The 56719-nt window shown below is 65.2% G+C and carries 53 protein-coding genes (2 of these 53 cut by a window edge); 18 read left to right on the forward strand and 35 right to left on the reverse strand.

Going from position 1 to position 56719, the window contains the following annotated elements:
- The 22 genes from AB3X99_RS26105 to AB3X99_RS26210 all read right to left on the reverse strand — a co-directional run.
- Positions 1–533, reverse strand: the 5' portion of a protein-coding gene (locus tag AB3X99_RS26105; RefSeq protein ID WP_028203310.1) for a F0F1 ATP synthase subunit delta. 7 nt of this gene lie to the left of the window's left edge; the window shows 533 of its 540 coding nt (coding positions 1–533); it begins with the start codon at positions 531–533; the stop codon falls past the left edge of the window.
- Positions 534–535: 2 nt separating this feature from the next.
- Positions 536–1006: a F0F1 ATP synthase subunit B gene (locus tag AB3X99_RS26110; RefSeq protein ID WP_028213229.1), complete on the reverse strand. Its 471-nt coding sequence runs from the start codon at positions 1004–1006 to the stop codon at positions 536–538.
- Positions 1007–1146: 140 nt separating this feature from the next.
- Positions 1147–1416, reverse strand: coding sequence for a F0F1 ATP synthase subunit C (gene atpE / locus AB3X99_RS26115; protein WP_028203308.1), 270 nt, complete (start codon positions 1414–1416; stop codon positions 1147–1149).
- Between the two features lie 66 nt (positions 1417–1482).
- Positions 1483–2334 carry a F0F1 ATP synthase subunit A gene (atpB, locus tag AB3X99_RS26120; protein ID WP_069264450.1) on the reverse strand — a complete coding sequence of 284 codons (852 nt, stop codon included), beginning with the start codon at positions 2332–2334 and terminating at the stop codon, positions 1483–1485.
- Positions 2335–2505: 171 nt separating this feature from the next.
- Positions 2506–3099, reverse strand: coding sequence for an ATP synthase subunit I (locus AB3X99_RS26125; protein ID WP_368618551.1), 594 nt, complete (start codon positions 3097–3099; stop codon positions 2506–2508).
- 297 nt (positions 3100–3396) lie between these two features.
- On the reverse strand, positions 3397–4512 hold the full coding sequence (locus AB3X99_RS26130) for an SLC13 family permease (RefSeq protein WP_368618587.1): 1116 nt from the start codon (positions 4510–4512) through the stop codon (positions 3397–3399).
- A gap of 85 nt (positions 4513–4597) precedes the next feature.
- The gene (locus AB3X99_RS26135; RefSeq protein ID WP_042265990.1) at positions 4598–5485 is read right to left on the reverse strand and encodes a ParB/RepB/Spo0J family partition protein; all 888 of its coding nucleotides are present in this window, start codon (positions 5483–5485) and stop codon (positions 4598–4600) included.
- Between the two features lie 18 nt (positions 5486–5503).
- Positions 5504–6274, reverse strand: coding sequence for a ParA family protein (locus tag AB3X99_RS26140; protein WP_069264452.1), 771 nt, complete (start codon positions 6272–6274; stop codon positions 5504–5506).
- Positions 6275–6371: 97 nt separating this feature from the next.
- Complete coding sequence (rsmG, locus tag AB3X99_RS26145) at positions 6372–7070, reverse strand: 16S rRNA (guanine(527)-N(7))-methyltransferase RsmG (protein WP_069264454.1); 699 nt, start codon at positions 7068–7070, stop codon at positions 6372–6374.
- A complete protein-coding gene (mnmG, locus tag AB3X99_RS26150; protein WP_368618552.1) occupies positions 7067–9034 on the reverse strand; it encodes a tRNA uridine-5-carboxymethylaminomethyl(34) synthesis enzyme MnmG in 1968 nt (655 codons plus the stop codon). Before mnmG ends, rsmG begins: the two co-directional genes overlap by 4 nt.
- Positions 9035–9227: 193 nt before the next feature.
- Complete coding sequence (locus AB3X99_RS26155) at positions 9228–9977, reverse strand: ABC transporter ATP-binding protein (RefSeq protein WP_368603726.1); 750 nt, start codon at positions 9975–9977, stop codon at positions 9228–9230.
- Positions 9974–11761 (reverse strand): ATP-binding cassette domain-containing protein, encoded by a 1788-nt coding sequence (locus AB3X99_RS26160; RefSeq protein WP_368618553.1) that lies wholly within the window; start codon positions 11759–11761, stop codon positions 9974–9976. Before AB3X99_RS26160 ends, AB3X99_RS26155 begins: the two co-directional genes overlap by 4 nt.
- Positions 11762–11765: 4 nt before the next feature.
- Positions 11766–12821 (reverse strand): branched-chain amino acid ABC transporter permease, encoded by a 1056-nt coding sequence (locus tag AB3X99_RS26165; RefSeq protein ID WP_368618554.1) that lies wholly within the window; start codon positions 12819–12821, stop codon positions 11766–11768.
- A gap of 235 nt (positions 12822–13056) precedes the next feature.
- The gene (locus AB3X99_RS26170; RefSeq protein WP_069264460.1) at positions 13057–14226 is read right to left on the reverse strand and encodes an ABC transporter substrate-binding protein; all 1170 of its coding nucleotides are present in this window, start codon (positions 14224–14226) and stop codon (positions 13057–13059) included.
- Between the two features lie 282 nt (positions 14227–14508).
- Complete coding sequence (locus AB3X99_RS26175) at positions 14509–15675, reverse strand: ABC transporter substrate-binding protein (RefSeq protein ID WP_368618555.1); 1167 nt, start codon at positions 15673–15675, stop codon at positions 14509–14511.
- 691 nt (positions 15676–16366) lie between these two features.
- Positions 16367–17338, reverse strand: coding sequence for a branched-chain amino acid ABC transporter permease (locus tag AB3X99_RS26180; RefSeq protein ID WP_368618588.1), 972 nt, complete (start codon positions 17336–17338; stop codon positions 16367–16369).
- Entirely contained in the window at positions 17338–18222 is an 885-nt protein-coding gene (locus AB3X99_RS26185) for a branched-chain amino acid ABC transporter permease (protein ID WP_368618556.1), read from the reverse strand. Before AB3X99_RS26185 ends, AB3X99_RS26180 begins: the two co-directional genes overlap by 1 nt.
- 107 nt (positions 18223–18329) lie before the next feature.
- Entirely contained in the window at positions 18330–19547 is a 1218-nt protein-coding gene (locus AB3X99_RS26190; RefSeq protein WP_069264469.1) for an ABC transporter substrate-binding protein, read from the reverse strand.
- A 116-nt stretch (positions 19548–19663) separates the two neighbouring features.
- Entirely contained in the window at positions 19664–20434 is a 771-nt protein-coding gene (locus tag AB3X99_RS26195; protein ID WP_368618557.1) for an ABC transporter ATP-binding protein, read from the reverse strand.
- Positions 20431–21210 (reverse strand): ABC transporter ATP-binding protein, encoded by a 780-nt coding sequence (locus tag AB3X99_RS26200; RefSeq protein ID WP_028203291.1) that lies wholly within the window; start codon positions 21208–21210, stop codon positions 20431–20433. The genes AB3X99_RS26195 and AB3X99_RS26200 overlap by 4 nt, the downstream gene beginning before the upstream one ends.
- Before the next feature lie 370 nt (positions 21211–21580).
- Positions 21581–23284, reverse strand: coding sequence for a GMC family oxidoreductase (locus AB3X99_RS26205; RefSeq protein ID WP_368618558.1), 1704 nt, complete (start codon positions 23282–23284; stop codon positions 21581–21583).
- Positions 23285–23398: 114 nt separating this feature from the next.
- Positions 23399–24922, reverse strand: coding sequence for a CoA-acylating methylmalonate-semialdehyde dehydrogenase (locus AB3X99_RS26210; RefSeq protein WP_342949162.1), 1524 nt, complete (start codon positions 24920–24922; stop codon positions 23399–23401).
- A 112-nt stretch (positions 24923–25034) separates the two neighbouring features.
- Between AB3X99_RS26210 and AB3X99_RS26215 the strand changes: the two genes are divergently transcribed.
- Both AB3X99_RS26215 and AB3X99_RS26220 read left to right on the forward strand, forming a co-directional pair.
- Positions 25035–25922, forward strand: coding sequence for a LysR family transcriptional regulator (locus AB3X99_RS26215; protein ID WP_368618559.1), 888 nt, complete (start codon positions 25035–25037; stop codon positions 25920–25922).
- A gap of 206 nt (positions 25923–26128) precedes the next feature.
- The gene (locus AB3X99_RS26220) at positions 26129–26653 is read left to right on the forward strand and encodes a class IV adenylate cyclase (RefSeq protein WP_069264482.1); all 525 of its coding nucleotides are present in this window, start codon (positions 26129–26131) and stop codon (positions 26651–26653) included.
- A 58-nt stretch (positions 26654–26711) separates the two neighbouring features.
- On the opposite strand, the gene AB3X99_RS26225 is transcribed toward AB3X99_RS26220, so the two are convergent.
- A complete protein-coding gene (locus tag AB3X99_RS26225; RefSeq protein WP_028203286.1) occupies positions 26712–27203 on the reverse strand; it encodes an Lrp/AsnC family transcriptional regulator in 492 nt (163 codons plus the stop codon).
- 141 nt (positions 27204–27344) lie between these two features.
- On the opposite strand from AB3X99_RS26225, the gene phhA reads away from it, so the two are divergent.
- Positions 27345–28238 (forward strand): phenylalanine 4-monooxygenase, encoded by an 894-nt coding sequence (gene phhA / locus AB3X99_RS26230; RefSeq protein WP_368618560.1) that lies wholly within the window; start codon positions 27345–27347, stop codon positions 28236–28238.
- An 86-nt stretch (positions 28239–28324) separates the two neighbouring features.
- Positions 28325–28678 carry a 4a-hydroxytetrahydrobiopterin dehydratase gene (locus tag AB3X99_RS26235; protein WP_256094713.1) on the forward strand — a complete coding sequence of 118 codons (354 nt, stop codon included), beginning with the start codon at positions 28325–28327 and terminating at the stop codon, positions 28676–28678.
- A gap of 103 nt (positions 28679–28781) precedes the next feature.
- On the opposite strand, the gene AB3X99_RS26240 is transcribed toward AB3X99_RS26235, so the two are convergent.
- Positions 28782–29012, reverse strand: a complete 231-nt coding sequence (locus tag AB3X99_RS26240; RefSeq protein WP_069264749.1) for a DUF3717 domain-containing protein — start codon at positions 29010–29012, stop codon at positions 28782–28784.
- A gap of 106 nt (positions 29013–29118) precedes the next feature.
- On the opposite strand from AB3X99_RS26240, the gene AB3X99_RS26245 reads away from it, so the two are divergent.
- The gene (locus tag AB3X99_RS26245; protein ID WP_027815974.1) at positions 29119–29805 is read left to right on the forward strand and encodes a response regulator transcription factor; all 687 of its coding nucleotides are present in this window, start codon (positions 29119–29121) and stop codon (positions 29803–29805) included.
- Positions 29806–29990: 185 nt separating this feature from the next.
- Positions 29991–31559 carry a sensor histidine kinase N-terminal domain-containing protein gene (locus AB3X99_RS26250; RefSeq protein WP_342949159.1) on the forward strand — a complete coding sequence of 523 codons (1569 nt, stop codon included), beginning with the start codon at positions 29991–29993 and terminating at the stop codon, positions 31557–31559.
- 79 nt (positions 31560–31638) lie between these two features.
- Here AB3X99_RS26250 and AB3X99_RS26255 read toward each other — a convergent pair whose 3' ends face one another.
- The 7 genes from AB3X99_RS26255 to mnmC all read right to left on the reverse strand — a co-directional run bounded on the left by AB3X99_RS26255 (position 31639) and on the right by mnmC (position 41358).
- Positions 31639–32145, reverse strand: coding sequence for an SET domain-containing protein (locus AB3X99_RS26255; RefSeq protein WP_069264486.1), 507 nt, complete (start codon positions 32143–32145; stop codon positions 31639–31641).
- A 291-nt stretch (positions 32146–32436) separates the two neighbouring features.
- Positions 32437–33549, reverse strand: coding sequence for an NADH:flavin oxidoreductase/NADH oxidase (locus AB3X99_RS26260; RefSeq protein WP_069264488.1), 1113 nt, complete (start codon positions 33547–33549; stop codon positions 32437–32439).
- Between the two features lie 121 nt (positions 33550–33670).
- The gene (locus AB3X99_RS26265; protein WP_342949157.1) at positions 33671–34399 is read right to left on the reverse strand and encodes a glutamine amidotransferase; all 729 of its coding nucleotides are present in this window, start codon (positions 34397–34399) and stop codon (positions 33671–33673) included.
- A 247-nt stretch (positions 34400–34646) separates the two neighbouring features.
- On the reverse strand, positions 34647–35285 hold the full coding sequence (locus AB3X99_RS26270) for a MarR family winged helix-turn-helix transcriptional regulator (protein WP_069264492.1): 639 nt from the start codon (positions 35283–35285) through the stop codon (positions 34647–34649).
- Positions 35286–36061: 776 nt separating this feature from the next.
- On the reverse strand, positions 36062–37177 hold the full coding sequence (locus AB3X99_RS26275; protein WP_069264494.1) for a YbdK family carboxylate-amine ligase: 1116 nt from the start codon (positions 37175–37177) through the stop codon (positions 36062–36064).
- 55 nt (positions 37178–37232) lie between these two features.
- Entirely contained in the window at positions 37233–38438 is a 1206-nt protein-coding gene (locus AB3X99_RS26280) for a cation:proton antiporter (protein WP_069264496.1), read from the reverse strand.
- A 937-nt stretch (positions 38439–39375) separates the two neighbouring features.
- Positions 39376–41358, reverse strand: a complete 1983-nt coding sequence (gene mnmC / locus AB3X99_RS26285; protein ID WP_368618561.1) for a bifunctional tRNA (5-methylaminomethyl-2-thiouridine)(34)-methyltransferase MnmD/FAD-dependent 5-carboxymethylaminomethyl-2-thiouridine(34) oxidoreductase MnmC — start codon at positions 41356–41358, stop codon at positions 39376–39378.
- Positions 41359–41821: 463 nt separating this feature from the next.
- Here mnmC and AB3X99_RS26290 point away from each other — a divergent pair, with 463 nt between their 5' ends.
- Complete coding sequence (locus AB3X99_RS26290; RefSeq protein WP_027815965.1) at positions 41822–42100, forward strand: HU family DNA-binding protein; 279 nt, start codon at positions 41822–41824, stop codon at positions 42098–42100.
- A gap of 133 nt (positions 42101–42233) precedes the next feature.
- Here AB3X99_RS26290 and AB3X99_RS26295 read toward each other — a convergent pair whose 3' ends face one another.
- Both AB3X99_RS26295 and AB3X99_RS26300 read right to left on the reverse strand, forming a co-directional pair.
- On the reverse strand, positions 42234–43568 hold the full coding sequence (locus AB3X99_RS26295) for a GTP-binding protein (RefSeq protein ID WP_368618562.1): 1335 nt from the start codon (positions 43566–43568) through the stop codon (positions 42234–42236).
- Positions 43569–43745: 177 nt separating this feature from the next.
- Positions 43746–44192, reverse strand: a complete 447-nt coding sequence (locus tag AB3X99_RS26300) for a lytic transglycosylase domain-containing protein (protein ID WP_069264500.1) — start codon at positions 44190–44192, stop codon at positions 43746–43748.
- Positions 44193–44747: 555 nt separating this feature from the next.
- On the opposite strand from AB3X99_RS26300, the gene gspD reads away from it, so the two are divergent.
- From gspD to gspF, 3 genes are all read left to right on the forward strand, one after another.
- Complete coding sequence (gspD, locus tag AB3X99_RS26305) at positions 44748–47078, forward strand: type II secretion system secretin GspD (RefSeq protein ID WP_368618563.1); 2331 nt, start codon at positions 44748–44750, stop codon at positions 47076–47078.
- Positions 47075–48571, forward strand: coding sequence for a type II secretion system ATPase GspE (gspE, locus tag AB3X99_RS26310; RefSeq protein WP_368618564.1), 1497 nt, complete (start codon positions 47075–47077; stop codon positions 48569–48571). The genes gspD and gspE overlap by 4 nt, the downstream gene beginning before the upstream one ends.
- A gap of 70 nt (positions 48572–48641) precedes the next feature.
- Positions 48642–49859 carry a type II secretion system inner membrane protein GspF gene (gspF, locus tag AB3X99_RS26315; protein ID WP_028203270.1) on the forward strand — a complete coding sequence of 406 codons (1218 nt, stop codon included), beginning with the start codon at positions 48642–48644 and terminating at the stop codon, positions 49857–49859.
- Positions 49860–49904: 45 nt separating this feature from the next.
- Here gspF and AB3X99_RS26320 read toward each other — a convergent pair whose 3' ends face one another.
- Positions 49905–50318 (reverse strand): hypothetical protein, encoded by a 414-nt coding sequence (locus AB3X99_RS26320; protein WP_342949153.1) that lies wholly within the window; start codon positions 50316–50318, stop codon positions 49905–49907.
- Positions 50319–50529: 211 nt separating this feature from the next.
- On the opposite strand from AB3X99_RS26320, the gene gspG reads away from it, so the two are divergent.
- The 8 genes from gspG to AB3X99_RS26360 are packed head-to-tail and all read left to right on the forward strand — an operon-like array spanning position 50530 to position 56558.
- Positions 50530–50994 carry a type II secretion system major pseudopilin GspG gene (gene gspG / locus AB3X99_RS26325; protein WP_069264508.1) on the forward strand — a complete coding sequence of 155 codons (465 nt, stop codon included), beginning with the start codon at positions 50530–50532 and terminating at the stop codon, positions 50992–50994.
- Between the two features lie 21 nt (positions 50995–51015).
- The gene (locus tag AB3X99_RS26330) at positions 51016–51549 is read left to right on the forward strand and encodes a GspH/FimT family pseudopilin (RefSeq protein ID WP_083245239.1); all 534 of its coding nucleotides are present in this window, start codon (positions 51016–51018) and stop codon (positions 51547–51549) included.
- 13 nt (positions 51550–51562) lie between these two features.
- Positions 51563–51991: a type II secretion system minor pseudopilin GspI gene (gspI, locus tag AB3X99_RS26335; protein ID WP_368618589.1), complete on the forward strand. Its 429-nt coding sequence runs from the start codon at positions 51563–51565 to the stop codon at positions 51989–51991.
- Entirely contained in the window at positions 51969–52652 is a 684-nt protein-coding gene (locus tag AB3X99_RS26340) for a type II secretion system protein J (RefSeq protein WP_069264512.1), read from the forward strand. The genes gspI and AB3X99_RS26340 overlap by 23 nt, the downstream gene beginning before the upstream one ends.
- The gene (gspK, locus tag AB3X99_RS26345; RefSeq protein WP_083245241.1) at positions 52649–53779 is read left to right on the forward strand and encodes a type II secretion system minor pseudopilin GspK; all 1131 of its coding nucleotides are present in this window, start codon (positions 52649–52651) and stop codon (positions 53777–53779) included. The genes AB3X99_RS26340 and gspK overlap by 4 nt, the downstream gene beginning before the upstream one ends.
- Positions 53780–53813: 34 nt before the next feature.
- Entirely contained in the window at positions 53814–55208 is a 1395-nt protein-coding gene (gene gspL, locus AB3X99_RS26350; RefSeq protein ID WP_368618565.1) for a type II secretion system protein GspL, read from the forward strand.
- Between the two features lie 11 nt (positions 55209–55219).
- Positions 55220–55723, forward strand: coding sequence for a type II secretion system protein M (locus tag AB3X99_RS26355; protein WP_069264760.1), 504 nt, complete (start codon positions 55220–55222; stop codon positions 55721–55723).
- Positions 55724–55778: 55 nt separating this feature from the next.
- Entirely contained in the window at positions 55779–56558 is a 780-nt protein-coding gene (locus tag AB3X99_RS26360) for a type II secretion system protein N (RefSeq protein WP_368618566.1), read from the forward strand.
- Between the two features lie 45 nt (positions 56559–56603).
- Here the strand turns inward: AB3X99_RS26360 and AB3X99_RS26365 are convergent, their stop codons facing one another.
- A protein-coding gene (locus tag AB3X99_RS26365; RefSeq protein ID WP_368618567.1) for an efflux transporter outer membrane subunit crosses the window boundary here: on the reverse strand, positions 56604–56719 show its final stretch. 1480 nt of this gene lie beyond the right edge of the window; only the last 116 of its 1596 coding nucleotides appear in the window; its start codon lies beyond the right edge, outside the window; its stop codon occupies positions 56604–56606.

Raw genomic sequence — 56719 nt, forward strand, 5'->3', positions numbered from 1 at the left:
GTCAACGCCGCCTGCATGCTGGCGAGCCGCGCGCGGACCGAGGTATCGAGCACTTCGTCGCCGACCGTGACGCGCACGCCGCCGATGAGCGAGTTGTCGATCTCGACGGTCGGCTTCAGCTTGCATTTGAACTTGCGTTCGAGGCTGGCGACGAGGTCGTTCAACTGGGCGCCTTCGAGCGGGAACGCGCTGACGATCACTGCGTCAGCAGCACCTGCCTTGGCGTTCTTGAGCGCTTCGAACTGCGTCTGGATTTCCGGCAGCAGCGCCAGGCGATGATTCTCGATCAGCATCTGCACGAGGTTCTTCACCTCGGCCGATTCCTTGACCGGCGACTTCACCGCCGCGAGCAGCAGCTCGGCGACCTGGGCATGGCTCACCTTCGGGCTCGTCGCGACCGACTGCACCTCGGGCAAGGCCGCAACCTGTGCCAGCTCCGAAACGAGCGTGGACCAGGCGGCGGTGTCACCAGCTTCGGCCACGCCAAACAATGCTTCTGCGTACGGGCGGGCGATGGTTGCAAGTTCGGCCATGATCAGAGCTCGGCTTTCAGTTGATTCAGCAGTTCGGCGTGGGCCGACTGATCGACTTCGCGCTTCAGGATCTGCTCGGCGCCTTGCACGGCGAGGGCGGCGACTTCGGCGCGCAGGGCTTCGCGTGCCTTGACCACCTGCTGGTCGGCGTCGGCCTTCGCCTGAGCGATGATGCGCGCCGCTTCGGCGTGTGCCTGGGCCTTGATTTCTTCTGCGACCGCCAGTGCGCGCTTTTCAGCGTCGGCGATACGGCTTTGACCCTCGTTACGGGCCGTAGCGAGCTCTTCGCCGACGCGCTTGTGCGCCGCTTCGAGTTCCGCCTTGCCCTTTTCCGCAGCGGCGAGGCCGTCTGCGATCTTCTTCGAGCGCTCGTCGAGGGCGTTGATCAACGGCGGCCACACGAACTTCATCGTGAACCACGCGAGGATCAGGAACACGACCATTTGCGCAAACAGGGTTGCGTTGAGATTCACGGTGTTTCCTTAATCGTTGCTATTCCGGGGAATTGAAACGGCAAGGCGCTCATCGGTTGTGAAACTCGATCAGCGCCTCGTCTCCCGTTCCGCCATGCGCCCACTACCCTTTATAGGTCAGGCGCAACCTTCCAGGGAACTTAGCCCGCGAGCTTCGAGAGCAGCGGGTTAGCGAACGCGAACAGCATTGCAACACCAACGCCAATCAGGAACGCTGCATCGATCAGACCAGCCAGCAGGAACATCTTCGTCTGCAGCGGGTTCATCAGTTCAGGCTGACGTGCGCAGGCTTCGATGTACTTGCCGCCCATCAGGCCGATACCGATACAGGCGCCGATTGCACCCAGGCCGATGATGATGCCGATACCGATGGCCGTGAAACCCTGGATGTTGGCGATGAAAGCTTGCATGATCACTCCTTATTGAGATTTTCTGGAACTGGGGATTTAAAACTGCAAATCTGGTTTGACGAGCACTTAGTGCTTGTCGTGTGCCTGGCCGATGTACACCAGCGTCAGCATCATGAAAATGAACGCCTGCAGCAGAACGATCAGAATGTGGAAGATCGCCCAGACGCTGCCCGCAATCACGTGGCCGATGAAGCCAAGCACCGTCGTGTCCGCGCCGAAGCTCCACAGACCGCCCAGCAGCGCGATCAGCAGGAACAGCAGCTCGCCTGCATACATGTTGCCGAACAACCGCAGGGCGAGCGAAACCGTCTTGGCGACGAACTCGATGATGTTCAGTGCAAGGTTCGGGATCCACAGCAGCGGATGCGCGCCGAACGGGGCCGAGAGCAGTTCGTGTGCGAAGCCGCCAGGACCCTTGATCTTGAGGTTGTAGTAAATCATCAGCACGAACACGCCGAGCGCGATGCCGAACGTGCCGTTGAGGTCGGCAGTCGGGACGATGCGCTGGTGCGGCAGCGCTTCGGACAGGCCGAGCCAGCCGATCACGCGCGTGGGCAGGTCGACGGGAATGAAGTCGAGCGAGTTCATGAGCGCGACCCAGATGAACACGGTCAGCGCGAGCGGTGCGATGAATGCGCGGTTGCCATGGACGATGGACTTGGACTGGTCCTCGACCATCTCGACCAGCATTTCGATGGCGCACTGGAAGCGGCCCGGTACGCCCGGGGTCGCCTTGCGCGCAGCGAGGCGCAGGATGAGGATCGTCACGACGCCGCACAGAATCGACCAGAACAGCGTGTCGATGTTCCAGACGCTGAAGTCGACGATCGACGTCTGGTGCGAGGTCGCAAAGTTCTGCAAGTGGTGAGCAATGTACTCGGACGGACCCGGTCCGCTCGTTCCTTCGCTAGCTGCCATATCGTTAGAGCCACCCAAATTGTCGAAAATCGTTTTCGGCCGTTCCCGCCGCAATACTGTATTGCGGGAACACGCCGCCGTGGATCGTGTCTTATCTGCTTCGCATCGGCCAGCTAACTTCCACCGTCATCGCTTCGACGCCCTGACTTGAGGCGGCGCGATGTTGGCGGGTCAGCGCCACGCGAGCGCGATCCAGTATGTCTTTAGTGCGATCAGGTACGTGACGAGCAGCGGAATCCACAGCACGTCGTGATACCAGAACGCGATGGCGACGAACATCGCAATCGTCGCCCCCATCTTGAAGGCTTCACCGAGCATCCAGTTAAATACGGTGCCCGCCCTGCTCAACTGCTTCAGGCGCGCCGCGAACAGCGCACCGGGTAACCAGCAGATCGCTCCGCCCAGGAAGGCCGACAACGCAGCACTGCCCGGCGGCTTATAAAACAGCCACCACGCCAACGTTGCAACCAGGGACAAAACCACTTGCGCCGCGACGACACGAAACGGCGTGACGCGCGATGGGCGACTCACCTGTGCGCCGAAAATTTGCTCGGCTTCGGCCCGGGTGAGCGGAACGATGTCGTTGTTATCTTGCTGGCTGGCGTCCAGTTCATCCCAGCGCGCGTTGTGATCCGCTTTGGAAACAACGCGTCCGGAAGTTTTTGCCGCTGCATCCTGCCCCCGGCTGGATGCTCCGGCTGCGCCCGGCGGTACATCGGGCCCTTCATGCGCCTGTGGCGCTTCGTCTGGCCTCTGACCCACCATCGCTTTATTCCGGAAATTCGCCTTGCACGCGTTTTATTACAGCGTACTTACGGCATCGCCAACCAAATAAATCCGGGCGATTGTAAGCGATAGTTGCAGGCAATTCAAGACTTTAGGCCCTTCAATAACACCCGTGAAATGCGACTTCATGATGCGGAAAACTCCGCGCCGCGAGGGTGTGACCGGTAACTGTAAGGGACGCAGCAGGCAACGCGCAATCATCAGGATGACCAGGTAATTTCGAGCCCATCTGGCGCGCAATCCGGGCTATGCGCCAGGATGTGGGACGGGATGCCGTCAGAACAGATGCAGCAGCAGCGCGCCGCCCAAAAAGGCCGCGATCCAGAACGGCACGGCGACCAGGTGAAACAGCAACCACACGCCGCGCTGGCCGGACAGACGCACGGCGATGAGGTTCGCCAGCGAGCCGATGGCCACCCCGAAGCCCCCCACGCTCACGCCGAACGCGAGCGCGCGCCAGTCGTGCGTGAAACCCGCGAGCACAATGGCGGCCGGAACATTGCTAATCACTTGCGACAGCACCGCCCCTGCGGCAAAAGCGCGCATCGGCGTTTGCAGCGACAGTGACGTCAGCGCGTGATGGATGGCGGGCAGCGCGGCCACGCTGCGCAGGACGATGAACATCAGCACGAAGATCAGCAGCAGCAGCCAGTCGATCTTGAGCACGATGCGAATGCGCCAGATCACAAAGCCCGCGGCGACGGCGGCAAGTGCAACGCCTGCGTGGTGCGCATCGGCGAGCAGCACGAACGCGACGAAGAGCACAGCCGCCACGCTCGCAAGCGCCCGGTCGACGCGCTGCGGCGCGGCGTCTTTCGAGAGATCGAGCGGTATGGCCTTGAAAAGAAACGCCGTGAGCAGGATGAGCATCGCCATGAGCAACGCGCAAAGCGGTGCGAGCCCCACGACGAAGCGTCCGAACGATACCCCGCTCACCTGCCAGAGAAACAGGTTCTGCGGGTTGCCGAGCGGCGTGAGCACCGACCCCGCGTTCACGGCAAGCGCGATGACGATCACGAGGCGCTTGAGCGGCAGCGGCGTGAGCTTGTGCAGCGACAGCACGAGCGGCACCACGACGAAAAGCGCCACATCGTTGGTGACGATCATCGCCAGCACCGCGGCCAGCGCGACGAGCAGCAACGCGAGCCCGCGCTCCGAGTGAATGTAGTGGACGAGCTTGTGCGCGAGCCAGGTCAGCAGTCCTGAATATTCGATACCCTTCGTCAGAATGAGCAGACCCGCGAGAGTCATCACCGTTTGCCAGTCGACAAGTGCGGGCAGCGAGGCGATGGGACGAGGTGCGTAAATCTGCAACGCCACGAACGCCACGATGAGGATCGCGAGCACCGGCTCCGAAACGGCGAATGCGCCGATGCGGCGCAACAGGCTCAAGGGCTCAGGCGCGCCCTGCTCCGATTCGCGCACCGGCTTTATGCGCCGGCGCGCGCGTTTGCCGTGGCGACGTGCATCGCGCCCATCACGCGGCCGTTTCGCCGCGCAGGCGCAGCAGGATGCCGTCGAGCGCGTCGAGGTCGCCGAAGTCGACCGTGAGCTGCCCTCGCCCGCGTCGGCCGAGCTTGATCTTCACCGATGCGGCGAGCAGGTCCGACAATTCCTCTTCGAGGCGGCGCGTGTCGCGCCCGCCATCGTGCGCGGCCTTCGCCTTGACTGCCGGTGCGGCCTTCGTGGTGGCCGAAACGAGCTTCTCCGTTTCGCGCACCGACATCCGCTTGTTGACCACCTGGTTCGCCAGCGTGATCTGCGTGGCCGCGTCCACGGCGAGCAGCGCACGGGCGTGGCCCATGTCGAGGTCGCCGGCCAGCAGCATGGTCTGCACGGGCGCCGCGAGATTGAGCAAACGCAGCAGGTTCGACACCGCGCTGCGTGAGCGTCCGACCGACTCGGCCGCCTGCTCGTGTGTGAAGCTGAACTCGTCGAGCAGGCGCTGGATGCCCTGCGCCTCTTCCAGCGGATTCAGGTCCTCGCGCTGGATGTTCTCGATCAGTGCCATGGCGGCGGCGGCCTGGTCGGGCACATCCTTCACGAGCACCGGCACTTCGGTGAGGCCAGCGATGTGCGCAGCACGGAAGCGCCGCTCGCCCGCGATGATTTCATAGCGCCCCGTCGCAACCGGGCGCACGAGAATCGGCTGCATCAGACCCTGCGCGCGAATGCTCGCGGCCAGCTCCTGGAGCGCGCCCTCGTCCATGCGCGTGCGCGGCTGATACTTGCCGGCCTGCATCTGCGTGAGCGGCAGCGTGTTAGGCGCGCCGTCGATCTTCACCGCCTCGGTGATGTCCGCGCTGCCGCCGAGCAATGCTTCCAGCCCCCGGCCCAGCCCCTTCTTCCGTGCTACTGCATTCATCGTGCTTCCCCAGTCTCGTCAGAGTGCGCGCACGCGCTCGATCATTTCCGCGCCGAACTGCACATAGGCCTGTGCGCCGCGCGAGGCGCGATCGAACACCACGCCCGGCAAGCCGTAGCTCGGCGCTTCAGCGAGGCGGACGTTGCGCGGGATCACGGCGTCGAAGACCTTGTCGCCGAAGTGCTCTTTCAACTGCTCGGAAACCTGCTGCTGCAACGTAATGCGCGGATCGAACATCACGCGCAGAAGGCCGATCACCTTCAGGTCGCGATTCATGTTCGCGTGGACCTGCTTGATCGTATTGATGAGATCCGAAAGACCTTCGAGCGCGAAGTATTCGCACTGCATCGGGATTACCACGCCATGGGCGGCGCACAGGCCGTTGAGCGTGAGCAGCGAAAGCGCCGGCGGGCAATCGATGAGGACGAAGTCGTAATCGGCGTCGACTTCGGCGAGCGCGGCCTTCAGGCGCCGCTCGCGCTGCTCGACCGTCACGAGTTCGACCTCGGCGCCGGCCAGCTCGCGGTTGGCCGGCAGGACGTCGTAACCGACCTGTTCCGGTCGCGTGCGCGCGGCGTTCACCGTGACACCGTCGACGAGCACCTCGTAGACCGTGTTCTCGCACGCGGCCTTGTCGATGCCGCTGCCCATCGTGGCGTTGCCCTGCGGGTCGAGGTCGATGAGAAGGACACGTTGTCCCTGCGATGCGAGGCTCGCGGCGAGATTGACCGTTGTCGTCGTCTTGCCGACGCCGCCCTTCTGGTTCGCAACGCAGAAGATTTTTGCCATCTTTTGTGTGTCCCTTTTACTGCCTTAAGAAGTTTGCTTACGTTATGACGCAACTGCTTCGCGCACCTTTCGGCCGATTGGCCATCGCCGGATCGGCTCAGGCCGCGGCGACCGACTCAACCGACACTTCGATCAAGTGGCGCTCCGCATCGAGCATCGGCACGCTCAGGCGGATCGTGTTCAGCGCCCGGGTGCCGGCCGGCAGACGCTCGATCTCGCCTTCGGGGTGCACACCCTTCATGGCCCAGATCGCGCCACCCTCGGCAACGAGATGACGGGCCAGTGTAACGAAATCGGCGAGATCCGCGAATGCCCGAGACACGATCAAATCGAATTTTTTCGATACTTCGATGCCGGGACGCAGCGATTCGACCCGGCCGGTCACTACCGAGAGGTTCGCGAGTCCGAGTTCAGCCTTCGCCTGCGACTGGAACGCCGACTTCTTCTGCACGATATCGTTGAGCGTGACCTGCCAGTCCGGACGCACGATCGCGAGCACGATGCCGGGCAGTCCGCCGCCGGAGCCGACATCGAGCACCGTTGCGTCGGCGCGCGCCGGCAGGTGCGGCACGATCGAGAGCGAATCGAGAATGTGCTGGATCAGCATCTGGCGCGGATCGCGAATCGCCGTGAGGTTGTACACGGCGTTCCACTTGGCGAGCAGCGCAACGTAGTCGAGCAACTGCTCGTGCTGCCGCTCGGTGAGTTCGACGCCAAGCGCCTGAGCGCCCTCTTTCAGCAGACGAGCGAGCGCGTCGCGGTCCGCAATGCCGGGTTGCCTCGAGCGCCCCGTCATTGCGCCACCGGCGTCGAGTCGGGGCCGCTTTCGTCTGCAGCACCCGGATTCTGGCGACGGCGGCCAAGGCCACGCTTGAGGTGAACCATCAGCAACGAAATCGCGGCGGGCGTAATGCCCGAAATGCGCGACGCCTGGCCGATCGTTTCAGGGCGGAACTGGCTCAGCTTCTGGCGCGCCTCGAACGACAGGCCACGCACTTCCGCGTAATCGATGCCTTCAGGCAGACGGGTATTTTCCTGCGCGCCGTTGCGTTCGATCTCGTCGGCTTGGCGATCGATATAGCCCTGATATTTGATGCCGATTTCGATCTGTTCCTTGATCTGGGCTCGCAAAACTTCATCGTCGGCGAGCGGGGTTTCCGGCGCGCAAGCGCCTTCGCGCAGACCGCACACGCCGTCATAGGTCACGCCCGGGCGGCGCAGCAGGTCCGCGAGGTTGTATTCGCGGTCAATCGCCTTGCCGAGCAATGCCGTCGCTTCTTCCGCCGAAAGCGTCTTGGGGTTCACCCACGTCGACTTCAGACGCTCTGTTTCACGTGAAACAGCATCACGCTTACGGGAGAAGGCGTCCCAACGGACGTCGTCAATCACGCCCAGTTCGCGGCCGATCTCCGTCAGGCGCATATCCGCATTGTCTTCACGCAGGCTCAAGCGGTATTCGGCTCGGCTCGTGAACATGCGATACGGCTCGGAAACGCCACGCGTCACCAGATCGTCGACCAGCACGCCAAGGTACGCCTGATCGCGGCGCGGACACCATGCGTCCTTGCCCTGCACCTGGAGGCCTGCGTTCATGCCGGCGAGCAAGCCTTGTGCTGCCGCTTCTTCATAGCCCGTCGTGCCGTTGATCTGGCCCGCAAAAAACAGGCCGTTGATCACCTTGGTTTCGAGCGAAGCCTTGAGGCCGCGCGGGTCGAAGTAGTCGTATTCGATCGCGTAGCCCGGACGCAGGATGTGCGCGTGCTCGAGGCCGCGCATCGAGTGCACGAGCTCGAGCTGCACATCGAACGGCAGACTCGTGGAGATGCCGTTCGGGTAGAACTCGTTCGTAGTCAGGCCTTCCGGTTCGAGGAAGATCTGGTGCGATTCCTTGGACGCGAAGCGATGAATCTTGTCCTCGATGGACGGGCAATAGCGCGGCCCTACCCCTTCGATCACGCCCGTGTACATCGGCGAGCGGTCGAGACCGCCGCGAATGATGTCGTGGGTGCGCTCATTCGTATGCGTGACCCAGCACGGAATCTGGCGCGGATGCTGCTCCGCGCGGCCGAGAAACGAGAACACCGGCACCGGATCGAGGTCGCCGGGCTGCTCTTCGAGCACCGAAAAGTCGATCGTGCGGCCATCGATACGCGGCGGCGTGCCCGTCTTGAGACGGCCCTGCGGCAGCTTCAGCTCCTTGAGGCGCGACGAGAGCGTCACGGCAGCGGGATCGCCAGCGCGGCCGCCCGTGTAGTTGTTCAGGCCCACGTGGATCTTGCCGTCGAGGAAAGTCCCCGCCGTCAGCACGACTGCACGACTGCGGAAGCGGATGCCCACCTGCGTGACGGCGCCTACGACGCGGTCGCCTTCGACCATCAGGTCTTCCACGGCCTGCTGGAACAGCCACAGATTCGGCTGATTCTCGAGACGTCGCCGGATCGCCGCCTTATAAAGAATGCGGTCGGCCTGCGCGCGCGTCGCCCGAACCGCCGGGCCCTTGGACGAATTGAGAATGCGGAACTGGATCCCGCCCTCGTCCGTCGCAGCGGCCATGGCGCCGCCGAGTGCATCGACTTCCTTGACCAGATGGCCCTTGCCAATGCCGCCAATCGACGGATTGCAGCTCATCTGGCCCAGCGTTTCGATGTTGTGCGTGAGCAGGAGCGTCTTGACGCCCATGCGGGCGGCGGCAAGCGCAGCCTCGGTTCCGGCGTGACCGCCGCCGACGACGATTACGTCAAACTCTGTGGGATAAAGCATGGCGGGACCTCACGCAAGGACGAAACGACCGCGTGAGCCTTCTCGGAAAAAGTGGTATGCGCGAATTATAACGGTTTCGGGTTTTCGGCCGTTCACACCCGAATTTTGTTCCCCAGACGCGCCGGCGTTGAACAAAAAAAAGCGCCGTGTTTCACGTGAAACACGCCGCTCATTTCTACAGCGATAGACGAAGTCAGACCGGTTTCTTCGCCAACCCGAGATACGTTTCGATCACGCGCGGGTTCTGCGCCAACTCCCCCGCCGGTCCTTCTAGCGCCAGGTCGCCAGTTTCCAGCACGTAGCCGTAGTCGGAAATCTGCAGTGCAGCGCGCGCATTCTGCTCGATGAGCAGCGTCGCGACGCCCGTTTGCCGCAGCGCGCTGATGATGTGGAAGATTTCCTTCACGATCAGCGGTGCGAGACCGAGGCTCGGCTCGTCGAGCATCAGCAGATCGGGCTTGCCCATCAATGCGCGGCCGACTGCGAGCATCTGGCGCTCGCCGCCCGAGAGCGTGCCTGCCGCCTGTGCGCGGCGTTCTTTCAAGCGCGGAAACAGCGTGAAAACGGGTTCGAGCTGGTCGAGGAAATTACGCTCACCGGCGCGCTTGCGGCGATACGCGCCGAGCACGAGGTTGTCCTCCACCGTCATCGAGGCGAACAACTCGCGCTTTTCCGGCACGAGACACATGCCGCGCGCCACGCGCCGCTCGATCGGCAGCGCGCCGATCTCCTCGCCCATATAAGCTATGCGGCCGCTCGCATGTCCCGTCACGGGCAGCGCGCCCATGATGGCGTTGAGCAGCGTGGACTTGCCCGCGCCGTTGGGACCGATCACGGAGACGATCTGCCCCGCGCCCACCCTGATCGCCGCCTTGTGCAGCGCCTCGATCTTGCCGTAGCGAACGGCGAGTCCGGAAACTTCCAGTACGGGTGCCGTCATCATTCCACCCCGCCCAGATACGCTTCCAGAACGGCCGGATCCTTCTGCACCTCTTGCGGCAAACCTTCCGCGATACGCGTGCCGAACTCCATCACCACGAGGCGGTCGGTGAGATTCATCACGAAATCCATGTCGTGTTCGACCAGCAGCACGCTCATCCCCTCTTCTCTCAGCTTGCGCAGCAATGCCGCCAACTGTTGCTTTTCCTTGTAACGCAGGCCAGCCGCAGGCTCGTCGAGCAGCAGCAAGGTCGGATCGCAGCACAGCGCGCGGGCAATCTCGAGGATGCGCTGCTGACCGAGCGCGAGGCTGCCCGCTTCGTCATACATATGCTGTTCGAGGCCCACGCGACGGATCTGCTTTGCGGCCTCGCTCATGAGCCTCCCTTCTTCCGTGGCATTGAGCTTGGCCACACTGTGCAACACGCCCGCGCGACCACGCAGGTGCGCGCCGATGGCGACGTTCTCGAGCACCGTCATCGTCGGCAGCAGCTTGACGTGCTGGAACGTGCGGCCAATACCGCGCGCGACGATTTCACGTGAAGTGAGGCGGTCGATGCGCTCGCCGCGGAACGTGATCTCACCGCTGGTCGGCTGAAGCACGCCGGTCACGAGATTGAAGGTCGTCGACTTGCCCGCACCGTTGGGACCGATCAGGCCGATGATCTGCCCCGCCTTCACTTCGAAGCTCACGTCGTTCACCGCCACGAGACCGCCGAACTGCTTGCGCGCCTTGTTCACCGTCAGCAGCATTTCGCCGGTGGCCGGCTTGCTGCGCTGCGGCAAAGCCTCGGCATGCTCGGGCACATGTGCCTGGGGACCACGCGGGAAGAAGCGGGCCACGAACGGCCAGACGCCGCGCCGCGCGTATTGCAGCAGCAGCACCATCAGAATGCCGAACACGATGATCTCGAAGTTGCCGTTCTCGCCAAGCAGCTTCGGCAGCAGGGTTTGCAGCCAGTCCTGCAGCACGGTGAGAATCGCCGCGCCCAGCACTGCGCCCCCGACGTGCGCCACGCCGCCCACCACGGCCATGAAGAGATATTCGATGCCGTGATTCAGACCGAACGGCGTCGGGTTCACCGCGCGCTGCAAGTGCGCGTACAGGAAGCCCGAAACGGCTGCGAGCACGGCCGCATAGACGAAGATCACCACACGCATCCAGCCGGTGTTCACGCCCATGGCCTCGGCCATCATGCCGCCGCCGCGCAGCGCGCGAATCGCGCGCCCCATGCGGCTATTAAGCAGATTCTGAACGGACACCACGGACGCAAGCACCACGACCCAGATCAGGTAGTAGATATGGCGGCCCGATTCGAGGTCGATGCCCAGCACGTTCAGCACGGGAATGCCGTTGATGCCGTCGTACTTGCCGAGCATGTCGAGGTTGCCGAACAGGAAGAACAGCGCGAGGCCCCAGGCGATCGTGCCGAGCGGCAGGAAGTGGCCCGACAGACGCATCGTGACGAGCCCCAGAACGAGCGCCACGAGCGCCGTGATCACCACGCCGACGATGAGTGCCAACCAGGGCGAAACGCCGTACTGCGTCGTCAGATAAGCAGTCGCGTAAGCCCCGAGCCCGACGAACGCGGCCTGCCCGAAGCTCGTCATCCCGCCGATGCCGGTGAGCAGCACGAGCCCGATCGCGACGATCGAATACAGGCCGATATAGTTGAGCAGCGTGATCCAGTACTCGGGCACGTGCACCGGATGCGGCAGTACGGGCAACGCGAACATCACCACGAGGAACAGCCAGAAGAAGCGGTTGTGCATGACGAATCGTTTCATCGCGTCACTCCTCTTCCTCTTCGGCGTGCGGCGTCGAGAGCGAGCGCCACAGCAGCACGGGGATGATCAGCGTGAACACGATCACTTCCTTGTAAGAGCTCGCCCAGAACGACGAGTAAGACTCCAGCAGGCCCACGAGCACGGACCCTGCCGCAGCCAGCGGATAGCTCACCAGGCCGCCGATAATGGCGCCTACGAAGCCCTTGAGGCCGATCAGAAAGCCCGAGTCGTAGTAGATGGTGGTGAGCGGCGAGACGAGGATGCCGCACAGCGCGCCGAGGCCCGCGGCGAGCGTGAACGCGAGCCGCCCGGCCTGCGTGGTGCCGATGCCGACGAGCCGCGCGCCGAGCCGGTTCACCGAGGTCGCGCGCAGCGCCTTGCCCGAGATCGTGCGATCGAAATAGAGATACAGCGCGACGATCAACACGGCGGCCGTGCCGATCACCCAGAGGCTTTGGCCCGAGATCGACAGGCTGCCGATGTTGAACGTGGCGTCGGAGAACGCGTTCGTGCGCGAGCCTTCCGCGCCGAACATCACGAGCCCGAGGCCCACCATCGCGAAGTGCACGGCCACCGCTACGATCAGCAGCAGCAGCGTGGTCGCCTCGGCGATGGGCTCATAGGCGAGGCGATAGATGAACGGCCCCATCGGCACGACGATCGCAAGCGTGAGCGCGATCTGTACGAGCATCGGCAACTGCTGGCTCGCTACGCCGCGCGTGACCGCATAGAGCGCGATGGGAAAGAGCAGATACTTGCCGGCAAGCGTCACGAGCGTGCGCGCCGCGTGGCGCCGCCGCTCGGCGCGACGCACGAGCCCGGCGGTCTCGACCAGGAAGCACGCCGCACCGAGCGCGACGAGCAGCCAGCAGGTGGCCGGAAACTTCTGCGATTGCAGCGCGGCGAGCGTGAGCGCGCCATATGAAACGAATTCGCCCTGCGGAATGAAGATCACCCGCGTCACGGAAAACACCAGCACCAGGGCGAGCGCTAGCAGCGCATAGATCGCACCGGTGGTGATGCCGTCCTGCGCGAGGATCGCGGCGATCGATAAATCCATACTCCCCTCTTCCTGAAACCTTCTGGAACCTGGAAAAACAGCGGCGTCGAAAAACGGCAATGCGGGAAAGAACCGCCGAAGGCGCTGTTCGGCCTTCGGCTGTGAAAAGCCGGTGCGCAGCAACGGAGCTGCGCACCGGTCATGCTCGTACGTGATTCTCAGTGGCCAGAATGACGCTGTAACGCGCGCGCGTGTTCCACGGGAAAACGCACTGCGCTTTCCCGTGCGCCGCACGTTATTCGCTCTGCAGCTTCCACTTGTTGTTGACGATCTCGACGATCACGCGTGCGCGCTGGTCGAGGCCCGCATGATCCGTCGAGCTCATGTTGAAGATGCCGTGCGCGCCCGCCGCGTCCTGCGAGTTTTCGAGCGCGGCGCGCAGCGCCACGCGGAACGCCTCGGTGCCCGGCTGGCCCGCCTTCAGCGCGACCGGAATCGCGCGCTGGAGCAACTGGCCGGCGTCCCATGCATGACCGCCGAAGGTCGCCACCGTGCCAACGCCATAGGCCTTCTCATAGGCCGTCTTGTAGGCCAGTGCCGACTTCTTCACGGGGTTCGAATCGGGCAACTGGTCGGCCACGAGAATCGGGCCTGCGGGCAGCAGCTCGCCTTCGCAATCCTTGCCGCAGACGCGCAGGAAGTCGTTATTCGCCACGCCGTGCGTCTGATAGATCTTGCCCTTGTAGCCGCGATCCTTGAGCGTGGTCGCGGGCAGCGCCGCGGGCGTGCCGGAACCGGCGATCAGGATCGCATCGGGGTTCGCCGACATCAGCTTGAGGGCCTGGCCCGTCACCGACGAGTCGGTGCGGTTATAGCGCTCGTTCGCCACGATCTTGAGGTTGTGCTTGCCGGCCGCGCTGGTGAACTCCTTGAGCCAGCTGTCGCCGTAGGCGTCGGTGAAGCCGATGAAACCCACCGTCTTCACGCCCTGCTTCTCCATGTAGCTCGCGAGCGCGTCGGCCATCAGGCTGTCGTTCTGCGGCGTCTTGAAGGCCCACTGACGCTTCGCGTCGATCGGCTCGACGATCGCGGCGGATGCGGCGAGCGAAATCATCGGCGTCTTGCCCTGCGCGACGACGTCGAGCATGGCGAGCGAGTTCGGCGTGACCGACGAGCCGATGATGGCGTCCACGTGGTCTTCGTCGATCAGCTTGTGCGTGTTCTGCACGGCCTTGCTCGTGTCCGAGGCGTCGTCGAGCACGATGTACTGCACGCTCTTGCCCGCGATCTCCTTGGGCAGCAGCGCGATGGTGTTCTTCTCGGGAATGCCGAGCGACGCGGCCGGCCCCGTTGCCGAAAGCGTCACGCCAATCTTCACCTGCGCGGCGGCGATGCCCGCCGTGCCCATCAGCGCCGCTGCGAGTCCGGCACTAATCGAGCTCAATACCCACTTCTTCGTTTTCATTGCGCGTCTCCAAACGCTTGGTCTGCGTGTTGTCGATTGATCCTGCGCCGATTACTAGGATGTTCGTGAATCGGCGCCGGCCTTTGAGTGTAGTAATCGGGATCGCGCGTGTAATGCATGGTTTTCCCTGCCTGCCGCGCCGCACAAGCCGCCGCGCGCCAGGGTGCGCTCTCCGCTTTGTCGCCTGCTCCCCTACTGCTGCAAAGCCGTTGTCACGGCAACAAAAAAGGCACCTCGATCGAGCGTGCCTTTTTCGTGTTTCGTGCGTCATTCAACCGGCGCTCAATCGCCGGCGAGTTTCCACTTGCCGCCGACGATCTCCACCATCACGCGGGCACGCTGGTCGAGACCCGCGTGGTCCGTCGTGCTCATGGTGAAGATGCCGTGCGCGCCTGCCACGTCGTGCGAGTTTTCAAGCGCGGCGCGCAGCGCTTCGCGGAAGGCCTTCGAGCCCGGCTGACCCGCTTTCAGCGCGACCGGAATCGCGTGCTGGAGCAGGAGGCCCGCGTCCCACGCGTGACCGCCGAACGTCGAAATCGAGCCTGCGCCATAGGCCTTTTCATACGCGGCCTTGTACGCAAGCGCCGATTGCTTCACGGGATTCGAGTCAGGCAATTGATCGGCGACGAGCAGCGGCCCTGCCGGTAGGTATGTGCCGTCGCAGTCCTTGCCGCACACGCGCAGGAAGTCGTTGTTGGCCACGCCGTGGGTCTGGTAGTACTTGCCCGCGTAGCCGCGCTCCTTGAGCGTTTTCTGCGGCAGCGCGGCCGGCGTGCCCGCACCCGCGATGAGCACCGCGTCGGGGTGCTGCGAGATCATCTTGAGCACCTGGCCCGTGACCGAGGCATCGTTACGCGCGAAGCGTTCGTTCGCGACAACCTTGATGTTCTGTTTCGAAGCGGCCGCGCTGAATTCCTTGTACCAGCTCTCGCCATAGGCGTCTGCGAAGCCGATGAAGGCCACCGTCTTCACGCCGTGCGCGGCCATGTGCTGCGCGATGGCGCCGGCCATCAGCGCGTCGTTCTGCGGCGTCTTGAAGACCCACGAGCGCTTGGCCTCCATCGGTTCGACGATGGAGGCCGCTGCGGCCATCGAGATCATCGGCGTGGACGTTTCCGCGGCCACGTCGATCATGGCGAGCGAGTTCGGCACGACAGTCGAGCCGATCAAGGCGTCGACGTGATCTTCGCTTGTGAGCTTGCGCGCGTTCTTCACCGCCTGCGTGGAATCGGTGGCGTCGTCAAGCACGATGTAATCGACTTTCTGGCCCGCGATTTCCTTCGGCAGCAGCGCAACCGTGTTCTTTTCCGGAATCCCGAGCGAGGCAGCCGGCCCCGTCGCCGACAGCGTCACTCCGATCTTCACATCTGCATACGCCCCGCCGGCCGTCGCCGCGAGCACCCCGGTCGCGACGCAAGCCGCCCCCATCCAACGCAAAACCAACTGCATCTCCACTCCTTCTATATTCGTTTTCTTTATTGCTACGGATTTGTGGCGCACCGCAGCCGATCACCTCATAGTCAGACCGATAATCGTCTGCGGGAAATCAACGCAAAAATGCTGACCGCATGGTCGGTGATTGGCGAGTGTAGCGGTCTGCGCATTCGGATGGCAAGCGCTTTCCATCTGCTTACAGTGAGCAGGATTGCGCGCGCCTTTTGCGTAATGCGCAAACGCTTGTGCAGTGGGCAAAGTGCTGCCGCGCGGCCTGATTTGCGTAATACGGGAAGGGATAATCGGTGCGTACGAAGCAGCGTAAGTCGCATGCCTCGCAGCGGAAAAAAGATAATCGGCTCGCCGTTGAAAACAGGCGTAGAAATATAAAAAGCGCTGTTGGACTCTCATCCAACAGCGCTTCCTTGTCCGGGCACTTGGTGCCTCAGTTGTCTCCTCGTTCTCCACCTGCAAATTCGGTGCATCAGAACTAAGCGCAACTTTAAACTTCACCCCCCTCTGCAGCAACTAGCATTTACCCTAGTGGTGCAGTGCGGCACCGAAATGGGGCGTGGCGCCACAGGTTTGTCGCACAACGGGGCGCTGCGGGATGCCGCAGCGCGACGTCCTTGCGCGCGCTATGCCAGCTCGCGCCGACCGGCGATCATTCTATCGCAGTGCAGAGCAGTCCTGGCACGCCAGTTCGTCAAGCGCGCAAGGGCCGCACGCGCGCCACGACCTCGCCGACTATGCCGCGCCGGAACGCCAGCACGCAGGCAATGAAGATGATGCCCGTGACGATCGTTGTGGACTCACCGAGTGAGCGGAACCACTCCACGCCCGTCCCTCTCGCGAGCGCCGTGCCGATGTCGCCCAGCCGGTCCTCCAGCGCGACGATCAGCGTCGCGCCGAGCAGCGGCCCGAACAGCGTGCCCATGCCACCCACGAGCGTCATGAGGATCACGAGGCCGGACATGGTCCAGTACGCGTCGCCGAGCGTCTCGAAGCCGAGTACGAGCACCTTGAGCGCGCCGGCCAGACCCGCAAGCCCCGCCGACAACACGAACGCGAGCAGCTTGAAGCGGTCGGTGTCGTAGCCGAGCGAGACGGCGCGCGGCTCGTTCTCCTTGATCGCCACGAGTACCTGCCCGAACGGCGAATGCACGATGCGCACGATCAGACCGAACGCGAGCACCATCACGACGAGCACGACGTAGTAGAGCGAGAGATCGGAACCGAGCGAAAGCACGCCGAACAGCTTGCCGCGCGGCACGCCTTGCAGACCGTCTTCGCCGTGCGTGAACGGCGCCTGCAGGAACACGAAGTAGACCATTTGCGCGAGCGCGAGCGTGACCATGGAGAAGTAGATGCCCTGCCGGCGAATCGCGAAAATGCCTACCACGAGCCCGAGGACGGTGGCCACCGCCGTGCCCGCGAGCACGCCCACCTCGGGCCTGAAGTTGAGCGACTGGATCGCGTAGCCTGCCGTGTAGCCCGCACTCGCGAGAAACATCGCATGGCCGAACGAAAGCAGGCCCGTGTAGCCGATCAGCAGGTTGAACGCCGCGGCGAACAGGGCGAAGCAGAGCACCTTCATCACGAAGAGCGGATAGGCGCCGGCGAACGGCGCGACGATCAGCCCGATCAGCAACAAACCATAGAGCGCTTTTCTTTGCATCATCGTTCCTTGCCGAAGAGACCAGCGGGGCGAATCAGCAGCACGATCGCCATGATTACGAACACCACGGTCGCGGAGGCCTCGGGCCAGAACACCCGTGTGAAGCCTTCGATCACGCCGAGCATGAGGCCGGTGAGGATCGAGCCCATGATCGAGCCCATGCCGCCGATCACGACCACGGCGAATACAGTGATGATCATCGGCTGGCCCATGAGCGGCGAGACCTGGATCACGGGCGCGGCGAGCACGCCCGCAAACGCCGCGAGTGCGACGCCGAAGCCGTAGGTGAGCGTGATCATGAGCGGCACGTTGATGCCGAACGCCTCGACGAGCTTGGGGTTCTCCGTGCCCGCGCGCAAATACGCGCCAAGGCGTGTCTTTTCGATCACGAACCAGGTCGCGAAACACACGGCAAGCGAAGCCACCACCACCCAGGCGCGGTAGTTGGGCAAATACATGAAGCCGAGATTGGTCGCGCCGGCGAGCAGGCCGGGCACATCATAGGGCTGCCCCGACGAGCCGTAGATCGAGCGGAACACGCCCTCCACCACGAGCGTGAGGCCGAAAGTGAGCAGGAGTCCGTACAGATGATCGAGCTTATAAAGCCAGCGCAGCATGGAGCGCTCGATCACGACGCCGAAGAGGCCGACCACGAGTGGAGCGACGACGAGCATCGCCCAGTACGGCAGATCGAAGTACGCGAGCCCCATCCATGTGAGCATCGCGCCCAGCATGAACAACGCGCCGTGGGCGAAGTTGATCACGTTGAGCATGCCGAAGATCACCGCGAGACCGAGACTCAGGATCGCGTAGAACGAGCCGTTCACGAGCCCGAGCAGCAACTGGCCCAGCATTGCCGGAAGCGGAATGCCAAAAATCGTCATGAGAGCCGCCATGAATGCATTAACGGATTACGCAATCATGCCGCGCCCGGCGCACCACCTCGGGGCGCCGGGCGCGGCATCCGACTGCAGCATTTACGCGCTCGCGCTTACTTCCACAGCGCGCACTTGCTCTCCTGCTTCGTCGTATAGGCCTGCTCGCCCGGGATCGTCTGCAGCACCTTGTAGTAGTCCCACGGCTTCTTCGACTCCGACGGCTTCTTCACCTCGACGAGATACATGTCGTGGATCAGCACGCCGTCCTGGCGGATGTAGCCGCCCTTGGTATAGAAGTCGTTGACCTTGGTCTTCTTGAGCTGCTCCATGACCTTGTCGGAGTCCGTCGTGCCGGCCGCCTGCACCGCCTTCAGATAGTTCGTCACCGCCGAATAGTCAGCCGCCTGCAGTTCGGACGGCATCTTCTTCGTCTGGTCGAAGTAGCGCTGCGCCCACTTGCGCGTGTCGTCGTTCTGGTCCCAGTACCAGCCGGTCGTCAGCACGAGGCCCTGCGTGGTGTCGAGCCCAAGGCTGTGCACGTCGGGCAGGAACATCAGCAGCGCCGCGGTCTTCATCGTCTTGTTGATGCCGAATTCCTTCGCGGCCTTGATCGCGTTGACCGTGTCGCCACCCGCGTTCGCGAGGCCGAGGATCTGCGCCTTCGAGGCTTGCGCCTGTAGCAGGAACGACGAGAAGTCCGACGCCGAGAGCGGATGGCGCACTTCGCCGAGCACCTGGCCGCCGTTCGCCTTCACGACGTCCGCGGTGTTCTTCTCGAGCGACTTGCCGAACGCGTAGTCTGCGGTCAGGAAGAACCAGCTCTTGCCGCCCTGCTTGAGCACCGCGAGGCCCGTGCCCTTCGCGAGCGCGACCGTGTCGTAGCCGTAGTGGACCGTGTACGGCGTGCACTGCTCGTTCGTCAGGGCGTCCGTGCCCGCGCCCGTGTTGAAGTACACCTTCTTCTTCTCTTGCGCGACCTGGTTCATCGCCAGCGCCGTCGCCGAGTTCGTGCCGCCGAGCAGCATGGTGAGCCCGTCACGGTCGAACCATTCGCGCGCCTTCGAAGCGGCGATATCGGCCTTGTTCTGGTGATCGGCGTACTCGATCTGGATCGGCTTGCCGAGCACCTTGCCGCCGAAGTCCGCGACCGCCATCTTGATCGCCGTGAGGCCGCCCTGGCCGTCGTCGTCGGCGTAAAGGCCGGACATGTCCGTGATGAAGCCGATCTTCACCGCGTCGTCGGCGGCCTGCGCGCTCCCCGCGCTGAACGCCATCGCAGCTGCCGAGGCGGCAAAAAGGCCCGCGAGCCGCGCGAACGTGGTTTTCTTCATTGCAGTCTCCTTCCTTGGTTGCGTAATTATCAGGAATACTCCATGAACATCGGAGGCAAAGCGATTCGCGCGGCGCTCATCTCACGCTCACGTCGCGCGCAAAACCAGACCAAAAATTAAACGCCCAGCAGGTCGTGCAGCACCGGCATCTTTCCCTCGAGTTCGGCAGTGCCGAAGTGCTCGACGATGCGCCCGTGCTCCATCACGTAAAAGCGGTCCGCGAGCGGCGCCGCAAAGCGGAAGTTCTGCTCGACCATCACGATCGTGTAGCCGCGCGATTTCAGCGTGAGGATCATGCGCGCGAGCGTTTGAACGATCACCGGCGCCAGCCCTTCGGATATCTCGTCGAGCAGCAGCAGGTTCGCGCCCGTGCGCAGGATGCGCGCCACGGCGAGCATCTGCTGCTCGCCACCGGAAAGCCGTGTGCCCTGGCTGTTGCGCCGTTCGGCGAGATTGGGAAACATCGCGTAGATCTCGTCGAGCGACATGCCCTGCGCCAACTTCGCCCCTTTCGTGCCGATGTGCGGCGGCAGGAGCAGATTCTCTTCGCATGAGAGGCTCGCGAAAATCCCGCGTTCCTCGGGGCAATACCCCACGCCGCAGTGCGCGATGCGATAGGTGGGCATCTGGATGGTCTCGCGCCCGCCAATCCGGATCGAGCCCGTGCGCCGCCCGGTGAGCCCCATGATGGCGCGCAGCGTCGTCGTGCGCCCCGCGCCGTTGCGCCCGAGCAGTGTCACGACCTCGCCGCGCCCGACGGACAGATCCACGCCGTGCAGGATGTGCGACTCGCCATACCACGCCTGCAGCCCCGTAATCTCCAGCGCCTTCGCGCTCTCGGTCGCGCCGGCGGCCGCAGTCGTTTCGCGTTCGGTGACCGTATTCATGCGTGCGCCCCCGTAAGGGCTGCGTCCGCACTGCCCATATAGGCCTCGGCGACGAGCGGGTTCTTCGAGACTTCGGCGTAGCTGCCTTCGGCGAGCACCTCGCCGCGCTGAAGCACCGTGATGGTGTCGGAGATGCCGGCAATCACGTTCATGTTGTGCTCGACCATGAGGATCGTGCGCCCGCTCGATACTTTCTTGATGAGCGCCGTCACGCGGTCCACGTCTTCGTGGCCCATGCCCTGGGTCGGTTCGTCGAGCAGCATCAGCTCGGGCTCCATCGCGAGCGTCGTGGCGATTTCCAACGCGCGCTTGCGGCCATAGGCGAGCTCGACCGTGGGCACATCGGCGAAATCGGTGAGGCCCACCTGCGTGAGCAGATCCATCGCGCGATCGTTGAGCTCAGCGAGCGTGCGTTCGCTCTTCCAGAAGTGGTAGGCGGTGCCGAGCGAGCGCTGCAGCCCCACGCGCACGTTCTGGAGCGCCGTGAGGTGCGGAAATACGGCCGAAATCTGGAACGAGCGGATGATGCCGCGCCGCGCGATCTGCGCGGGCCGCTCATGCGTAATGTCGATGCCGTTGAAAACGATGCGCCCCGCGCTGGGCACGAGGAATTTGGTGAGGAGATTGAAGCAGGTGGTCTTGCCTGCGCCGTTCGGTCCGATCAGTGCATGGATCGAGCCGCGGCACACGCGCAGGTTCACGCCGTTCACGGCCGTGAAGCCCTTGAACTGTTTCGTGAGGTCGCGCGTCTCCAGAATCGTGTCGCCGAGAATCATGTCCCCTTCCGAGCGTGGTAAGGCGTAACACTGCAGACCGTCCGTGACTCGTGGTGCACGGTGAGGTCCGGCGCGGACGTGGCGGCGCGCCTCCCGATGCGCGCAACGCGCGCCTGCCGACTTTCGCGTCATTGTCTCGCCAATGATGCAGCGCAATCATTGGGATTTGCACTTAAGGGAGCGCCACAAGGACAGCGAACATTACGACCGGAAGTTGACGACAGTACGATGAAAGATGCCTACACGTTAGGCGCACGATCACCGCAAACCCGAAACTCACAGCCGTACAAAAGCACGCGAGCGGAAGCGCTTGCGCTCTCGTCCCACATAGTCTTCGAATCGACGCTATCTTGCGCGTCGCTCCATGCCCTCAGGCGGTCGTCAGCGTGACACCGGCGGCGGCCTCCGTTTGCGCACGCGCACCCTCGCGGCGGTCGGCGCGCAGCATCTCGGCGGCGCGCTCCGCGATCATCAGCGTCGGCGAATTCGTGTTTCCCGAGGTAATGGTCGGCATGACCGAGGCGTCCACCACACGCAGGCCCTCCACGCCGCGCACACGCAGGCGCGCGTCGACCACGGCGTCGGGGTCGTCGGCGCGGCCCATGCGGCAGGTGCCGACGGGATGAAAAATCGTCGTGCCGACATTGCCCGCCGCCTCGCGCAGTTGCTCCTCAGTCTGGAACGCGAGCCCCGGCAGAATCTCATGCGGCTGGTAGCGCGCGAGCGCGCCCGAAGCCGCGATGCGCCGCGTGAGCCGTATCGCGTTGGCCGCCACGCGCAGGTCGCGATCGGTCGACAGATAATTGGGCGCGATCGCAGGCGGCTGCGACGGGTCCGCCGACACGGCGTGGATGCAGCCGCGCGACGTGGGCCGCAGGTTGCACACCGAGGCGGTGAACGCGTTGAAGCGATGCAGCGGCTCGCCGAAGCGGTCGAGCGAAAGCGGCTGCACGTGATACTGGAGGTCGGGCCGCGTGAGCGTGGGATCGCTCGGGTCCGATTTCGCGAATGCGCCGAGCTGCGAGGGCGCCATCGACATGGGCCCGCTCTGGAAGAACGCGTACTGCATGCCGATCATCAGCTTGCCCCACCAGTGCGCGGAGGCCGTGTTGAGCGTACGCACGCCGTTCACGCGAAACGCCATGCGCAATTGCAGATGGTCCTGAAGGTTCTCGCCCACGCCGCGCAGATCCTGTACGACGCCAATGCCGAGCTGCGCGAGCCGGGCAGCGTCGCCGATGCCAGAAAGCTCGAGCAATTGCGGCGAATTCACGGCACCGGCGCTGAGGATCACTTCATAACGTGCCCGCGCGACGTAGTCGACGTCGCCGCGATACTCCACGCCCACGCAGCGCTTGCCTTCGAAGATCACCCGCTGCGTGAGCGCGCCGGTGACGACCGTGAGGTTGGGCCGCTTCATCGCCGCACGCAAGAACGCCTTCGACGCATTCCAGCGCACGCCGCGCTTCTGGTTCACTTCGAAATAGCCCACGCCCCTGTTGTCGCCGCGATTGAAGTCGTCGGTGGCGGCAATGCCCTGCTCCTGCGCGGCGCGCGCGAACGATTCGAGAATCTGCCAGCGCAGACGCTGCTTCTCCACGCGCCATTGGCCACCCGCGCCGTGAAACTCGCTCGCGCCGCCGTGATGATCTTCGCTGCGGCGGAACACGGGCAGCACGCTGTCCCACGACCAGCCGGAATCGCCGGTCTCGCGCGCCCAGTTGTCGTAGTCTTCGCGCTGGCCGCGCATGTAGATCATGCCGTTGATCGACGACGAACCGCCCAGCACGCGCCCGCGCGGGTACGAAAGCGAGCGGCCGTTGAGGCCTTTTTCGGCGGCGGTCTTGTAGAGCCAGTCCGTGCGCGGATTGCCGATGCAATACAGGTAGCCCACGGGAATGTGGATCCAGTGATAGTCGTCCGCGCCGCCCGCCTCGATGAGCAGCACGGAAACGTCCGCGTCCTCGGTCAGGCGATTGGCGAGCACGCAGCCCGCGGTGCCCGCGCCAACGATCACGTAGTCGAATTCGCCTTCGAGGCGGCGCGCGGCCTGAGCTTCGCTCGGTGCAGGCATGATGTGTCTCCAGCGATGACTGCTCTCTTTATGTTGTATTTTTGGACTGCGATTACTGCGCCGGACGGCATCGAACGCTTCGGATTCCTTTCGAAGCGCCCGGCTCCCGGCCGCCTACTTCGCCACCGGCATGGTGAACTCCGCGCCCTTGGCGATGCTGTCGGGCCAGCGTTGCATGATGCTCTTGTAGCGCGTGTAGAAGCGCACGCCTTCCTCGCCGTAGGCATGGTGGTCGCCGAACAGCGAGCGCTTCCAGCCGCCGAACGAGTGCCACGCCATCGGCACCGGAATCGGCACGTTGATGCCGACCATGCCCACCTTGATCTGGCGCGAGAAGGCGCGCGCGACGCCGCCGTCCGAGGTGTAGCACGACACGCCGTTGGCGAATTCGTGTGCGTTGATCAACTCGACGGCGCTCGCGAAATCGGGCACGCGCACGACCGACAGCACCGGACCGAAGATCTCTTCCTTGTAGATCGTCATGTCGGTCTTCACGTCGTCGAACAGCGTGCCGCCGAGGAAGAAGCCCTCCTCATGACCATCCACCTTGTGGCCGCGCCCGTCCACGACGAGCTTCGCGCCCGCCGCCACGCCGGCCTCGATATAGCCCTGCACTTTCGCGCGATGCACGCCCGTGACGAGCGGCCCCATTTCCGACGCGCCGTCCATGCCGCTGCCGATCTGCAGCGCCTTCACGCGCGGCGTGAGCCGCTCGACGAGTTCGTCGGCGATATGGCCCACGGCCACCGCCACCGAAATCGCCATGCAGCGCTCGCCGGCCGAGCCATAGGCCGCACCGATCAGCGCGTCGACGGCCTGGTCGAGGTCCGCGTCGGGCATCACGACGAGGTGATTCTTCGCGCCGCCCAGCGCCTGCACACGCTTGCCGTGTCTCGTGCCTTCCGTGTAGATGTACTCCGCGATCGGCGTCGAGCCGACGAACGACAGCGCGGTGACGTCCGGATGCGCAAGCAGCGCGTCCACGGCCACCTTGTCGCCATGCACGACGTTGAACACGCCGTCGGGCAGCCCCGCTTCCTTGAGCAGTTCGGCAAGCCGCACCGAAGCGGAAGGATCGCGCTCCGAAGGCTTCAGCACGAACGTGTTGCCGCACGCGAGCGCGATCGGGAACATCCAGCACGGCACCATCATCGGGAAGTTGAACGGCGTGATGCCGGCGACGACGCCCAGCGGCTGGCGCAGATTCCAGTTGTCGATGCCCCCGCCGATCTGGTCGGTGAAATCAGTCTTCAGCAGATTGGGAATGCCGCACGCGAACTCGACCACCTCGATGCCGCGCATCACCTCGCCCTTGGCGTCGGAGAACACCTTGCCGTGTTCGCGCGTAATGAGTTCGGCGAGTTCGTCGTGATGCTGGTCGAGCAGATCCTTGAACTTGAAGAGAATGCGCGCGCGCTTGATAGGGGCCATTTCCGCCCACGCGGGAAAGGCTGCCTGCGCGGCGGCAACGGCGGCGTCGACCTCCGCCACGGTGGCGAGCGGCACGCGCGCGCTCACTTTGCCGAACGCCGGATTGAAAACGTCGCCATGACGCTCGCTCGTTCCAGCCAGCGGCTTGCCGTTGACGAAGTGGGTCAGCATGCGGACGCCGGCTTCGTTTTGATGTGTCTCGCCCATGGGTGTGCCTCTTTTGTCGTGAAGCCTCGATCCAGGTAGCGTAATCGCGAGGCTGGGGCGCGATCCAATGATTAATGCTCAACAGCGATATAAGGCGGTTTAATATCAGGATATGGACCTGACCTTGCTCCGAGCGTTTGTCACGGTCGCGCGCGAGGGCAACCTCACGCGCGCGGCCACCCGTCTGCATCTCACGCAGCCGGCCGTGAGCCTGCAGATCAAGCATTTGCAGGAGGCGCTGGGCATCGCGCTCTTCACTCGCACCTCGCACGGGCTCGCGCTCACGCGCGACGGCCAGGCGCTGCTGCCGCACGCCGAACGCGCGCTCGCCGCCGCCGGCGACGTGCAGCGCGCCGCTGCTGCGCTGCGGCACGAAGTCCGCGGGCGCTTGCGCATCGGCACCATTCTCGATCCGGCGTTCCTGCGCCTCGGCGGCTTTCTGCGCCAGCTCGTCGAAACCTGGCCGCAGATCGAAACGGCGCTGCGCCACGGCATGTCGGGCTGGGTGCTCGAGCAGGTGCGCTCGCGCGAGCTCGACGTGGGCTACTACATCGGCCAGCCCGTGCCCGACCCCGACACCTTCCACGCCATCACGCTCACGCGCTTCCAGTACCGCGTGCTCGCGCCGGCAGGCTGGAAAGACCGCGTGAAGGATGCGCGCGACTGGCGCGCACTCGCCGCGCTGCCATGGATCTGGACTCCGCCCGCCTCCGCGCACAATCGCCTGCTGACCACGCTGTTCGAGGCCGCGCACGCCAAGCCGGTGAAGGTGGCGGAGGTGGACCAGGAGCCGTCGATGCTCGATCTCGTCAAGTCGGGCGTGGGCCTCACGCTCGCACGGGATTCCACGGCCCTCGCCGAAGCCCACGCGCACGGGCTCACCATCGTCGAAGGCGTGACGGTGCCCACGGAACTCACCTTCATCACGCTCGCCGCGCGGCGCGACGAGCCCACCATCGCGGCGGCACTGAAGTCGATCGAAACGCAGTGGGCGATATGAGCCGCGCTCATGAAGACGCGCGCGCCCCGTTCATGTCTGACGTAAGCGCAGGCCTGGTCGCGTAACAGCGCTGTCGCCCAAGTTTTGATAGATTGGGAATCCGCTCCGCGTTTTCGGCACGCCCACGGGTGTGTTCACCCTGCGCGGCGCGTTTCCCCGCTTCTCCCATCGTTCCCCTTGTTCTCTTCGTTCGACAGGAGCCTTGCATGGCCCGCAACATCGAAATCAAAGCCCGCGCTCGTCAATTCGACGCCTTGCGCGACCGCGCTTCCCAGCTCGCCACCGAAGCGCCGCTGATCTTTCGCCAGCAGGACTTCTTCTATGACGTACCGCGCGGCCGCCTGAAGCTGCGCCAGTTCGACGACGGCACGCCGCCCGAGTTGATCTTCTATCAGCGCGACGACCGCGACGGCCCGAAGGCCTCGTACTACACGCGCAGCCCCGTCACCAATGCCGAGGCCATGCATTCACTGCTCGCCACGGCGCTCACCACGCGCGGCATCGTCTCGAAGGAGCGCCACGTGTATCTGGCGGGCCGCACGCGCATCCATCTGGACCGCGTGGATGGTCTCGGCGACTTCGTCGAACTGGAAGTGGTGCTCGGCCCCGAGGACGACGAGCAAGGCGGCGAAGCCGAAGCGCACGCGGTGTTCGCGAAGCTCGGCGTGGACGAAAGCGATCTCGTCGCGGTGGCTTACGTGGATCTGCTCAATACGGCCAACGCGGCCTGACATCTGCAATTGGCATAGCGGGCCCTTGCGGCCCGCTACGCCTTCCCTCCCATGCCACTCACGCCGCCGGCGCGCCCGGCTCCAGATGCCCGAGCGGCAGCGGCCCGTTGCGCTTGAACGTGGTGAGCACGATGTTCGAGCGCACGCTGTCCACGCCGGGCACGCGCATGAGCTTCTTCATGACGAAGGTCGAGAGCGCGTTCAGATCGGGCGCGACGATGCGCAGCAAATAATCGGCGTCCCCCACCACGGCATGGCATTCGAGCACTTCGGGCAGCACGTCGATCTGCTGCTGGAACTGCTCGATGATCGAATCTCCATGATGCTTGAGCTTGAGGCTCGTGAACGCGGTCACGCCCAGCCCGAGCTTTTCGGGCCGCAGCACCACGCGATAGCCGTCGATCACCCCTGACGCCTCGAGGCGCTGCAGCCGCCTGCCGATCTGCGAGGGCGAGAGCGGCACCTGCTCGCCAAGCTGCTGATGGGTGGCGCGGCCAAAGCGCTGCAGCACGTCGAGCAGCGCCAGATCGAAATGGTCGAGTTCAAGCATGAATGGAGTCCGCATTAATTGACTGTATTGCGCTCGATTATTGCATACACCAGCCGTAACCCATGGAGTACGCGCACATCCCGCGCGCCATCCGCTCTAGACTTGCATGACAGCAAGCCTTTTTAGTGGAGCGTTACGAACATGGTCGCCGCGACCGCGAAACTGCAGGAGCAGTTCGACGCGGGTCTCACCACCCGCCCCGATTTCACGATCGACCAGCCGCGCGAGCGCTACGGCGCGGCCGATCACGCCGTCTGGGACCAGCTCTACCGGCGCCAGCGCGCCCTGCTCGAAGGCCGCGCCTGCGACGCCTTCATGGAAGGCGCGTTGCGCATCGGCCTGAACGTTGCCCACGTTCCGTCCTTCGCGCAGGTGAGCGAGCGCCTGATGGCTGCAACCGGATGGCGCATCGTGGCCGTGCCGGGTCTCGTGCCCGAGCGCATCTTCTTCGAGCACCTGGCGAACCGGCGCTTTCCGGTCACCTGGTGGATGCGCAGGCCCGACCAGCTCGACTATCTGGAGGAACCCGACTGCTTCCACGACCTGTTCGGCCATGTCCCTCTGCTCACCGACCCCACTTTCGCCGATGCGATTCACGCCTATGGCCGCGCTGCGCTCGGCGTCGAGGAGCGCGCATTGCCGTTGCTCGCGCGGCTCTACTGGTACACGGTGGAGTTCGGCTTGATGCGCGACCCGAGTGCACCCTACGGCGTGAAGATCTACGGCGCCGGCATCGTCTCGAGCAAGGGCGAGACGCTATACAGCGTGGAGAGCGCGGCGCCCAACCGGCTCGCGTTCGACCTCGACCGCGTGCTGCGCACGCGCTATCGCATCGACACGTTCCAGAAGACCTACTTCGTGATCGACTCGTTCGCGCAGCTTTTCGACGCGCTGGGCGCGGGCATTGCTTCGCGTCTGGCTGATCCGGCGGCGCTCATCGCGGTGCAGCCGCACGCGGCCGGCGACGTGCTGCAAAGCGACACGATCATCACGCGCGGCACGCGCGAGGGCTGGCTCGACGACGGCGACGTCTGAACGACATGCGGGCTTTGCGCCGCAGCACGCGCGCGTTCCTTGATGCGAGCGCTCGCACGCGTGCCCCATACGTGAAAAAATGGCTGATCGGCTCACGGCGCACGCCGGGCCTCAAGCTCAATACAGGTGCAATGATGATCAACCGACTCACATCCGAAGAGCGCGCATCCGAACTCGCCGACCTGCGCGGCTGGCAGGCCGTCGCCGGCCGCGATGCGATCCAGCGCCATTTCCGCTTCGCCGACTTCAACGAAGCGTTCGGCTTCATGACGCGCGTCGCCATCAAGGCGCAGGAAATGAACCACCACCCCGAGTGGTTCAACGTCTACAACCGTGTGGAGATCACGCTTTCCACCCACGAAGCCGACGGCCTCACCTCGCGCGACATCGAACTCGCGCGCTTCATCGACTCGATCGCGCCGGGGCCGCTCAGCGCATAAGCAGCGGTACTAATCATGGGTACGCTGTGCGCACGGCGAGTGCACACAGCGAGCGCACAGCGCGCCGTGAAAGCATAATGCAGGGTGCGGGGCCTTCAAACCTTCAGCTTTGAAGGCTATTCTTGATGGATACGTAAGACTCCCAGGCAGCGCGGGCAATCGGGTCTAAACGTTCCGGTGATATGGTGTTCTGACGCTGTACAATCAGCAGCGCATAAGGCTTGGAGAGCGCACTTGCCTCCTGGCACAACGCGAGTTCATCGCCAATCGAAGGCGAGCGGTTGCGCCAGAAGTTGATCGCGGCTTCGAGTTCGGTGATTGAAATATCGGACATGTGGATCGTGATCGCGCAACCGTCGGGCTGTGCCTCGAGACCAGCAAGCGACGCTTCGCGAACTGCGTGCCTGAACGCTAAAACCCATTGTACTTGAGCGAATCCCATGCGACTCCTTCTGATCGAAGACGACCGCCCTATCGCACGCGGTATCCAGTCCAGCCTCGAACAAGCCGGCTTTACGGTCGACATGGTCCACGACGGCATCTTCGCCGAACAGGCCCTCACGCAAAATCGCCATGAGCTCGTGATCCTCGATCTGGGGCTGCCGGGCATCGACGGCATGACGCTGCTTTCGCGCTTTCGCCAGAGCAACCGGCATACGCCCGTGATCGTGCTCACCGCGCGCGACGAACTGAACGACCGTGTCCAGGGCCTGAATTCCGGCGCCGACGACTACATGCTCAAGCCGTTCGAACCGGCCGAACTCGAAGCGCGCATTCGCGCCGTGATGCGCCGCAGCGGGCCGCACGGCGACGTGCCGCGCCCCGAAGTGTCGCTCGGCGGCGTGCGCCTGTCGGGCGTCGATCGCCGCATCTTCAACGACGACAAGCCGCTCGAACTCTCGCCGCGTGAGTTCGCGGTGCTCGAAATGCTGCTGCTGCGTCACGGCCGCGTGGTGAGCAAGGCGCAACTGCAGGACCACCTCACGCACTTCGGCGGCGACCTCGGCGACACCGCGATCGAAGTCTACGTGCACCGGGTGCGCAAGAAGCTGGAAAACTGCCGTGTCGAGATCGTCACGGTGCGTGGCTTCGGCTATCTGCTGCAGGAAATCCGCCAGGCGGCCTGATCCGCCTCGTTTTTCTGGGCAGCCAGCGGCGGCGGAGCAATCCGCCGCCGTTTGCGCTTGTAAGCGCCGGCTTCTGGCGTCTCACTGGCGCATCAGCCGCCACGCCCGCGGCCCGCGTACAATGGATCGGTCCCGTGCCGCGCACGCCGCCGCACCTACGATTCATCATTCGCCCCGAAGCCATCATGCCCTCACCTGCCGCAACGAGCCTGCGGCGCACGCTGCTACGGCGCCTCGCCGCCCCGCTTTCGCTGCTCGCGCTGATGAGCGGCCTGATCGCCTATTGGCTCGCCTGGCAGTACACGCAGCACGTGGTCGACCGCTCACTCGCCGACCTCGCCACGGCCATCTCCCGGCAGATCCAGATCGCCGGCGACGATGCTGCCAATATCGTCCCACCGCTCGCCCAGGCGATGTTTTCCGACCCCGTCGAGGACCTCGTCTATCGCATCAGCAACGGCGAAACGGAAATCGCGGGCGACCATGACCTGCCGCTGCAGGGCACCAACGTGCGCCGCATGCACTACGCGTACGTGTTCGAAACAATCTATCAGGGCGTAACCGTGCGTGTCGCCCAGGTACGCGTGCCGCAGGCGCATGGCAATCCGATCGTCGTGGAAGTCGGTCAGCCGGTGCACCATCGCTTTCGCATCGCGGCCGAGTTTCTCGTCGCGATCATGATGCCGTTGCTGCTCCTGCTGCTCGCCGGCTGGGTCATCGTGTGGCGCGTGGTCAATCAGCAGCTCAACCCGCTCACCGCGCTCGCCGACTCGCTCAACCGCCAGACGCACACGTCCCTCGAACCGGTGGACGAGACCTACGTGCCCGTCGAGATCCGTCCGCTCACGGGCGCGCTGAACGCGCTGCTCGGCCGCCTGAAGACCGCGCTCGACGCGCAGCGCAAGTTCATCGCCGACGCCGCCCATCAGCTGCGTACACCGCTCACGGCGGTGAAGCTGCACGCCGAGCAGGCCGTGAACGCGCGCGAGCCGCAGAAGGTCACCGACGCGGTGCGCGAGCTGCGTGCGGCCGCCGACCGCGCGGTGCGTCTGTCCAATCAACTGCTTTCGCTCGCGCGTGCGGAGCCGGGTGAACAGGCTGCGCGCTTCGTCGATATCGACATGGCCGCGCTCGCCTTCGAAACAGGCGCCGAGTGGGTGCCGCGGGCGCTGGCGAGCCACGTCGACCTCGGCTTCCAGCGCCTCGACGATCCCGAAAACGACACGCCGTTGATGGTGCGCGGCAACCCCGTGCTGCTGCACGAGGTCATCGCGAATCTGCTCGACAACGCGCTCAAGTATTTGCCGCCCGTGCGTCTCGAAGGCGCGCGCATCACCGTCACCGTTTCGCAGTCCTCCGCGGACGGCGTGCCGATGGCCGAGATCGTCGTGGAAGACAACGGCGGCGGCGTGCCCGCTTCGCAGCAGGCGGATCTCTTCAAGCGCTTCTTCCGCGGCGACGGTCAGAGCGAAAGCGGTGTCGATAGCGGCGCGGGCTTGGGCCTCGCGATCGTGCACGACATCATGACGCTGCACCGGGGAAGTGTGCATTACGAAGATGCCCCCGAAGGCGGCGCGCGTTTCATCGTGCGTGTGCCGCTCGCGCATCGCGGCATCCCTGGCGGCAAGGACGCCAAAGACCGCAGTGACAGCAAGGAGGCCGCCGCCTTCGAGGCCGCCCACCTGCATACGGTCGAGGCCGGCGAGGCGCCGCGCGAGAAGAAACCGAGCCACCAGGCGAGCATCGATCTCTGACGCTGCAGGTGCCGGGAAAACGACAAGGGCCGCTCATGCGGCCCTTATGCTTGATACGGTGCGACGCGCGCTGCGCCGTTTACTTCTTCTTTTTGCTCTTGCCTTTCGACGCTTTCGCGCCCTTCCCGGACTTGTCGTCGTCGGGCGGCGCGAGCATCGTGCCGCGACACTTGCGGGCGCCGCATCGGCATTCGTATTCGCGTTTGAGCTTCTTCGTCTGCTTCGCGTCGATCACGAGGCCGTAGTCGTAGAAAAGCTCCTCGCCTTCAGCGATATCGCGCAGCGCGTGAATATAGACGTGTCCTTCGATTTCCTCGGCTTCGCAATTCGGCGCGCACGAATGATTGATCCAGCGCGCGCTGTTGCCCTTCACCTTGCCGTCGATCACGTCACCGTCGTCCAGCGCGAAATAGAACGTGTGATTCGGTTCGTCAGGATTATGCGGATGACGCCGCAGCGCTTCCTTCCAGGAGATGCGCTCGCCCTTGTATTCGATCAGTCGTTCGCCGGTCGCAATGGGGACCGCCGCAAACACGCCCTTGCCGTGCACGCCCGACTGGCGCACGACGATCCTGCGTTCACTCATTGAATGAATCCTTGTGAAGTACTGGGGGAGACTGTCCCGGTCATGACAGGCGGCCTGGAACATGTCCTCGCGCGCGCCGCCCGCGGCTCTCTCATGAAGCCGTGCCTGGCGGTCTGCCTGGCCTTGCATCGGCCCTTGCATCCCGGCTCGTCGCGCTCCGTACGCAAACGCGGCGCCGATTGGGCGCCGCGCTCATGCGACGCCCGGCGCGCCACAGACGGCATCGTACACGCTCGCGCCTCTTTCGTTCAACCCATATGCGCCGTGAGAAACCGCCACGCGCAGCGTGTCTCAGCGCTGGCCGAGCGTCGTCTCGCCGAACAGCTTCTTCAACTCGCGCGGCTGCGAGCGCCAGTATTGCGGCGGCGCGCTCACGCTCGCGCCGAGTTGCGCCGCGGCGTGCCATGGCCAGCGCGGATCGTAGAGCATCGCGCGCGCCATCGCGATCAAGTCGGCCTCGCCGTCTTCGATGATCTGATTGGCCTGCAAGGCGTCGGTGATGAGGCCCACCGCAATCGTCGTCATGCCCGTTTCGGCCTTCACCTTGCGCGCGAACGGCACCTGATAGCCGGGCTCGAGCGCGATCTTCTGCAGCGGCGACACGCCGCCCGACGACACGTCGATCCAGTCCGCGCCGCGCGCCTTGAGCGCCTGCGCGAGGACGACGGTGTCCTCGGGAGTCCAGCCGCCATCGACCCAATCCGTTGCCGAAACGCGCACGCCGATCGGGCGATCGGCAGGAAATTCGGCGCGCACCGCGTCGAACACTTCGAGCGGAAAGCGCATGCGGTTTTCGCGCGAGCCGCCGTATTCGTCGCTGCGCTGGTTCGCGATCGGCGAGAGAAATTGGTGCAGCAAATAGCCGTGCGCCGCGTGGATTTCGAGGGCGTCGATGCCAAGACGCGCAGCGCGGCGCGCCGTGGCCACGAACGCATCGCGCACGCGATTCAGACCCGCGACGTCGAGTGCGAGCGGCGGCGCCTCGCCTTCCTTGTGCGCGAGCGCCGAAGGCGCGTGCGGCAGCCACCCGCCGTCGGCGACCGGAATCAGCTGGCCGCCCTCCCAGGGCACATGACTCGACGCCTTGCGACCCGCGTGCGAGATCTGCATGGCGATGCGGATCGGCGAGTGGCGGCGGATAGCGGCGATCACGGGCTCGAGTGCGGCTTCGGTCACGTCGTCCCACAGGCCGAGACAGCCCGGCGTGATGCGGCCGTCCGGTTCGACGGCCGTCGCTTCGATGCAGAGCATCGCGGCGCCCGAAAGCGCCAGGTGGCCGAGATGGATCATGTGCCAGTCGTTGGCTTCGCCGCGCTCGGCGGAGTACTGGCACATCGGCGAAACGACGATGCGATTGGGGAGCGTCACGCCACGCAGTTCGAGCGGACTGAAGAGCTTGCTCATGGGAGGTCCCCGGACGGTTGGCAGAAGCGTCCGAGAATAGCACGCGCTTTTTTCACGCGTTCGACAAGGCACACGACGCGTGCGCCGGCGCGAAGTGGATCAGGCTCGGTTCAGGCGCGCGTCAGGGTTGGCGCGCGGCCATCTGGGCGTCGACGGCATCGAGCCATTCGCCGAACATGCGGCTCGCCTGCGCTTCGAGGAGCGGCCCGTGGCGCGCCGTGTCGTCGCGCAGCGCGTTCACGTCCACGCCCGCGCCGGCGATTTCGGCGGCATGACCGATCAGCCAGGGCTCGAAGCGGTCGGCGCGCACTTCGGGGTGGCACTGCAGGCCGAGCACGTTATCGCTCCAGGCAAACGCCTGGTTCTCGCAGAGCGGCGTGGAAGCGAGCCGCGTGGCGCCCTGCGGCAGATCGAAGGTATCGCCATGCCAGTGCAGCATGGAGGTCGCCGCGCCGTCGAGGTGCTGCAGCGGCGAGGCGCGGCCGGCGTCGGTGAGCGTGAGCGGCGTCCAGCCGATCTCGGGCTGGGGTCCCGCATACACGCGCGCCCCGAGCACGCGCGCAATGAGCTGCGCGCCGAGGCAGATGCCGAGCGTAGGCAGACCCGCCGCGATGCGCTTTTCGATCATCGCGGCAAGGGGAACGAGAGTGGGATAGCGCGCGTCGTCGCACGCGTTGATCGGCCCACCGAGCACGACCATGAGCGACGCCGACAAGGGATTGAGCGCGCCGACGCGGGCGAAGCCGACATCGACGTAGCGCACGGGGCGGCCGCGGTCGCCGAGCACGCGCTCGAAGCTGCCGAGGTCCTCGAAATAGACATGGCGCACAGCCAATACTTCGCGATTCATCGGCACATTCCCGGGTCGGCTGTGGACGGCATGCACGTCACCGCTTTTTCACGGCGCCTGCGAACGTTTGCGCCAACGGTCGTGACAAAAACTTGTGGCAAATACTTGCGAGAACTACGCAAATTGCCATGCACGCGTTTGATGCACGCAAAGTCCGCACGCCAACGACCGCGCGGTGCTTTGCATTACCGTGCATTACATGCGTTGCGCGCGCCGCCCGCATGGGGGCGGCGGCGCAGCTTCGGCCTTAAACCGCGAAGATCTTCCAGTTTTTCTTCTGGGTCGTCACGTCGGCCTGTTCGTAGACCGAGCAATCGAGACGCAGATCCGTGTCAGCCATGTCGATATTCAGGAGCTGGCAGTGATGCGGCGTCTTCTTCGGGTTCTTGCTCGGCTCGAAATGCGAGCAGGTCAGGCACATGCGGTGCTGCGGGCTGGTTTCCTGCGATTCGAGCAGATAAACCGTCTTGAGCAGCGAGCGATACAGCGTGGACTGCTCGTCCGCCTTCAGCGTGCCGACCGCCTTCGACAGGAAGTCGGGCCACTGCGAGGCCTTTTTCGCCGCCGTGCGGCCGCGCGAGGTGAGACGCACCGCGAGCGCGCGGCCGTCGTCGAGCGCACGGCGCTTTTCGACCAGCCCCTTGGTTTCGAGCGTGCTCACCGCATCGCTGGTGGTCGCGGCCGTGAGGGCCGTTTCACGCGCGATCTCGCCGAGGCGCATCGGCCCCTTACGCTGCATCAGCAGCACGAGAATTTCGCCCTGGGTAGGCGTGAGGCCTGCCCCTTCGGCCCAGTCCCACGCCTGGCTCCGCATTGCCGTGCTAAGTCGCAGCAGGCTATGGGTCACCCGCCCGGCTGCCTGCTCTCCGTATACGCCTTCGCTCATAGTCTTTCGCTGGTTATTGGCAGCTTGCGCTGCATCGTCAGCCGCCGCTTTGACCGACGGCCTGTGGGAACGCTGGCGCCCGGTTCCCCGAGCGCCGCACCATCTCAAAAAATCCTGCTTCGCATACGTCATCGTATGCGTTGCACTGTCATGTTTCTTGCCGCAGGCCCCGAAAACATCCTTCAAGTCCCGACGCCAGTGCAGCAAACCGACATTCTATGCGAGAGCGGCAAATCGCACAGCTAACTTATCCAACGTGAATTGTGGATAACCCGTTGATAAGCACGCTATTGCCTTGTGTACAGGTTCCTCGCTGCTCGCCGTCGTCGCCCCGCGACCCATGCAGGTTATCGCGGATTTCTGTCTCGAACGCAACTGGAATCTGCCCGATCGGGCCTAACCAATCATTACGTAGTCCATTGAGTTTGCAGGGAAAACGAAGGTTACCCACAAAGGCCTGGGCTATTTGTCCTTGAATATGGACCATGTCGGGACTCAGGTCAAAAAAATAAGAACCCCCAGGTACCTCGAAGGCGGCAAAAAAATTTTCGTGCACTTCGAAAAAAGTGGCGTGCGGAACCAACGCAACCCGTTTTTGGCCCGCTTTTCACACGCTGCCTACCGGTTTTCCGGTCCCCCAAAGCACGAAGGGCAGCCCGAAAGCTGCCCTTGCATCCTGTTTTGCCGGCGCGGGGCGTGCTTCCGACACCTCCTGCCCCCCGCAAAAATCGGTCAGTGGTCCTGTCTGTCCGCCGGCTCCCTCTTTTCGATTCCCATCAGGCGCGCCAGCGCAGGCACTGCTGGCGCACCGCTTCATGCAGCGATTTTTCCTCGGCCACCACGCTGCGCAGCCACGTGGCGTCGTTGTTCTGCGCACGGGCGATCGTGCCGATTTCGGTGAGCGCGCGCGTCGAGCCGAGCACTTCGCCGTGCGGGGCGATCCGGTCCAGCGTTTCGAGGATGTCTTCGGAAATCGTGCGGCGCTCGCCCGTTTGCGGATTCACGCAGGTGCCGGCGAGGCCGAAGCGGCACGCCTGGAATCGGTTGAACGTGTACACGAGGTAGTCGTCCTCGAGCGGCGCGATCGGTCGATCGGTGAGCAGATGGCGCGCGAGCGTCTGGATGTAGCAGGCGATCGCGGCGGCGCGCTCCACCGAAAGCGGCGTATCCATCACGCGCACCTCGATCGTACCGAAGCCGGGTTTCGGGCGGATGTCCCAGTAGAAGTCTTTCATGCTGTTGACAACGCCCGTGTGCACCATCTTCGAGAAGTACTCCTTGAACTCCTCCCAGCTCAGCACGAACGGCGCGCGGCCCGACAGCGGAAACGCGAACACGGAATTCAGTCGTGCCGAATGAAATCCGGTGTCCACCCCCTGGACATAGGGCGACGACGCCGAGAGCGCGATGAAATGCGGGATGAAGCGCGAAAGCGAGTGCAGCAGGAAGAGCGCGCTGTCCGCATCCGGGCAGCCGATATGCACGTGCTGGCCGAACACCGTGAACTGCTTCGCCAGGTAGCCGTACAGTTCGGACAGATACTGAAAGCGCGGCGTATCGACGATGCGCCGGTCGCTCCATTGCTGGAACGCGTGGGTACCGCCGCCGCACAGGCCGACGTTGAGACGATCGGCCGCGGCGACGAGCGTGTCGCGAATCTTGCGCAGATCGGCCACAGCCTGCTCGTGATTCGTGCAGATGCCGGTGGAGAGTTCGATCATGCTTTCGGTGATTTCGGGCGTGATGTTGCCCGGAATCTCCTGATCTTTGACGAGGCGCATGAGGTCGCTCCCCGCCTTGGTCAGATCGTAGTCGTGCGTGTTGACGATCTGCATTTCGAGTTCGACGCCGAACGTAAACGGCTTCGAATCGACAAACGTTTCAAGTGACATGGCGTTTCCTGTCGGGGCGTCGCGCGCAAGCCGCCGGCCGCGCGCGCCGCGAGATTCATTTTTCGCCGCGTTCGCCGACGAGCGCGAGCGCGCGATAGACCACCCAGGGTCCGAAGAGCTGCAGCACGACGATCGAGCAAAGAATGATCGCGCGCAGGCGCGGATCGAACGTCGGATAGAGCTCGTAGGTGTCCTCGACGAGCAGCAGCGCGAGTGCCGACATCGGCGTCAAGGCAAGGCCGAGCGCCACACCCTGCTTCCAGTGCAGCCCGCTCGGCTTGGCGAACATCAGCACGCCGACGAGCTTGGCCGCGACACGGGCGACGATCAGCCCCGCCGCCGCCGCGCCGCCCACGAGAATGTCGTGCCACTCGAAGGCGGTGAGCGTGAGCACGAACAGAATGACCGTGAGCAGCCATCCGGCCGTGCCGAAATGCTGCGGCCACAGCTGCGGACGCGGCTCCAGATTCTTCACGATGATGCCCGCGGCAAGCAGGCTCAGGATCGTCGAGAGCTTGAGCAGGTGCGCAATGGCGATCGCCAGCAGCACGAGGCCGAAGAGCGCGACGAACGAGTGCTCGTCCTGCGGGCTCAGCCGGCGGTAAAACAGCGTGCAAGCACGGGCGAGCACGAACGCGAGAATCAGCGAGCCGATCAGCAGATAAAGCGGCTGCAGGATCGTCGCGAACACGTTGCCGTACATCTCCTGATGCAGCCAGGTCGAGGCGAGCTTTTCCACGATCACCGCATACATGCTGTTGAGCGCCGTGAGCGTGAGCAGGCGCTGCGTGACCTGGCCTTCTGCGCGCAGCTCAGTCTTGAGCTGGATCACCATGGCAGGCGACGTCGCCATGGCGATCGCCGACACGACGAGCGCGATCATCGTCGGCACGGAAAGGAACAGCAGCACCGCGAGCACGAGCACGAAGGTGAGCGAGGACTCGGCAAGGCTCGACAGGATGAGCCAGGGATTGCGGCGGATCCAGCGCAGGTCGAGACGGCTGCCCAGTTCGAACAGCAGCAGGCCGAGCGCGACGTCGAGCAACGGCCGCGCGGCCGTGCCGACATCGGCGTCGATCACGCCGAACCCGGCCGATCCGGCAATGAGCCCGATCACCCCATAGCCCGAGATCCGCGGCAAGCGCCACGCCCGATAACAAAGCTCGCCGCACAAACCGGCGGCGAGCAGCGCGAGCCCGGCCCAGAAAATTCCGTCGAGCTGCAACGGCCAGGCGGGAAAAAACGAAAACGCCGACTTCATCGTGGTGGCTTCTCCTTGGCAACGACATCTTGCGTGGGATCGAATCCGGCTGTCCGACGTTGGATCGACATACGACCGGCTAACAGGCAAGCCGCGTGCCGCACGAGGCGAACGACACCTCTACTCCCCGTCCGTTGTCGGCTTGCTCTGCGCCTGGCGCTGCGCCAATCGATGCAGCCGGCTGGCCCGACGATATGACGATTGGGCGAGCTGGCGCGAATACGCGCTTCCTGCGGCGAGTGCGGACGAACCGTGCGGCAAAACGCTGCGACAAAGCAGCCGGCACATGGTGGTGCGGCGAACAGCCGGTACGGGCGCTTGCGTGTGGTGTGGCTGCGCCCGCGTTGGATGAACGAACGCTGCCGTCTACCCTGAGCACTCAGATTCAGGATGAGGGGCAACCGTTCCTTGGATGCGTCGACCGTCTGCTGCGGCATTTGACGCGGAAAGAAGGGCGATTGTGCCATAGCTTTTTTGCAATTGCCCCACCGCATCGAAAGCATCGACAAAGACGGTAATAGCGTCCTCATTGTGCGCTTTTGGCGACGTATGCGGAAAAAATGACCGCCTCGGGGGGCGGGCGGCTTTCGTCTGGTTTTTCAAGCCCGGCTGGATCGTCTTTGCCGACAGCGATGGCGCTAGCTTGGGGTTTACTGTTTACCGTATGTATACGTAGTAGAAGTTAACAAGGGCCTGGATTTCCTGTGGATAACCGGGGTTTACTGAAAGGAATCCGGGAGTTGGCGTTCGCACAACCGCGCGCAAAGCATGTGCGGTCCATGCGCACTTCGAAGAGTAACTTTTGGGCCTGGAACGGGGCGTGCTGAGTTACCCCGTTTACGTCCACACCGCTTCCACACTCGATTCGCTGGCAACTCGCGCGGTTATCCACAGATTGGCGTGGATAACCCGGGCGGCGCTTTCCCGTGTGGGGCGATCAAAGACTGCGCTGGCGCAAGGCGCGCTGGAGGAAGCGCGCCGGATCCAGCTGGTCCGCAAGTTCCCGCTCCAGCGGCCACGGCTCGCCTTCCAGCTGGGACGCGATCAGCTCCGCCCCCAGTCCCGCCCAAACGAGCCCGCGCGAGCCAAACGCATACGCGCCGTAGAGGCCGCTTGCGCGCGGCAGGTCGAGGGGCCATGCGCCGGCCAGACGCGGGGCGTCGCGGCGGGCGGCGTCTTCGTCGGCGAGCGGGCCGAGCATCGGCATGCGGTCGCTGGTGACGCAGCGGAACGCCACGCGGCCCGCGAAATCGCGCTCGCCCTCGCGCTGGGCCGCGGCAAGCCCGGGGAGCATGTGCGCGACACGTTCGATGTTCTCGGTATGGCCGGCGGCGCGCAGCGCGTCGTCGGCGTCGTCGACTTCGTAGGTGGCGCCCGCGAGCGTAACGCCGCCGTCGAGCGGCACCGCATAGCCCTCGCCGATCACGGGTACGCGCAGGTTCGCGAGCGGGCTGGGATCGACGAGCGTGAGCTGGCCGCGCACGATGCGGGTGGGCGCATGCGCGAGCGCGGCGGCGCGCGAGGTGTCCTGGGCGTTGGCGAAGATCACCGCGGCTGCCTGGGCGACGAGCCGTCCGGCATCGTCGAACACCTGCCATTCACCGGATTCCTGTTCGCCGGCGCGGGCAATGTGACCGATACGCACACCGAAACGTGTCTCGACCTGCGCGCCGGGCAGCGCGGCGGCGAAGGCGCATTGGGCGCGGCAGAGCGTTGCCGGGTCGATTGCGCCGCCCTGCGGATAGAACCACCCGCCCTGATTGAGCGCGATGCCGGCCAGCGCCTGGGCTTGCTCGCGCGTGACGGCGCGCACGAATTCTTCGGGATAGCCGAACGATTCCAGCGCGGCGGCGACGGCGCGCGATTCGTCGTCAGTGGCGAGATGGAGCAAGCCGGCGTGCGAGCGCTTGGGCGCGTGGCCGGCGGCTTCGAGCGTGGCCCAGCGTTGCAGCGCGTAGAGAAACCCGGCGCGCGTGATGCGCGACGCGCTGCTGTCGTCACGCGAAATCAGCGGATGAAACACGCCGGCTGGATTGCCCGATGCCTCGAGCGCGGGCGCGGCGTTGCGTTCGACGAGCGTCACACGCCAGCCGCGCACGGCCAGCCGCTCGACGAGCGCGCAGCCGGCGAGTCCCGCTCCCACGACGACGGCGTGCCGCTCGCGCAGCGCAAGCGGCAGCGGTGGCTCGTAGCGGCGCACGCGCCAGCGCGGCGCGAAGCGTCCGGCCAGCATCGCCCACTTGCCGTTGAAGCCTTCCACCTTGCGGTATTCGAAGCCGTTTTGCTCCAGCGCGCGCTTGACGTCGCCCGAACTGCTCCAGGTCGCGAAGGTGGCGTCCTCGCCGGCGATGCGCGCGAGCGCCTTGAAAATGGCCGGCGACCAGAGGTCGGGATTCTTCGCCGGAGCGAAGCCGTCGAGGTAGATCGCATCGGCGCGCATCCACATTTTGGGAAATACCTCGAGTGCATCGCCGAAAGCGAGCGTGAGCGTGACGCGTCCGCCCTCGAATTCGAGGCGATGGGTGCCCGGCACGAGCATCGGCCAGGCGTTCACGAGTTCGTGCGCGAGCGGCGCTTCGCGTGCGTGTGCAACGACTGCGTCGAGCGCACTTTTCAGGTCGTTGCGCGCGAACGGATGCTTTTCCACCGAAACGAAATGCAGGCGTTCGCAGCGCGCCGGGTCGTCGCGCCATGCCGACCACGTGGCGAGAAAGTTCACGCCCATGCCGAAGCCGGTTTCGACCACGGTGAAGATCCGCCTGTCTTGCCAGCGCTGCGGCAGCGCGTTGCCTTTCAGAAAGACGGCTTGAGCCTGTGCGAATGCGCCGGCAGTGCTGTGATAAACGTCGCCATAGATGGGCGAAAACGGCGTGCCGTCTTCCCGGAAGGCGAGCGTGGCGGGTGTCAGGGTGGCGGTCATGAGGAACGCGAAGCCAGAGGTGAGGAGAAAACGGACAAGCAGCGCGGCTGGAAAAAGCGTGTGACGAAGGCGGATCGCGTTGCCGCAAACGCTTGCCGGGCCGGCGTTTGCGCGCATGCTGCGTTGGCGCGGCGCAACGCGTGCGGCGGGAAAAACGTCGCAGGCGGGGGGATTTGCGGTGGTGGACACCCCAAAAAGGTCTACAAGCTCCAAAAAACCCGCATTTCCCGCGCGAAATCTTCGAAACCCTTGTCGTTATTGGGTTTGCGCTGCGCTATCATAGCAAGCGCCGCCCAGGGAAGCGGCAGCACGGACGTTGCGGCATCAGACACACGCTAGTCGCCGCAACGCGAAAACGCCGGGGTGCTCCAGGTCCGTCGCTGCTCGACGGCGCGGCACGCGTCCGTATAATCGGCGCGTTCGCGCTGTTCGTGTCAACCTAAACACAGAAAGGAACTTCTCAATGAATAAACAGGAACTGATCGACGCCGTCGCAGCACAGACGGGCGCTAGCAAGGCACAAACCGGCGAGACGCTGGACACGCTCCTCGAAGTGGTCAAGAAGGCTGTGTCGAAAGGTGATGCGGTTCAGCTGATCGGCTTCGGCAGCTTCGGTTCGGGCAAGCGCGCAGCCCGTACGGGCCGTAACCCGAAGACCGGCGAAACCATCAAGATTCCCGCTGCCAAGACCGTCAAGTTCACGGCTGGCAAGGCGTTCAAGGACGCCGTCAACAAGCGCTAAGGCATTGCCGCTTTAAGTTGACACCCGCCCCTGGCGGGTTTTTTTTCGCCTGCGAGGTGCATGCATCGCTGGCGAAAAAGCAAACGGCGCCGCATTTTTGCGGCGCCGTTGTTCGTTGAGCGCGTCGTTCCGGTCAGGCGGGACGGTGGACGATCTCGTCGTGATCGTCGTGATCGCCGTGATCATGATCGTGGTCGTCGTCGTCGAGCTCCCACGACGGGAACGGGTCGGCGTAGCCCAGCCAGGCTTCGGGGCCTGCCGCGTATTCCGCATCGTTGAGGAGGCATGCATCGAGCTTCGCGCGCCACGCGTCGCGCTCGAGATCGATGCCGATCATCACCAACTCCTGGCGGCGGTCGCCGACGCTCGGGTCGTCGAGATCGCCTTGCCAGTCGGCGGCGATTTCCTTTTCGAGTTCGGCGTCCTGCGGCCATTCCTCGCGCGGCAGCGCCGCCCACCACGTGCCCGCGGGACCGTGACGACACACGCCGCCCGCCTGCGAGAGCGTGCCCGTCACGTCGTTGCGCGTGGCGAGCCAGAAGAAACCCTTCGAGCGCAGCACACCCTTCCATTCCTGGTTGAGCAGCGCCCAGAAGCGCTCGGGATGAAACGGGCGGCGTGCGCGATACACGAAGTTGCTGATGCCGTATTCGTCGGCTTCGCTGCGCGGCGCATGCGCCGGATCGTGGCAATGCGCCGGGTCTTCGCAATGGTCATGCTCGTGCAGCGAGGCGAGCCAGCCCGGCGCGCTCGATGCCGCATCGAAATCGAAGCGGCCGGTGTTGATCACCTCCTCGAGCGGCACGTTGCCGAAGCGGCTCACCACCTGCACCGCGCGCGGATTGATGCGCGCGAGAATGTGCTGCAAGCGTGCGAGTTCGTCGTCGCTTACGAGGTCGGCCTTGTTGAGCACGAGCACGTCGCAGAACTCCACCTGATCGACGAGCAGTTCGACGATCGCGCGGTCGTCTTCCTCGCTCGCTGCCACGCCGCGCTGCGCAAGCTGGTCGGCGCTCGCGTAGTCGCGCAGGAAGTTGAATGCGTCGACGACGGTGACCATCGTGTCGAGACGCGCGAATTCATCGAGCGCGATGCCGTCGTCGCCGGCGAACGTGAAGGTTTCCGCGATCGGCATGGGCTCGGCCACGCCGGTCGATTCGATCACGATGGCGTCGAAGCGCTGGCCGGCGCGAGCCGGATCGGCGAGGCGCTGGATCTCGGTGAGCAGGTCGTCGCGCAGCGTGCAGCAAATGCAGCCGTTCGACAATTCGACCACGCGCTCTTCCACGCGCGAGAGTGCCGAGGCGTCACGCACGAGCGCGGCGTCGATGTTCACCGAGGCGAGGTCGTTGACGATCACCGCCACGCGCAGGCCTGCGCGGTTCGACAGGATATGGTTGAGCAGCGTGGTCTTGCCCGCGCCCAGAAAACCCGAGAGCACGGTGACGGGCAGTGGCGGCTGGTTCATCGCAGTTGTGGTGCAAAAAGTGAGTCGGGAGGCGCGCCGCGCGAAAGGATCGAAATCCTCGTAAGGGTGCGGCGTCAGCCAGCATTTTGCACCATGCGCGCGCGCCACGCAGGGCACGCGTGCCGCCGCATTCAGGGCGCGAGCATGCTGTGAGCGCTCAGCACGCGCTCAAGCGCGCTATTGCATGAGATGCCACTTGCGCAGAATGTCTGCGATCTGCTGCGCGTAGAGGTCGCGCAGCGTCGGCGTTTCGGAATGGTAAGCGCCGACGGCAGCCCACGTGTTGCCGTACTTGTTCATCTTCTGGCGCAGATGCCACGCGGCGATATAGACGTTCTTGCACGGCTCCATGAGCGTGCTTTGCGAAATGCCGTACTGCGAGAGCACGGGCAGATGCACCGAATTGATCTGCATGACGCCGTAGTCGATCGAACCGTTCGCATTCCTGTGTACTGCGTCGGGACGGTTGTGCGACTCCTGCCAGGCAATGGCGCGCAGGATCAGCGGATTGACCTTCTGGTAGCGCGCGGCCTCGTCGAAACAATCCGCGTGCGCGAGCGTGCTGACGCTCGCGGTGACGAGCACCACGGCGGCGGCAAGCGTAGCGGACCAGACGTTAGGCATGGCGACTCGCGCGGAAACTGACAAAAGGGCAAGCAAAAGACAAGCAAAAGGACAAGCCCGGAGACGAACGGCACAGCCTGCAGAATGACGCAATCTCTCGCGAGCCGGTCTGATTTCTGGCGCGCAATGCGGGAATTCCCACATAAAGACAGGGGGAAACGCGCGTTGGCCATCCTTCGGGCCGCTCGTATGATACCGGTCACTGATGACGCGTCAAGCTGGCTGCTCAGACAAGGCGCAGCGCTTCGAGCCAATTGAAGTCCACGCGCTCTCGCTCGCGAGGCATGCATGCTTACAAACAGCTTGGGATTACCGGCTGGCGCGGCTCGGCGATTAGAAGAATTCCCCGGAGAGCCATTTTTTGTGACAAATTCGACACGAAAAACTGCTACTGTTTCATCTTTTGTTGACTGACGGACGTCCGGGCCGATGAGAGCCGGCGTCGGCACTAGTCAGGAAAGCACAGGCGAATCGGCCCCACAGCCGTACGTCGAGGACGAATAGCCGCGCGCGTCTGCCGCTGGCTTCGATAAGACACCCATGAGAAGAAATCGTATGGCTTTGCGTCGCGTCGCCACGGCGCTGCTCGTGAGCGGACTGATTACGGCACAGCTTGCCTATGCGCAGGTCACGCTCAATTTTGTCAACGCCGACATCGATCAGGTGGCGAAGGCAATTGGCGCCGCCACCGGCAAAACGATCATCGTCGATCCCCGCGTGAAGGGGCAGCTCAATCTCGTCTCCGAAAACCCCGTACCTGAAGACCAGGCGCTCAAGACCCTGCAGTCGGCGCTGCGCATGCAAGGCTTCGCGCTCGTGCAGGATCACGGCGTCCTGAAGGTCGTGCCGGAAGCCGACGCCAAGCTGCAGGGCGTGCCGACCTACGTGGGCAACGCGCCGACCGCGCGTGGCGACCAGGTGGTAACCCAGGTGTTCACGCTCAGGCACGAGTCGGCGAACAACCTGCTGCCGGTGCTGCGCCCGCTGATCTCGCCGAACAACACCATCGCCGCCTACCCGGCCAACAACACGCTCATCGTGACCGATTATGCGGACAACGTGCGCCGCATCGCCTCGATCATTGCGGGTGTGGACTCGGCCGCCGGCCAGCAGGTCCAGGTGGTACCGCTGCACAACGCCAATGCGCTCGACATCGCGCCGCAAATCGCGAAGATGCTCGACCCGGGCGCGATCGGCGCCTCGGACCCGTCGCTGAAGGTGTCGGTCATCGCCGACCCGCGCACCAATTCGCTGATGCTGCGCGCCTCGAACGCGCAACGCCTGGCCTCGGCGGTCCAGCTCTCGAAGCAGCTCGACGCGCCGACCAGCATGCCGGGCAACATTCACGTCGTGCCGCTGCGCAATGCCGACGCCACGCAGCTCGCCAAGACGCTGCGCGGCATGCTCGGCAAGGGCGGCAACGATACGTCGTCGTCCGGCAATGCGAACGGCTTCAACCAGGCAGGCAACAGCGGCGGCGGCATATCGACCGGCACCTCCGGCACGCCGCCGCTGCCGTCGAGCTCGCTCAGCGGCGGTACGTCGTCGGGCAGTTCGCTGGGCGGAGGCAGTTCGTATGGCAGCGGCGGTGGCGGCAGCAACGAAGCCCCGTTCCTCGGCGGCGACAAGGACAAGGGCGACGAGAACCAGCCGGGCGGCATGATCCAGGCCGACGCGGCGACCAACTCGCTGATCATCACGGCGCCGGACGCGGTGTACCGCAACCTGCGCGCCGTGATCAACCAGCTCGATGCGCGGCGCGCGCAGGTCTATATCGAGGCGCTGATCGTCGAACTGAACTCGACCACCAACGCCAACCTGGGCATTCAGTGGCAGGTGGCGAATGGCAATTTGTACGCCGGCACCAATCTTTCCACCGGCAGCGGCAACAGCATCATCAACCTGACGGCCGCTGCGGCCGCCGACGCCAGCACCGGCGGCCTTGCAAGCGCGCTCGGGGCTTCCGGCCTCCAGCAGGGCCTGAACGTGGGTTGGATCAAGAACATCTTCGGTGTGCGGGGTCTCGGTGCCTTGCTGCAGGCGCTCTCGCAAACCGCCGACGCCAACGTGCTGTCCACGCCTAACCTCATTACGCTCGACAACCAGGAAGCGAAGATCGTCGTCGGTACGAACGTGCCGATCCAGACGGGTTCGTATTCGAACCTCACGAGCGGCACGGCGAGCACGGCGTTCAACACCTACGATCGTGTGGACGTGGGCCTGACGCTGCACATCAAGCCGCAGATCACCGACGGCGGCATCCTGAAGCTGCAGCTGTACACGGAAGACTCGGCGATCGTGACGGGCACGACCAACGCGACGACCAATCCCGCCGGCCCCGAATTCACCAAGCGTTCGATCCAGTCGACGGTGCTGGCCGACAACGGCGAGATCATAGTGCTCGGCGGCCTGATGCAGGACAACTACCAGGTCGCCAACAGCAAGGTGCCGCTGCTCGGCGACATTCCGTGGATCGGCCAGCTGTTCCGCTCGGAAAACAAGACCCGCGAGAAGACCAACCTGATGGTGTTCCTGCGTCCGGTGATCATCAGCGACCGCGACACGGCGCAGGCGGTCACGTCGAATCGCTACGACTATATCCAGGGCGTGACGGGCGCATACAAGTCCGACAACAACCTGATCAAGGATCGCGACGACCCGGTCGTGCCGCCGATGCCGGTCGGCCCGAGCCAGGGCGGCTCCGCGCTGAACCTGTTCGACCTCGACCAGATGCGGCGTCAACAGGCGCTGGGCGTGCAGCCCGCGGCGCCCGCGAATCCGGCAAGCGCCGTGCAAATGCAGCCCGCCGCACCCGTGCAAACGGCGCCGGTCGAAACCACGCCGGTGCAACAGGCGGCGCCTGTCACCACGCGGGTGCAGCCGTGAGCACGCCGCACGCGCCTGCGGCCACTGGCGGTGCGGAGCGCGAGCCGCCCTCGCCGCTTGCCGCGCGCCTCGTGCCGTACGGCTTTGCGCGCAGCGGCCAGATTCTGGTCGCCCAGCAGCGCGCCGAAGGCCTCGAAGTGTGGATCAGCGAGCGAACCTCGCAGGCCGCCATCGCCGAGGTCGCGCGCAACTTCGGCGCGTTCGCGCTCGTGCGCGTACCGGCCGACGAACTCGCGCAGGCCATCAACCAGGCGTATGCGCGCCAGGACGGCAGCGCCGCGCAGGTGGTGGGCGAAGTGGAAGGCGAAGTCGATCTCTCGCGCCTCATGCAGGACATTCCCGAAGTGGAAGACCTGCTCGAGTCCGAAGACGACGCGCCGATCATCCGCATGATCAACGCGCTACTCACGCAGGCCGCGCGCGAGCAGGCATCGGACATTCATATCGAGCCGTTCGAGAATGCATCGGTCGTGCGCTTTCGCGTGGACGGCACGCTGCGCGATGTCGTGCGCCCGAAGAAGGCGCTGCATGGCGCGCTGATCTCGCGTATCAAGATCATGGCGCAGCTCGACATCGCCGAGAAACGCCTGCCGCAGGACGGCCGCATCACGCTGCGCGTGGGCGGGCGTCCGGTGGACGTGCGCGTGTCCACGCTGCCCACGGGCCACGGCGAGCGCGCGGTGCTGCGTCTGCTGGAAAAAGACGCGCAGCGCCTGAACCTCGAAGCGCTCGGCATGGCCGGCGACACGCTCGGCAAGTTCGACCAGCTGATCGCGAAGCCGCACGGCATCGTGCTCGTGACCGGCCCGACGGGCTCGGGCAAGACGACCACGCTCTACGCCTCGATGTCGCGGCTCGAAACGGCTACGACCAACATCATGACCGTGGAAGACCCGATCGAGTACGACCTTTCGGGCATCGGGCAAACCCAGGTGAACGAGCGTATCGGCATGACGTTTGCGCGCGCGTTGCGCTCGATCCTGCGTCAGGACCCCGACATCATCATGATCGGTGAAATCCGCGACCTCGAAACCGCGCAGATCGCCGTGCAGGCGTCGCTCACGGGCCACCTCGTGCTCGCCACGCTCCATACCAACGACGCCGCCTCGGCGGTGACGCGACTGACCGACATGGGCGTCGAGCCGTATCTGCTCGCGTCGTCCCTGCTCGGCGTGCTCGCGCAGCGCCTCGTGCGCCAGCTCTGCCCCGTGTGCAAGGAAGAACGCGTGGAAGACGACGGCAGAAAGCGCTGGCATCCGGTGGGATGCGATCGCTGCGGTCATTCGGGCTACGCGGGACGGCGCGGCGTGTACGAACTGCTGCTCATCGACGAGCCGATTCGCGCCCTCATCCACCGCAATGCCGCCGATGCGGAGATCTTCGCGGCCGGCCGCGCGCAAGGCATGCGCACGCTGCGTGAAGACGGCGAGCGTTGGGTCGAAGCGGGCAGGACCTCGCTCGAGGAAGTGCTGCGCGTGACGGGCGGCGCGTAATGCGCCGCACGACGGGTCGCACGATGAACCACCAGATGGACGCTCAATAAAAGCGAGGGCGATCAGCAACATGCCGGCATTTCGCTTCGAAGCCATCGACGCCACGGGCAAAGCGCAAAAAGGCGTGCTCGACGCGGACAGTGCACGCGGCGCGCGTGCGCTGCTGCGCGGCCAGGGCCTCACGCCGCTCGTGGTCGAACCCGCCGCGAGCCGCACGCGCGGCGCGCGCCAGCAACGGCTCGCGCTCGGGCGCAAGCTCTCGCAGCGCGAGCAGGCGATCCTCACGCGCCAGCTCGCGAGCCTGCTGGTGGCGGGCCTGCCGCTCGGCGAGGCGCTTGCGGTGCTCACCGAGCAGTCCGAGCGCGACTACATCCGCGAGCTGATGGCGGCCATTCGCGCCGAGGTGCTCGGCGGCCATTCGCTCGCCAGTGCCCTCGAGCAGCACCCGCGCGACTTCCCGGACATCTACCGTGCGCTCGTGGCCGCGGGCGAGCATACCGGCAAGCTCGGCATCGTGCTGTCGCGCCTGGCCGACTACATCGAGCAGCGCAACGCGCTCAAGCAGAAGATCGTGCTCGCCTTCACGTACCCGACGATCGTCACGATCATCGCGTTCGGCATCGTCACGTTCCTGCTCAGCTACGTGGTGCCGCAGGTGGTGAACGTGTTCGCGAGCACGAAGCAGCAACTGCCCTTGCTCACCATCGTGATGATGGCGCTCTCGGGCTTCGTGCGGCAGTGGTGGTGGGCGGTGCTGATCGCGGTGGCCGTGGTCGCGTGGATCGTGCGCTCTACCTTGCGCCGGCCCGGCCCGCGTCTCGCATTCGACCGCTGGATGCTCACCGCGCCGCTCGCGGGCAAGCTCGTGCGCGGCTACAACACGGTGCGCTTTGCGAGCACGCTCGGCATTCTGAGCGCGGCGGGCGTGCCGATCCTGCGCGCGCTGCAGGCGGCCGGCGAAACGCTCTCGAACAAGGCGATGCGCACGAACATCGACGAAGCCATCGTGCGGGTGCGCGAAGGCACGTCGCTGTCTCGGGCGCTTGGCAACACGAAGACGTTTCCGCCCGTGCTCGTGCACCTGATCCGCTCGGGCGAGGCGACCGGCGATGTAACGACCATGCTCGACCGCGCGGCCGAAGGCGAGGCGCGCGAACTCGAGCGGCGCACGATGTTCCTCACGAGCCTGCTGGAGCCGCTCCTGATCCTCGCGATGGGGGGCGTGGTGCTCGTGATCGTGCTCGCGGTGATGCTGCCGATCATCGAGCTGAACAACCTCGTGCAGTAAGGCGTACGAACCGCACGAAGTCGCGTGAAGGCAGGCGCGCCGAACTCAGCGCACGTAGATGGTGGGACCGGCTGCGTTGGGCGGCAGGAAGATTTCGGAGTGCACGCCGTGGCGGTCGATGAGGATCGAGCGGGGGCGCACTTCGAAGAGTTTGGAGTTCTGGTCGATCGGGCCGCCGAGCGAAATGGCCCGCGGGGGTTCGCCGCCCACGCTGACGATGGCCGCTGCGCCCTGCGCGAGCGAGAGGATGCCGAACAGGTGAATGTCCTGCACCGGGTTGCGCTCGAGTCTGCCGCCGAACAGCGTGCCGGCCTGATCGAGCGAAACCGGCACCCGGGCGGCGGCGGCCTGCACCGGCGCCGCGCGGTTCGTGGCGAGGGTGATCGTCCACCACGTGGCCGTGGCGCAGAACACCGCAAACGCGGCGAGGGAAAGAAGGCGGATTTGCAGTGGGCTCATGCGCTCATTGTACGAAGGTTTATGAAATTTTTGATGTACGCGTTTGCCATGCCCGCAAGGCGTCGGAAAGGCGTCATCGTGTGACATTACAATGACCCGTCATGCGTGCGAGGACACGGCCGATACAAGCGGCGGGTCCGATCGCAGGCGAGACGAAGCGCGGCGCACAGGCGTGCACCGCAACCATATCTAGCGAGGGAGGAAAGAACTCATGTCCATGTGGGCCAAACGCCGTGCCGAAATCGAAGTCACGCGCGCGCGCCGCCAACGCGGCTTCACGCTCATCGAAATCATGGTCGTGATCGCGATTCTCGGCATTCTGGCCGCGTTGATCGTGCCGAAGATCATGAGCCGTCCCGATGAAGCGCGCCGCGTCGCCGCGCGCCAGGACATCGGCACGATCATGCAGGCGATGAAGCTCTATCGCCTCGACAACGGCCGCTATCCGACCCAGGACCAGGGGCTGCAGGCGCTCGTGCAAAAGCCGACGACCGAGCCCGTGCCGAACAACTGGAAGGACGGCGGCTATCTGGAGCGTCTGCCCAATGACCCTTGGGGTAACGCATACCAGTACCTGAACCCGGGCGTGCACGGCGAGATCGACGTATTCAGCTATGGCGCCGACGGCAAACCCGGCGGCGAGGGCAACGACGCCGACGTCGGGTCCTGGCAGTAAGTCGTCCGCCACGCCGTAGCCATGCAACCGAGCCGCCTCGTCCCTTGCCGGGACCGCCGATCGACACGCACCGCGCGCAATTCGCGCGCGGGCATGCGTTCGCGCGCGGCGGGCTTCACGCTGCTCGAAATGCTCGTGGTGCTGCTGATCGCGGGGATTCTCATCTCGCTCGCTTCGCTCACGCTCACGCGCAATCCGCGCACCGACCTGAACGAAGAAGCGCAGCGACTCGCGCTCCTGTTCGAATCGGCCGGCGACGAGGCACAGGTGCGTGCCCGGCCCATTGCATGGCAGCCGCTCGCGGGCGGGTTTCGCTTCGACGTCCATACCGAGGACGGCTGGCGTCCGCTGCGCGACGATCTGCTCGGCCCGCGCAACTGGGAAGGCGGCGTGACCGGCGTGGCGATCACCTACCCCGGCAGCGACGACACGCAGGCCAACCGGCTCATTTTCGGCACGGAAGCCGTGGACGTGCCGGTGCAGGTCACGCTCTTCTCGGCAGCCGGCCAGGCGACGATCGTCGGCACCGGCACTGGCCGCTTCGAGGTGCGCTGAGATGCGGCGCTCGATGCGTGGGGGAAAGCGCGGCCACGGTGCCCGCGTGAATCGTCCGGCTCGCCCGCTGCGCGAGCGCGGTTTCACGATGATCGAGGTATTGGTTGCGCTCGCAATCATCGCGATTGCGCTGGCCGCGTCGTTGCGCGCTGTGGGCAGTCTCGCCGCGAGCGAGGCTGATCTGCACGACCGCCTGCTCGCGGGCTGGAGTGCGGACAACACGCTCGCGCAACTGCGTCTCGCGCACGCGTGGCCGGACCTTGGCGAGAGCAGCTTCGACTGCTCGCAGGGCAATTTGAGGCTGACCTGCACCCAGCAGGTCGCGACGACGCCCAACCCCGTCTTCCGGCGCGTGGAGGTGTCGGTGACGACGCCCGGCCGTTCCGGCAATCTCGCGCAACTCGTCACGGTGCTCGCCAATGAGACGAACCGCTCGTTGTGACCGCGCGCGCGTCGCCGCGCCAGCGCGCGGCTTCACGCTGATCGAGCTGCTCGTGGCGATCGCCATCATGGCCGTGGTCGCGATCCTCTCGTGGCGCGGCCTCGACGAAATCGTGCGCGGGCGCGAAACCATCACGCGCTCGATGGCTGAGGAACGCGTGTTCGCGCAGATGTTCGACCAGATGCGCATCGACTTGCGCGCAGCGACCTCCGATGACGAAGCGGGCGGCGTCGCGATCTCGCTCGACGGCGGCGCGCTGCAGGTCGTGCGCGCGTTCGCGGTGCCGCCGGGCGCCGCGCCGCGAATGCAAGTGGTGCGTTACCGCGTGTCGGGCGGCCAGGTGGTGCGCTATGCGTCGCCCCCGCTTGCCAATCTCGGCGAGCTGCGGCGCGCGCTGCGCGGCGGCGAAGGCGACAACTGGGGCGCCTTGCCGATGATGAGTGGCGTGGACGTGATCAACGCGCGCCTGTACGTGCCGAAGACGGGCTGGACGGCGAACATGCAGGACGTGCGCTCGCAGGTGAGCGGCTACAACAACGATCTCAAGGTGCCGCAGCTCGGCAACGCTCCGTTGCCGCGCGCGGTGACGGGCGTGCAGGTGAGCGTGGGTTCGCATTCGCTCGAGCGGCCGGTGACCCGCGTATTCATGGTGGGGGAATGACGTTGCGTACACAACGAACCTCCACTCGGCGAACCGGACGATTCGGCCGCTCTACGCGCGCACGGCGCGGCGCGGCCATCATCAGCGCGCTGCTCGTCGTGGCGCTGTCGGCGATCCTCGTCGCGGGCATGTTGTGGCGCCAGCAGGTGCAATTGCGCCGCATCGAGAATCAGCGGCTGCTCGCGCAGGCGCAGTGGATCGCGCGCGCCTCGCTCGACTGGACGCGCCTCGTGCTGCGCTCCGAAGCGGATACGTCGGCGGGCATCACGTATCTCGGCGGCGCGTGGGGCGTGCCGCTCGCGAGGACGCGCCTGTCCGACTTTCTCGGCCAGATCGGCGAGGCGCGCGCGCAACAGGGCACGGACACCTGGCTCTCGGGCTCGATCGAAGACGCTCAGTCGCGCTTCAATCTGCGCGATCTCGTGGCGTCCAACGCGCCGGGCTCGCTGCAGCTGAACCTGACCGAAATCGAAGCGTTCGCGCGCCTGCTGCAGATTCTCGGCATCGACCAGCAACTCGCCAAGAACACCGCGGTGTACCTGCGCTCGGGCCTCTCCTACTCTGCAACGCGCTTCCAGACGCAAACCGCCACGACGAGCGGCACCTCGCAAACCGAGGTGCTCGCCGGCGGCGGCTCGACTGGCGGCGGCAACTACACCGACAACCCGGGCCTCTCGGACAGCGACAGCAACAGCGGCGTCGCGCCGCTCCTGATGACGAGTGTCGATTCGTTGCTCGATGTGCCCGGCTTCACGCCCGACGCCGTTGCGCGGCTGCGCCCGTTCGTGACGATCCTGCCCACCGTGACGCCCGTGAACATGAACACGGCGAGCGCCGAGGTGATCGCCTCCGTCGTAACGGGCATGAGCCTGTCGAACGCACAGGCCCTCGTCGCGCGTCGCCAGAGCGTGTTTTTCCGCAACGTGAGCGACGTGCAACTCGCGCTCGAAGGCGTAGGCGTGAAGCAGGCCTCGATCGACACGACGCAGATCGACGTCAACACGAGTTATTTTCTCGTCCATGGGCGCGTGCAGCACGAGCGCGCCGAGGTGGACCGCACGACGCTAGTCTGGCGCGACCCGCTCACTCATACGACGCGCATCGTGCGCGTTCGCGACGAACCATGAATCCGTCCCCGACCAACATCGAAAAGAGGTGCGTTTGAGCACGCTGATCGTCCTCATGCCGCCCCGCGACCCGGCGGTCCACTCGCAGGAATGGCAGCTGCCGGAACTGCCGTTCGTGCTGCTCGACAAGACGGGCAACACGCAACGCGCGGGCCGTTCGGCGCTCGGGCTGCTGCCGAAGGCCTCGGCCACCATCCTGATGATCGCCGCGCGCGACCTGCTCACGCTCGCCGCTACGGTGCCCCCGCTCAAGGGGCCGCGGTTGCGTCAGGCGCTGCCGAACGTGGTCGAGGATCATCTGATCCAGGATGCGCAGACCTGCCATCTGGCGCTCGATCCCAAGCGCCTGGCCGACGGCCGCCAGGTGGTGGCGGCCATCGATCGCGGCTGGTTCCGCTTTCTGCTGGAAGGCTTCACCGCCGCGGGGCACCGCAATCTGCGCGCCGTGCCGGTGGCGCGCTGCCTGCCAGCGGCGCAGGCGGTGGAAGCGGTTCAGGAGGTTCAGGTGACTGAGCCCGCCGAGCCGGGGGCAGCGCCCGGCGCCGCGGCTCCCGGGACTCCCGCGCCTCCCGCGCCTCCCGCCCCCGAACCCGTGACCGCATGCGTGCTAGGCCATGTCGTCGCGACTGCACCCATGCTGCTGCCCGGCGTCGCGCCCGAGCCGGCGGCAGCCACGGCGCAAGCGGCGCTCGAACTCGCGATCGTGCGCGGCGCGCTCGCCGAGGGCTTCGCGGTGCCTGCCGCGAGCGTGGCCGCTACCGTCACGGCGCTCGCCGGCGGCGCGCCGGTTTCGGGCTACGTCCTCACCAATCTGCCGGGCGAGCCCGTGAGCGCCGCCGCACGTGCGTCGCTGGCAGCCGCATTGCCGGGCGCGCAGCCGCTCACGTTCGAGGCGCTCGCGCGCCGCGCGCTCGCCTGCCGCTTCGACCTCTGCCAGTTCGAGTTCGCCTCGCAGCCGTGGCGGCTCGACCGCGCGACGCTGCGCCGTCTGCGCGTGCCGATCGTGCTTGTGGCGGCGTCGCTCGTCGTGGCGGTCGTAGGCGCGAATATCCAGTGGCTCATGATGGCGCGCCAGCGCGACGCGATCAGCGCGCAGATGACCGAGCTGCTCCTCAACGCGTTCCCGAAGACGACCGTCGTGCTCGATCCTGCCGGGCAGATGGCGCGCCAGTTGCAGCAGTTGCGCCTGGCCGCGGGCGAGCCCTCGCCCGACGACTTCCTCGCGCTCTCCGACGGGCTCGCGCGCTCGCTCGGTCCGGTGCCCGCGAACGGCATCGCGGCCCTCGACTATCACGACCGGCGTCTGGACGTGACCTTCAAGCCAGGCGTCAACGTCGACGCCGATCTCGCGAAACGCCTCGCGGGCAACGGCCTGGCGGGCACGGTGGATGCCAGCACGGGCAAATGGACCATCAGGAGCGCATCGTGAAGACAACGGCTATGAGCGGCGCGTGGGCCGAGGCCTGGACGAACTTCTGGGAGGCGCGCACGACGCGCGAAAAGACGCTGCTTACGTGGGGTGGCGCGCTGCTTGCGCTGGCGATCGGCTGGTCGGTGCTGTGGCAGCCCGCCGCCGACGGCCGCGCGCGCCTGCGTCAGAGCCTGCCCGGCATGCAGCGTGAACTCGCGCAGATGACGGCCGAGGCCGACGAGGCGCGCTCGCTGGCCGGCGCGGCGGCCAGCGTGGCGCCGGGCGGCCAGGCGCTCAAGGACGCGGTCACCGCCTCGCTAGCCGATCACTCGCTCACGGGCGCGCAGATTCAGCTGATCGGCACGACTGTGCAGGTGCAGATGAAGAACGTGTCGTTTCCGGCGTGGACCGCGTGGCTCGACGACGTGCGCAAGCAGTTCAAGGTGCAGGTGGTCGAGGCGCACATCACCGCGCTGAAGGCCGACGGCCAGGTCGACTTGACGGCCTCGCTGCAACCGGCGAATACGCACTAAGAAGAAAAAGCGCGCATCGAAAAGCGCGCAATGAGAATCGCCGGAGAAATGCGCAATGAGTTACTGGATGCGGCGCCTGCGCGCCGCGTTGCCCTGGCTGATCGTGGGCCTGCTGTCGAGCGCTGTCGTGCTGCTCGCCCGCCTGCCCGCGGCCTGGATCGCACCGCAGTTCGCGCGCGCGACTCAGGGGCACGTGAACCTGATCGACCCGGAAGGCTCGCTCTGGCACGGCTCCGCCACGCTGATGCTCGCTGCGGGCCAGGACGCACGCGGCGCAACGCTGCTGCCGGGGCGCATCGTCTGGCGTACGGCGTTCTGGCCGCTGTTCGTCGCGCGCGTACGCATGGAAATGCTGCAGACCGAGGCGATGCCCGACCCGGTCACGGTGGATGCGTCGTTGCGCGGCGCGAACGTGAGCGCGGGCACGATCGCGGTGCCGGCGTCGCTGCTCGCGGGTCTCGGCGCGCCCTTCAACACGCTCGATCTGGACGGCAAGGTGCGGCTCGCGTGGACACCGTGGCGCGTGTTCGGCACGGATGCATTCGGACGACTGACCGTCTCGCTCGCCGACATGAGCTCGCGCGTTTCGCTCGTGAAGCCGCTCGGCACGTATGAGGTGGTGCTGCAGGCGCAAGGGGCGACGTCGACGCTCGAGCTCTCGACGCAAAAAGGACCGCTGATGCTCGAGGGGCGCGGCTCGTTCTCGCGGGCTTCGGCATCGTTTCAGGGCACCGCGAGCGCGGCGCCGGATCAGCGCGACAACCTGGCGGGCCTGCTGAATCTGCTGGGCCGGCCGGTCGGGCCGGGCACCGTCGCGCTGACGTTCATGCGCTGAGGTTCGTGGTCTGAGCGTGCGCCCGCCTGCGCGGGTGCATACGCCTTACTGCGGCTGGGCGGCCGTCGTAGCCGTCGTCGCTGCCGCTGGGGCCGAAGCGGCCGAAACCACTGCCGGCGCGGCGACGCTGCCGGTCTCGCGATCCATCTGCGAGGCATCCC

This window comes from Paraburkholderia sp. BR10882 (assembly GCF_040948855.1).
Classification (GTDB): domain Bacteria; phylum Pseudomonadota; class Gammaproteobacteria; order Burkholderiales; family Burkholderiaceae; genus Paraburkholderia; species Paraburkholderia nodosa_A.

Coding starts and splice junctions, on each gene's coding strand:
- mnmC (WP_368618561.1), bottom strand. CDS start 41,358: ATGACCGCCACCCTGACACCCGCCACGCTCGCCTTCCGGGAAGACGGC.
- AB3X99_RS26125 (WP_368618551.1), bottom strand. CDS start 3,099: ATGGTGGGTCAGAGGCCAGACGAAGCGCCACAGGCGCATGAAGGGCCC.
- AB3X99_RS26330 (WP_083245239.1), top strand. CDS start 51,016: ATGCAACCGAGCCGCCTCGTCCCTTGCCGGGACCGCCGATCGACACGC.
- AB3X99_RS26280 (WP_069264496.1), bottom strand. CDS start 38,438: ATGAAGTCGGCGTTTTCGTTTTTTCCCGCCTGGCCGTTGCAGCTCGAC.
- AB3X99_RS26140 (WP_069264452.1), bottom strand. CDS start 6,274: ATGGCAAAAATCTTCTGCGTTGCGAACCAGAAGGGCGGCGTCGGCAAG.
- AB3X99_RS26300 (WP_069264500.1), bottom strand. CDS start 44,192: ATGCCTAACGTCTGGTCCGCTACGCTTGCCGCCGCCGTGGTGCTCGTC.
- gspF (WP_028203270.1), top strand. CDS start 48,642: ATGCCGGCATTTCGCTTCGAAGCCATCGACGCCACGGGCAAAGCGCAA.
- gspK (WP_083245241.1), top strand. CDS start 52,649: ATGACGTTGCGTACACAACGAACCTCCACTCGGCGAACCGGACGATTC.
- AB3X99_RS26275 (WP_069264494.1), bottom strand. CDS start 37,177: ATGTCACTTGAAACGTTTGTCGATTCGAAGCCGTTTACGTTCGGCGTC.
- atpB (WP_069264450.1), bottom strand. CDS start 2,334: ATGGCAGCTAGCGAAGGAACGAGCGGACCGGGTCCGTCCGAGTACATT.
- AB3X99_RS26160 (WP_368618553.1), bottom strand. CDS start 11,761: ATGAAACGATTCGTCATGCACAACCGCTTCTTCTGGCTGTTCCTCGTG.
- AB3X99_RS26290 (WP_027815965.1), top strand. CDS start 41,822: ATGAATAAACAGGAACTGATCGACGCCGTCGCAGCACAGACGGGCGCT.
- AB3X99_RS26195 (WP_368618557.1), bottom strand. CDS start 20,434: ATGAATACGGTCACCGAACGCGAAACGACTGCGGCCGCCGGCGCGACC.
- AB3X99_RS26245 (WP_027815974.1), top strand. CDS start 29,119: ATGCGACTCCTTCTGATCGAAGACGACCGCCCTATCGCACGCGGTATC.
- mnmG (WP_368618552.1), bottom strand. CDS start 9,034: ATGCTTTATCCCACAGAGTTTGACGTAATCGTCGTCGGCGGCGGTCAC.
- phhA (WP_368618560.1), top strand. CDS start 27,345: ATGGTCGCCGCGACCGCGAAACTGCAGGAGCAGTTCGACGCGGGTCTC.
- AB3X99_RS26175 (WP_368618555.1), bottom strand. CDS start 15,675: ATGCAGTTGGTTTTGCGTTGGATGGGGGCGGCTTGCGTCGCGACCGGG.
- AB3X99_RS26360 (WP_368618566.1), top strand. CDS start 55,779: ATGAGTTACTGGATGCGGCGCCTGCGCGCCGCGTTGCCCTGGCTGATC.
- AB3X99_RS26210 (WP_342949162.1), bottom strand. CDS start 24,922: ATGGGCGAGACACATCAAAACGAAGCCGGCGTCCGCATGCTGACCCAC.
- AB3X99_RS26135 (WP_042265990.1), bottom strand. CDS start 5,485: ATGAATGCAGTAGCACGGAAGAAGGGGCTGGGCCGGGGGCTGGAAGCA.
- AB3X99_RS26240 (WP_069264749.1), bottom strand. CDS start 29,012: ATGTCCGATATTTCAATCACCGAACTCGAAGCCGCGATCAACTTCTGG.
- gspD (WP_368618563.1), top strand. CDS start 44,748: ATGGCTTTGCGTCGCGTCGCCACGGCGCTGCTCGTGAGCGGACTGATT.
- AB3X99_RS26185 (WP_368618556.1), bottom strand. CDS start 18,222: ATGACGATTTTTGGCATTCCGCTTCCGGCAATGCTGGGCCAGTTGCTG.
- atpE (WP_028203308.1), bottom strand. CDS start 1,416: ATGCAAGCTTTCATCGCCAACATCCAGGGTTTCACGGCCATCGGTATC.
- AB3X99_RS26170 (WP_069264460.1), bottom strand. CDS start 14,226: ATGAAAACGAAGAAGTGGGTATTGAGCTCGATTAGTGCCGGACTCGCA.
- AB3X99_RS26180 (WP_368618588.1), bottom strand. CDS start 17,338: ATGCAAAGAAAAGCGCTCTATGGTTTGTTGCTGATCGGGCTGATCGTC.
- AB3X99_RS26265 (WP_342949157.1), bottom strand. CDS start 34,399: ATGAATCGCGAAGTATTGGCTGTGCGCCATGTCTATTTCGAGGACCTC.
- AB3X99_RS26250 (WP_342949159.1), top strand. CDS start 29,991: ATGCCCTCACCTGCCGCAACGAGCCTGCGGCGCACGCTGCTACGGCGC.
- AB3X99_RS26260 (WP_069264488.1), bottom strand. CDS start 33,549: ATGAGCAAGCTCTTCAGTCCGCTCGAACTGCGTGGCGTGACGCTCCCC.
- gspG (WP_069264508.1), top strand. CDS start 50,530: ATGTCCATGTGGGCCAAACGCCGTGCCGAAATCGAAGTCACGCGCGCG.
- AB3X99_RS26155 (WP_368603726.1), bottom strand. CDS start 9,977: ATGATGACGGCACCCGTACTGGAAGTTTCCGGACTCGCCGTTCGCTAC.
- AB3X99_RS26270 (WP_069264492.1), bottom strand. CDS start 35,285: ATGAGCGAAGGCGTATACGGAGAGCAGGCAGCCGGGCGGGTGACCCAT.
- AB3X99_RS26190 (WP_069264469.1), bottom strand. CDS start 19,547: ATGAAGAAAACCACGTTCGCGCGGCTCGCGGGCCTTTTTGCCGCCTCG.
- AB3X99_RS26165 (WP_368618554.1), bottom strand. CDS start 12,821: ATGGATTTATCGATCGCCGCGATCCTCGCGCAGGACGGCATCACCACC.
- AB3X99_RS26200 (WP_028203291.1), bottom strand. CDS start 21,210: ATGATTCTCGGCGACACGATTCTGGAGACGCGCGACCTCACGAAACAG.
- rsmG (WP_069264454.1), bottom strand. CDS start 7,070: ATGACGGGGCGCTCGAGGCAACCCGGCATTGCGGACCGCGACGCGCTC.
- AB3X99_RS26320 (WP_342949153.1), bottom strand. CDS start 50,318: ATGAGCCCACTGCAAATCCGCCTTCTTTCCCTCGCCGCGTTTGCGGTG.
- AB3X99_RS26215 (WP_368618559.1), top strand. CDS start 25,035: ATGGACCTGACCTTGCTCCGAGCGTTTGTCACGGTCGCGCGCGAGGGC.
- AB3X99_RS26205 (WP_368618558.1), bottom strand. CDS start 23,284: ATGCCTGCACCGAGCGAAGCTCAGGCCGCGCGCCGCCTCGAAGGCGAA.
- AB3X99_RS26255 (WP_069264486.1), bottom strand. CDS start 32,145: ATGAGTGAACGCAGGATCGTCGTGCGCCAGTCGGGCGTGCACGGCAAG.
- gspI (WP_368618589.1), top strand. CDS start 51,563: ATGCGTGGGGGAAAGCGCGGCCACGGTGCCCGCGTGAATCGTCCGGCT.
- AB3X99_RS26355 (WP_069264760.1), top strand. CDS start 55,220: ATGAGCGGCGCGTGGGCCGAGGCCTGGACGAACTTCTGGGAGGCGCGC.
- AB3X99_RS26220 (WP_069264482.1), top strand. CDS start 26,129: ATGGCCCGCAACATCGAAATCAAAGCCCGCGCTCGTCAATTCGACGCC.
- AB3X99_RS26295 (WP_368618562.1), bottom strand. CDS start 43,568: ATGAACCAGCCGCCACTGCCCGTCACCGTGCTCTCGGGTTTTCTGGGC.
- AB3X99_RS26340 (WP_069264512.1), top strand. CDS start 51,969: ATGAGACGAACCGCTCGTTGTGACCGCGCGCGCGTCGCCGCGCCAGCG.
- AB3X99_RS26225 (WP_028203286.1), bottom strand. CDS start 27,203: ATGCTTGAACTCGACCATTTCGATCTGGCGCTGCTCGACGTGCTGCAG.